11 protein-coding genes and 2 pseudogenes (2 of these 13 only partly in view) are annotated in these 57671 nt (G+C 73.1%); all 13 read right to left on the reverse strand.

The genetic code is table 11. From position 1 onward, the window contains the following. On the reverse strand, positions 1 to 1906 hold the start of the coding sequence (locus tag C1701_RS26100) for a type I polyketide synthase (RefSeq protein ID WP_103056843.1). Its footprint begins 8693 nt before the window's first position; only the first 1906 of its 10599 coding nucleotides appear in the window; the start codon lies at positions 1904 to 1906; the stop codon falls past the left edge of the window. A gap of 28 nt (positions 1907 to 1934) precedes the next feature. Continuing rightward, on the reverse strand, positions 1935 to 18722 hold the full coding sequence (locus tag C1701_RS26105; protein ID WP_103057196.1) for a type I polyketide synthase: 16788 nt from the start codon (positions 18720 to 18722) through the stop codon (positions 1935 to 1937). A gap of 57 nt (positions 18723 to 18779) precedes the next feature. After that, complete coding sequence (locus C1701_RS26110; RefSeq protein WP_443098137.1) at positions 18780 to 32174, reverse strand: SDR family NAD(P)-dependent oxidoreductase; 13395 nt, start codon at positions 32172 to 32174, stop codon at positions 18780 to 18782. After that, the gene (locus tag C1701_RS26115) at positions 32158 to 35346 is read right to left on the reverse strand and encodes a type I polyketide synthase (RefSeq protein WP_103056845.1); all 3189 of its coding nucleotides are present in this window, start codon (positions 35344 to 35346) and stop codon (positions 32158 to 32160) included. Before C1701_RS26115 ends, C1701_RS26110 begins: the two co-directional genes overlap by 17 nt. Before the next feature lie 335 nt (positions 35347 to 35681). Then, positions 35682 to 36065: pseudogene (locus C1701_RS28280) on the reverse strand (ketoacyl-synthetase C-terminal extension domain-containing protein); the annotation flags it as partial. Positions 36066 to 36084: 19 nt separating this feature from the next. Continuing rightward, positions 36085 to 38742 (reverse strand): annotated as a pseudogene (locus tag C1701_RS26125) (beta-ketoacyl synthase N-terminal-like domain-containing protein); the annotation flags it as partial. Further along, positions 38718 to 39767: a polyketide synthase dehydratase domain-containing protein gene (locus C1701_RS26130; protein WP_103056847.1), complete on the reverse strand. Its 1050-nt coding sequence runs from the start codon at positions 39765 to 39767 to the stop codon at positions 38718 to 38720. The pseudogene C1701_RS26125 and the gene C1701_RS26130, both read right to left, overlap by 25 nt. Then, positions 39767 to 40444, reverse strand: a complete 678-nt coding sequence (locus C1701_RS26135) for a polyketide synthase dehydratase domain-containing protein (RefSeq protein ID WP_337661996.1) — start codon at positions 40442 to 40444, stop codon at positions 39767 to 39769. Before C1701_RS26135 ends, C1701_RS26130 begins: the two co-directional genes overlap by 1 nt. 402 nt (positions 40445 to 40846) lie before the next feature. Next, the gene (locus tag C1701_RS26140; protein WP_081715479.1) at positions 40847 to 41479 is read right to left on the reverse strand and encodes a DUF3558 domain-containing protein; all 633 of its coding nucleotides are present in this window, start codon (positions 41477 to 41479) and stop codon (positions 40847 to 40849) included. A gap of 19 nt (positions 41480 to 41498) precedes the next feature. Next, positions 41499 to 41915, reverse strand: coding sequence for a hypothetical protein (locus tag C1701_RS26145; protein WP_026419118.1), 417 nt, complete (start codon positions 41913 to 41915; stop codon positions 41499 to 41501). A 498-nt stretch (positions 41916 to 42413) separates the two neighbouring features. After that, a complete protein-coding gene (locus C1701_RS26150; RefSeq protein ID WP_103056849.1) occupies positions 42414 to 45842 on the reverse strand; it encodes an SDR family NAD(P)-dependent oxidoreductase in 3429 nt (1142 codons plus the stop codon). Beyond that, positions 45800 to 54295 (reverse strand): type I polyketide synthase, encoded by an 8496-nt coding sequence (locus C1701_RS26155; RefSeq protein WP_103056850.1) that lies wholly within the window; start codon positions 54293 to 54295, stop codon positions 45800 to 45802. The genes C1701_RS26150 and C1701_RS26155 overlap by 43 nt, the downstream gene beginning before the upstream one ends. Before the next feature lie 6 nt (positions 54296 to 54301). After that, positions 54302 to 57671 carry the final stretch of a type I polyketide synthase gene (locus tag C1701_RS26160; protein ID WP_443098176.1) on the reverse strand. The gene runs 6542 nt beyond the window's last position, so 3370 of the gene's 9912 nt are visible here — the last part of the coding sequence; its start codon lies off the right edge, out of view; its stop codon occupies positions 54302 to 54304.

Raw genomic sequence — 57671 nt, forward strand, 5'->3', positions numbered from 1 at the left:
GCACCCCCCAGGACTGGAACAGCCGGAACAACGCCACCTCGACGGCGAAGAGGCCGGGCTGGGTGAACCCGGTCCGGTCGAGCGCGGCGGGATCACCGAACACGACGTCGCGGAGCGGCCGGTCGAGGTGCTGGTCCAGTTCCGCGCACGCGGCGTCGAAGGCGGACGCGTAGCTCGGGAACGCCTCGTACAGGCCACGCCCCATCCCGACGCGTTGGGAGCCCTGCCCGGAGAACAACACCGCGAGCAGGCCGGAGGAGGCTGTCGCCCGCACCACGTTCGGCGACGCCGTGCCGGTGGCGAGGTCCTCGAGTCCGCGCAGCAACTCCGCGTGGTCCCGGCCGAGCACGACGGCCCGGTGTTCGAGCGCGGCTCGTCCCGTGGCGAGGGAGAAGGCGACGTCGACGGGGTCGGCCTGGTCGACGTGTGCTCGCAGCCGCCGGGCCTGGGTGCCCAGGGCGCTGTCCGAGGCGGCGGACACCAGCCACGGCAGGACCGGGGGGACGGTGTCGCGTCGCCGCTCCGGTCGGGTTGCGGCGGGTGCCTGCTCGACGATCACGTGCGCGTTGGTGCCGCTGAGCCCGAACGCGGAGACACCTGCCCGACGTGGATCGTCCCCGGAGGGCCACGGCGTCGCCTCGGTCACGAGCGTGACGCCGCCGGACCAGTCGACGTGCGGGGTGGGCTCGTCGACGTGCAGGGTCGCCGGCAGGACACCGTGGCGGATGGCCTGCACCACCTTGATCACCCCGGCGACGCCGGCGGCGGCCTGCGCGTGGCCGATGTTGGACTTCATGGATCCGAGCAGGAGCGGACGCCCGTCCCGCCTGGCCGCGCCGTAGGTGTCGAGCAGCGCCTGCGCCTCGACGGGGTCGCCGAGCACGGTTCCGGTGCCGTGGCCCTCGACCGCGTCCACCTGGTCCGCTGTCAGGCCCGCGTTCGCCAGCGCCTGGGCGATCACGCGTTGCTGGGCCGGGCCGTTGGGCGCGGTGAGCCCGTTCGACGCGCCGTCCTGGTTGACCGCTGATCCTCGGAGGACGGCGAGCACGGTGTGCCCGTCCCGCACGGCGTCGGACAGCCGTGCCAGTACGAGCACGCCGACGCCCTCAGCCCATCCGGTTCCGTTCGCCGAGGCGGCGAAGGACCGGCATCGACCGTCCTCGGCGAGCCCGCCCTGGCGGCTGAACTCGGCGAACGCGGTCGGATCCGTCAACACGGCGACGCCACCGGCCAACGCGAGGGAGCACTCGCCGTTGCGCAGGGCCTGCGCCGCCAGGTGCAGGGAGACCAGGGACGAGGAGCACGCGGTGTCCACGGTGACGGCGGGACCCTGAAGGCCCAGGGTGTAGGCGACGCGTCCGGAGACGACGCTGTTCGCGGTACCGGTCAGGTAGTAGCCGGCCAACTCGTCGGTGGCGGCGCGCAGCGCGGCCTCGTAGCCGGAAGGGGAGACACCGGCGAACATCCCGGTCGGGGTTCCGCGCAACGACACCGGGTCGATGCCCGCGTGCTCCACCGCCTGCCACGCGACTTCCAGCAACAGTCGCTGCTGCGGGTCCATGGACATCGCCTCGCGCGGGGAGATGCCGAAGAACCCGGCGTCGAAGCACGGCGCGTCCTGGATGAACCCGCCCTCGTAGGTGCGGGATCCGCCGGCCTGGTAGAGCGCGTCGACGTCCCAGCCCCGGTCGGTGGGGAAGCCACCGACGGCGTCCCGCCCGGAGGCCACGAGTTCCCACAGCGAGTCGGGGTCGGTGACGCCGCCCGGGTAGCGGCAGCCCATGCCGATGATCGCGATGGGCTCCCTGGCGGCTGAGGCGAGCTTGGTGTTCTCCCGCCGCAGCCGGTCGACCTCCTTCAGCGACGCCCGCAGCGCTTCCAGCGTCCTGTCCGCAGAGCCCGCCATCACTTCCCCCATGCCTTGTCGGTGGTCATCAGCCGTTCTCTCCCAGCGCAAGGTGGATGAGGCTTTCGGCGTCCATGTCGTCGATCGTGTTCTCGTCGTCCCGCCCGGCGGGTTCCGTCGGTGGCGCGCTGGTGGTGATCTCCAACAGCGCCTCCAGCACACCCGCCGCGCGGAGCCGGTCCAGCGGGACGGTCGCGAGCGTGGCCCGCAGGGCCGCCTCGTCGGCCGGGCTGACGGGCGGCAGCAGGCGGTCCCGCAGGTGCGTGGCCAGCTCCGCCGGAGTCGGGTGGTCGAACACCAGGGCCGCGGGTAGCCGTAGCCCGGTCGCGGTGGTGACGCGGTCCCGCAGTTCGACCGCGGTCAGGGAGTCGAATCCCAGGTCCCGGAACGCGCGGTCTGGTCGTACGGAGGAGAGGTCGTCGAGGCCGAGCACGAGTGCGGCCCGTTCGCGGACCAGGTCGAGCAGCAGTTGGTCCCGTTCGAGGCCGGAGAGCTCGGCGAGCCGCGTTCGGAGCGTCCGCGACTCCTCCTCGGATCGAGGGGAGTCGGTGGCGTCGGCGGCGGGGGCCTCGGTGAGGTCGGCGAGCAGGGGACTCGGCCGGAACGTGGTGAACGCGGGGACGAACCGCCGCCAGTCCACGTCGACGACCACCAGCTCGTCCTCGTCGTGGTCGAGTGCCCCGCCCAGGGCCGCCAGGGCGTCCCCGGGGGGCATCGGGGTGAGTCCGAGGCTGGTCAGTTGGTCCCCGCCTCCCGAGGCCATGTTCTCGCCCGCCCACCACCCCCAGGCGATGGCGGTGGCGCGGCGGCCGAGGGCCCGCCGGCGCCGGGCGAGCGCGTCGAGCGCGGCGTTCGCGGCGGCGTAGGCGCCTTGGCGGGCGCTTCCCCAGATCCCGGCGATCGAGGAGAACAGGACGAACGCGTCCAGGTCGTCGTCGAGGAGCTCGTCGAGGTGGAGCGCACCGGCCACCTTGCCGGACAGTGCCCGATCCAGCGCCGTTCGGTCGAGGTCGGTGATCGCCCCGGCGAGGTTGACGCCGGCCGCGTGCACGACCGCGCGCACCGGGTCGCCCTGGGCGCGCAGTCCGGCGACCACCTCGGCCACCTGGTCGCGGTCGCCGAGGTCGCAGGCGAGGATGTCGACGCGGGCACCGGACGCGGTCAGTTCGGCCCGCAGGTCCGAGGCTCCCGGTGCCCGCGGTCCGCTCCTGCTGGTGAGCACGAGGTGTTCGGCGCCGCGGTCCACGAGCCACCGTGCGACGTGCGCGCCCAGTGCCCCCGTGCCCCCGGTGATCAGCACCGTGCCCCTGGGTGTCCAGGGTGCGGCCGTGGTGCCGGTCTGGGGCGCGCGGGTGAGCCGCCTACCGTGTGCTCCGTCGCGCCGGACCGCGATCTGGTCCTCGCCGCCCGGCGCGGCGAGCAGCCCGCACAGCAGTTCGGTGACGGGTTCCGCGAGGTCCTCCCCGGGCGGCACGTCGACCAACCCGCCCCAGGTGCGGGGGAGTTCGAGCGCGACCACGCGCCCGAGGCCCCAGGCCTGCGCCTGGGCCGGGTCGGGTGGCCCGTCGTCGGGTCCGACCCGCACCGCCCCCCGGGTGACGCACCAGAGGGGGGCGCGGAGCCCGAGTTCGTCGACCGCTCGTGCGAGCGCCACGATCCCGGCGGCCACGGCGGGGTCGTTGGCGTCGGCGGGGCTCGAGGGCATGGTGAGCACGCCGGCCGGTTCGGCGCCGTCGAGCGCGGACCGCAGGTCCTCGGCCGACACCTCCCCGTCGGGCAGCACGCGCACGTCGGCACCTCGGCGGGCGAGCGCGTCGAGCAGCGTCGCCGGCGGGTCGGTGGCCACGACGAGCCACGTCCCGGTCAGCACCGGTTGGGGCGGGGGCGCCAGTGGCCGCCACTCGACCCGGTATCGCCAGGAGCCCGGTGAGGACGCTCGCGCGGGGGCGGCGGCCTCGGGCCAGAAGCGCTGGTGTTGGAACGCGTAGGTGGGCAGGTCCACCCGGCTGGGCCGGGCCGGTGCGAGGACCCCGTCCCAGTCGAGCGCCGCCCCCCGGGTGTGCAGGCGCGCCACCGCGTTGGCGACGCACCCGACCTCGTCGGTCGCGCGGTCCCCGCGAAGCAGCGGGACGAACGTGATCGAGCCCGGGGCCCCCGGAACGTTGTCCCGGCCGGCGGCGCTCAACACCCCGTCCGGACCCAACTCCAGGAAGGTGGTGACGCCGTGCTCGGCCAGGACCCGGATGCCGTCGGCGAACCGGACGGTCTCCCGGACCTGCCGCACCCAGTAGCCGGGGTCGGCCCACTCGTCCCCGACAGTCGCGCCGGTCACCGACGAGACCGAGGAGATGCTTGGCGCGGTGTAGGTGAGCCGCTCCGCGACGGCGCGGAACTCGTCGAGGACCGGGTCCATCCGCGCGGAGTGGAAGGCGTGGCTCACCCGCAGGCGCCGGGACTTCCGATCAGGCAACCGGTCCACGAGGGCGGCGACGGCGTCCTCGTCGCCGGAGAGCACCACCGACTCCGGGCCGTTCACGGCGGCCACCGACACCCCCTCGGCCAGGAGTGGGAGCACCTCGGCCTCGGTGGCCCGCACGGACACCATCGACCCGCCGGGCGGCAACGCCCCCATCAACCGGCCACGTGCCGCCACCAGGGCGCTCGCGTCGGCGAGGGACAGCACACCGGCCACGTGGGCGGCGGCCAGTTCGCCGACGGAGTGGCCGAGGACGAAGTCCGGTCGGAGCCCCCACGACTCGAGCAACCGGAACAGCGCGACCTCGATGGCGAACAGCCCGGCCTGCGCGTACTCGGTCCGGTGCACCGCCTCCGCGTCGGCGAACACGACCTCCGCGACCGGGCGGTCGAGGTGCCCGTCCAGTTCGGCGCAGACCGCGTCGAAGGCCTCGGCGAACACCGGGTGCGCCTCGTGCAGCGCGCGTCCCATGCCGACCCGTTGGGAACCCTGCCCGGAGAACAGGTACCCGGTCGCCCCGGCGGAGACGACGTCCCGCACCAGGTGCGGTGACTCGGCGCCGTCCCGGAGCGCCACCAGGCCCCGGCGGAGTTCCTCCGGACCGGTGCCGAGCACCACGGCCCGGTGGTCGAGCGCCGCTCGTGTGGTGGCCAGGGACCAGCCGACGTCGACGGGGTCGGCTGGTCCGTCCACCAGGTCGAGCAGCCGGCCCGCCTGGGCGGTGAGAGCGGCCGGGGAGCGGCCGGACACGGGCCAGTGGAGCACGGGGGGCGTCGACGTCGGTGGACGCGGCCCGGTCCCGGGGGCCTCGTCCTCCTCGCGGGGCCGTTCCACCAGCACGTGCGCGTTGGTGCCGCTGATCCCGAAGGAGGACACCGCGGCCCGTCTCGGCCCGGTCCCGGGGGGCCATTCCGCCGCGTCGGTCAACAGCGACACGGAACCCTCGGACCAGTCCACGTGGGTCGAGGGTTCGTCGACGTGCAAGGTGCGCGGGAGGACGCCGTACCGCATGGCCTGCACCATCTTGATCACGCCCGCGACCCCGGCGGCGGACTGGGTGTGGCCGATGTTCGACTTCACCGAACCGAGCAGCAGTGGGCGGTCACGCTCCTGGCCGTAGGTGGCGAGCACGGCCTGCGCCTCGATCGGATCGCCGAGGGTCGTGCCGGTGCCGTGCGCCTCCACGACGTCCACCTCGGACGTCGTGAGCCGGGCGTTGGCCAGTGCCTGCCTGATCACGCGTTGCTGGGACGGGCCGTTGGGCGCCGTCAACCCGTTCGACGCGCCGTCCTGGTTGATCGCGGAACCCCGCACCACGGCGAGGACGGGATGCCCGTGCCGGCGGGCGTCCGACAGGCGTTCCACCAGGAGCACTCCGACGCCTTCCGCCATGCCGAAGCCGTCGGCGGTGTCGGCGAAGGCCTTGCACCTGCCGTCGGCCGCCAGCCCGCGTTGGCGGCTGAACTCCACGAACGGCCCCGGGGTGGCCATCACGGTCACGCCCCCGGCCAGGGCCATGTCGCACTCCCCCAACCGCAGCCCCTGGACGGCGAGGTGCAGCGCGACCAGGGAGGACGAGCAGGCCGTGTCGACCGTGACGGCTGGCCCCTCCAGCCCGAAGGTGTAGGCGACCCGACCGGAGACGACGCTGCCGGCGGTGCCCGTCACGAGGTGGCCCTCGGCCTCGTCGCCCATGCCCTCGAGGAGGGCCGCGTAGCCCGAGGCCGCCGCTCCGGCGTAGACACCGGTCCGGCTGCCCCGCATCGACAGCGGGTCGATCCCAGCCCGTTCGAACACCTCCCACGACGTCTCCAACAACAGCCGCTGCTGCGGGTCCATCGCCAGCGCCTCCCGGGGGGAGATCCCGAACAGCTCCGGGTCGAACGCGGCCACGTCGTCGAGGAAGCCGCCGGCGGCCACGTAGGAGGTGCCGTGGTGGTCGGGGTCGGGGTCGTGCAGCGCGGCCACGTCCCAGCCGCGGTCTCCCGGCAACCCCGAGATGGCGTCGCGCCCGTCCAACAACAACCGCCACAGCTGGTCCGGATCGCTGACGCCGCCGGGGAACCGGCAGCTCATGGCGACGATCGCGATGGGTTCGTCGCCGGCGGCGGAGGCGCGCACCGGAGCGTCGTCGGCGATCTGGCCCAGTGCCTGAGCACGCAGCCAGGCGGCCAGTGCCGCCGGGCTCGGATGGTCGAAGACGAGCGTGGCGGGCAACGGCAGGCCGGTGGCCGTGGCCAGCCGGTTGCGCAGTTCGACCGCCGTCAGGGAGTCGAAGCCCAGTTCGCGGAAGGCCCTCGAGTCGGTCACGGCGCTCGAGGTGGCGTGGCCGAGGACGGCGGCGGCGTGAGCGCGGACGAGATCGAGCACGAACCGCTCGGCGTCGGCCACGGGCAGCCCCCGCAGCTGGTGGGCGAGACCGATGTCCGACGGTGCCGAGGTCGAGGCGACGGGTCGCGGAGGTGGCAGCACCAGTCCGCGCAGGAGCGGGGGCACCCGGGTCCCGGTGCTGTCCCGCCCGAAGTCGAGGCGCGCGGCCAGCAGGAAGGGATCGGCCGAACCGGTGGCGGCGTCGAGCAACGCGAGACCGTCCTCGGTGGGCAGCGGGGACATGCCGGACCGGGACATGCGGGTCAGCTCGCCGTCACCGAGCGCGGCGGTCAGCCCGCTGCGGTGCTCCCACAACCCCCAGCCGATTGACTGCCCGACGAGACCCTCGGTGCGCCGGTGGTGCGCGAGCGCGTCGAGGTAGGCGTTGGCCGCCGCGTAGTTGGCCTGCCCCGGACCACCGAAGGTGGCCGCGGCGGAGGAGAACAGGACGAAGGCCGCCAGGTCGTCCCCGGCGGTGAGGTCGTGCAGGTGCCGCGCCGAGGTCATCTTGGGACGCAGCACCCCGGCCAGCCGTTGGGGGGTGAGTTCCGTGAGGACACCGTCGTCCAACGCGCCCGCCGCGTGCACGACGGCGGTGAGCGGGTGTTCCGCTGGCACGGCCGCGAGCACGGCCGCGAGGGCGTCGCGGTCGGCGACGTCACACGCGGCGAACACCGCCTCCGCGCCCAGCTCCGCGAGGTCATCGGCCAGGGCGCCCGCGGAGGGCGCGGTGGCGCCACCGCGGCTGACCAGCAGGAACCGTCGGATCCCGTGCTGGTTCGCCAGGTGACGGGCCACCAGGCCGCCCAGCACGCCGGTGGCGCCCGTGATCAGCGCGGTGCCCGCCGGGTCGAGCGGCGCGGGCACCGTCAGGATGACCTTCCCGGTGTGGCGGGCCTGGCTGAGGAACCGGAACGCCTCGGGTGCCCGCCGGACGTCCCAGGCCGTCACCGGCAGGGGGTGGACCACGCCCTGGTCGGCGAGGGTGAGGATGTCGGTGAGCATCCGCTGGATCCGGTCGTCCCCGGCGGACATCAGTTCGAACGCCTGGTAGCGCACGCCGTCGTGCGCTTCGGCGACCGCCTCGGCGTCCCGCACGTCGGTCTTGCCCATTTCGACGAAGCGCCCACCGGGGCCGAGCAGCCGCAGCGAGGCGTCGACGTACTCGCCGGCCAGCGAGTTCAGCACGACGTCGACGCCGCCACCGAAACGCCGCTCGAACTCGAGGGTGCGGGAGGAGGCACGGTGGTCGTCGGGGAGGCCCATCGCCCGCAGGGTGCCCTGTTTGGCCTCGCTGGCGGTGCCGTACACGTCCGCGCCGAGGTGCCTGGCGAGCTGGACGGCGGCCATCCCGACACCGCCGGTGGCCGCGTGGACGAGCACGGACTCGCCGGCGCGCAGCCCCGCCAGGTCGACCAGGCCGTGGTAGGCGGTCAGGAACGCCACCGGAACGGAGGCGGCCTCCCCGAAGGACCACCCGGCGGGCATCGGGGCGAGCAGTGGGCGGCGGGTCACCGCCACCGGCCCGAACGACCCGGCGAAGATGCCGAGCACCCGGTCACCCGGTGCCAGTCCTGCCACGCCGGTTCCGACCTCGGTCACGACGCCGGCGCCCTCGAAACCGAGGGGCCCCGGTTCACCCGGGTACATCCCGAGCGCGGTCAACGCGTCGCGGAAGTTGAGGCCCGCCGCGCGCACCGCGACCCGCACGTCGTCCGGGCCGAGCGGTGCCAGTGCCTCCGGGCACGGGACGAGGGCGAGGTTCTCCAGCGTGCCGGGCCCCGTGGTCGCCAGCCGCCACGCCGGCTCGCCCACCGGTGGTGTCAACGCGGGTGTCGTGCCTCGGGCCAGCCGGGGAACGAGCACGGTGCCGGCCCGCACCGCGAACTGCGGCTCGTCGAGGCCGAGGGCCGAGGCCAGGAGCCCGTCGGGCATCCCGAGGTCGTCGATGTCCACCAGGGTGAAGCGACCGGGGTGCTCCGACTGGGCGGACCGCAGCATCCCCCACACCGGGGCCTGGTCCAGGTCCACCCGGTCCGCCGGGGTCACCGCCACGGCCAGGCGGGTCACCACCACGAGCCGGGCCGTGGGATGCCGGTCCTGGACCAGCCAGTCCCGCAGGGTCCGGAGCAGCGCGGTGAGCGGCTCGGCCCCCTCACCCGGGGGGCAGGCGACGGCGACGAGGTCGGGGGACTCGTCCGCCCGGACCGTCCTGACGCCGGCCTCGGCCAGCCACGCGGCGAGTGCGCCGTCGTCCGGTTCGGCGACGGCGACGGTCGGCCCCTCGGCGGGGGTCAGCGCCGGCACCGTCCAGTCGAGCCGGAACAGGTCGTCGTGCCGGGCCGCGGCCGGGGCCTCCAGGGCGTCGGGCGCGGGTCGCGCCACCATCGCCTCCACGGTGGCGACGGGCGCGCCGGCCGGGTCGGCGAGGTCGATCCGGACCGCGTCCTCCCCGGCCGGGGAGAGCCGGACCCGCACCTCGGACGCACCGGAGGCGTGCAGGCGGACGCCCCGCCACACGAACGGCAACCTGGGCCGGTCGTCGTCGGGGAAGAACGCGCCGAGCCCGCTCGCCTGCACCGCGGCGTCGAGCAGCGCCGGGTGCAGGCCGTACGCGGTGGCCTCGCCGGCCAGCTCCGGGGGCAGGGTCACCTCGGCGACGACCTCGTCCCCCGTTCTCCAGGCGGCACGCAGCCCCTGGAAGGCCGGGCCGTAGTCGTAGCCGCGGTCGGCGAGGCGCTGGTAGGTCCCGGTGAGGTCGACGGGCGTGCCCTCCGACCAGCCGCCGACGTCCGGTTGGGCACCGTCCCGGGTGAGGGATCCGGTGGCGTGCCGCGTCCAGGGCGCGTCCTCCCCGGCACCGTCGGGTCGGCAGTGCACCGCGAGGGACCGGGTGCCGGTCGCGTCCGGTGCCCCGACCACCAGCTGGACGGCGACCCCGCCGTGGGCCGGGAGGACCAGCGGCTGTTCGAGAACCAGCTCGGCGAGGCGGTCGCAGCCGGTGGCGTCCCCCGCGCGGAGCGCGAGTTCCACGAACGCGGTGCCCGGCAGCAGGACGGTGCCCAGGACGCGGTGGTCGGTCAGCCAGGACGTCGACGTCCGGGACAGCCTGGACGTGAACAGGTACCCGTCCCCCTCCGCGAGGGGGAGCGCGGCGCCGAGCAGCGGGTGCGCGGGTTCGTCGAGGCCGGCGGCGGTGACGTCACCGGAGGTCCTCGCCCCGTCGGGCCAGTAGCGTTCGCGTTGGAACGGGTAGGTCGGCAGCTCCACCCGGCTTCCGCCGCGCACGACCTCCCGCCACGCCACGGGAACGCCGAGGACGTGCAGCGCGGCGGCCGAGCGCAGGAACGCGGTGGTGCCGTCCTCGTCGCGACGGAGGGTTCCGGTGACGATGGCGCCGGTGACGCCGGCGTCCTCCGTGGTCTCCTGGACTGCCATCGCCAGCACCGGGTGGGGGCTGACCTCGACGAACACCGTGTAGCCCTGCTCTGCCAGCCGCCGGGTCGCGTGTTCGAACCGCACCGTGTGGCGCAGGTTGCGGTACCAGTACTCGCCGTCGAGGGAGTCCGGGTCGGCCCAGTCGACCTCGACCGTGGAGAAGAACGGGACCGTGCCGGTGACCGGTGTGATCCCCGCGAGTTCGTCGCGCAGCCGGTCCCGGATCAGTTCCACCTGCGGGGAGTGCGAGGCGTAGTCCACGGCTACTCGTCTGGCGCGGACCCCGTCGGCCCGCAGCCGTTCCACGAGCTCGTCGAGCGCGGCGGGCGGGCCGGAGACGACCACCGAGGACGGGCCGTTCACGGCGGCCACCGCCGTTCCCCCGCCCGCGCCGAGCAGTGGCCGGACCCGCTCGACCGGAGCGGAGACCGCGACCATGCCCCCGAGGCCCGCGAGCTCGGCGAGCGCGCGGCTGCGGAGCGCGACGACCCTCGCGGCGTCGTCGAGCGGGAGTGCTCCGGCCACGCAGGCGGCGGCGATCTCCCCCTGGGAGTGGCCGAGGACGGCGGCGGGTTCGACACCGGCGGAGCGCCACAGGGCGGCGAGCGACACCATCACGGCGAACAGCACGGGCTGGACCACGTCGACCCGGTCCAGGGACGGCGCGCCGGGTACGCCCCGGAGCACGTCGACGGGTGACCAGTCCACCACGGCCGTCAACGCGTCCGCGCACTCACCGAACCGCCGCGCGAACACGGGCGAGTTGTCGAGCAGGTCCAGCGCCATCCCAGTCCACTGCGAACCCTGTCCGGGGAACACGAACACGGTCCGCCCCGGTACCTCGGCGATCCCCGTGACCACGTCCGGCGACGGGGCGCCGGACGCCAGCGCGGTCAGGCCGGTCACCAGGCTGGGCAGGTCGGCGCCGGTCAGGACCGCGCGGTGGCTGAAGGTGGCGCGGCCGTCGGCGAGCGAGCGGGCGAGGTCGACCGGCCGCGTCCCCGGGTGGCGGGACAGGTGGTCGCGCAGGCGGTCGGCCTGCGCGAGCAGCGCGGGTCCGGTGCGGCCGGACAGGACCAGCGGCACCGCCCCGCGCGGTCCCTCGTCCCGTTCCTGGGCGGCGGGCGGCGCCCCTTCGAGGATGGCGTGCGCGTTGGTGCCGCTGATCCCGAAGGACGACACCCCCGCCAGCCGCGACCCCCCGTCGTCCCGCCACGGGCGGGGTTCGGTCAGCAGGGCCAGCGCGCCGCTGCTCCAGTCGACGTGCGGGGACGGTTGGGTGACGTGCAGGGTGCGCGGCAGCTGCTCGCGTCGCAACGCCTGCACCATCTTGATCACCCCGGCGACGCCGGCGGCGGCCTGGGTGTGGCCGATGTTCGACTTGACCGATCCCAGCCACAGCGGTCGTTCCGGCGACCGGTCGGCGCCGTAGGTGGCGAGCAGCGCCTGCGCCTCGATCGGGTCACCGAGGACCGTGCCCGTGCCGTGCGCCTCGACGGCGTCCACCTGGTCGGCCGTCACGCCGGCGTCGCGCAGCGCCTGCCGGATGACGTCCTGCTGGGCGGGGCCGTTCGGCGCGGTCAGGCCGTTGGAGGCGCCGTCGGAGTTGACCGCCGTGCCGCGTACCAGCGCGAGCACCGGGTGGTTGTTGCGGCGGGCGTCGGACAGCCGTTCCAGCAGCAGGACACCCGCCCCCTCCGACCAGCCGGTGCCCTCGGCGTCAGCGGCGAAGGACCGGCAGCGGCCGTCGGTGGCGAGGCCGCCCTGCCTGCTGAACTCGCTGAAGATGCCGGACTCCGCCATGACGGTCACCCCACCGGCGAGTGCCATCACGCAGTCGCCGGCGCGCAACGCGCGCACCGCGAGGTGCAGGGCCACCAACGACGAGGAGCACGCCGTGTCCACCGAGACCGCCGGCCCCTCCAGGCCGAAGGTGTAGGCGACGCGGCCGGAGGCGACGCTGGCCGCCGTGCCGGTGAGGACATGTCCGGCTGGTGCGTCCGGCAGCCCCCGGAGGGCTGAGGCGTACCCGGACGACGAGGTTCCGGTGAAGACGCCGATCCGTTCGCCCCGGACCAGCGCCGGGTCGATGCCGGCTCGTTCGAACGTCTCCCAGGACGTCTCCAGGAGCAGCCGCTGCTGCGGGTCCATCGCCAACGCCTCGCGGGGCGAGATGTTGAAGAACTCGGCGTCGAAGTCGGGGACGTCGTACAGGAATCCGCCCTGTGCGGTCACCGACTCGTTCTCGTGCCAGCCCCGGTCGGTGGGGAATCCGGCGATGCCGTCCCCGCCGGCGGCCACGAGGTCCCACAGCCCGTCGGGGTCGGTGACGCCTCCCGGGTAGCGGCAGCTCATCGCCACGATCGCGACCGGCTCGGCCGAGGGGGTCACCGCCGGGGCGGGACCGGTGCGCTCGCGGAGCCCGGTGAGTTCGGTGTCGAGCCGTTCGGCGAGCGCGGTCGGGGTGGGGTGGTCGAAGACCAGCGATGCGGGCAACCGCGAACCGGTGGCCGCGGCGATGCGGTTGCGCAGTTCCACTGAGGTCAGGGAGTCGAAACCGAGGTCGGAGAACGCCCGGTCCGGTCGGATCGCGGTGGTGTCGGCGTGTCCGAGGACCGCGGCCACGGTGACCCGCACCAGTTCGAGCAGCGCGTGCGCCCGTTCGGTGTCGGGCAGTGCGGCGAGACCGGCGCCGGTCGGGCGGTCCGGGGTGGACGGGACGGCAGGACGGCGGCGGGAGGCCCGCACGAGGCCGCGCAGCGGATCCGGCACCGGTTGCCCGGCCGCCGGGTCGAGGTGCAACCGCACTGGCGCGACGACGGGGTCGTCGCGCCGCACCGCGGCGTCGAACAACGCGAGTCCCGTCTCCTCGGAGAGGGGACGCAGCCCGGTACCGGCCAGCCGCGCCGGGTCCGTGGCCATGCCGGTGGTGGGCTCCCACGGCCCCCAGGCGAGGGACACCGCCGGCAGCCCCCGGGCACGCCGCAGTTCGGCCAGTCGGTCGAGGAACGCGTTGGCGGCGGCGTAGTTGCCCTGGCCTGGGGCGCCGAGCAGTCCGGCGGTCGACGAGTACAGCACGAAGGCGGACAGGTCGAGGTGTTCCGTTGCCTGGTGCAGGTGCCAGGCGCCCGCGACCTTGGGGCGCAGCACCCGGTCGAGCGCGTCGTCGTCGAGTGTGGCGACGACGGCGTCGTCGAGGACCCCGGCCGCGTGCACGACGACGGTCAGCGGGTGTTCCGGGGGGATGTCCGCGACGAGGCGTGCGACGTCGTCGGGGTCGGCCACGTCGCAGGCCACCGAGGTGACGGTCGCGCCGAGATCGGTGAGCGGGACCACGACCCCGTCGGTGTCGGCGCGGCCGCCCCGGCTGGCCAGGACCACGTGCCGGACCTGGTGCGCGGCGACCAGGTGCCGGGCCAACGCGGTGCCGAGGGCGCCGGTGCCGCCCGTGACGAGCGCGGTGCCGTCGGGGTGCGGGGCGGGTGGCACGGTGAGCACCACCTTGCCGACGTGCCGTGCCTGGCTGAGGTGGCGGAAGGCCTCCGGTGCCCGGCGCACGTCCCAGGTGGTGACGGGCAGCGGGGTCAGCTTCCCCTGGTCGAAGAGCGCGAGGAGTTCGGACAGCATGGCCGCGATGCGGTCCGGCCCGGCGTCGATCACGTCGAACGCCTGGTACCGCACGCCGTCGTACGCCTCGGCCACGGCGAGGGGGTCGCGGACGTCGGTCTTGCCCATCTCCACGAACCGCCCGCCGGGGGCCAGCAGGCGCAGGGAGGCGTCGACGAACGGGCCGGCGAGCGCGTCGAGCACGACGTCCACGCCGCGTCCGCCGGTGGTCGCGCGGAAGCGCTCCTCGAACCCGAGGGTGCGTGACGAGGCGAGGTGGTCCTCCGCGAACCCCAGGTCGCGCAGCGTCCCCCGCTTGCCGTCGCTGGCGGTGCCGAACACCTCCGCTCCCAGGTGACGCGCCACCTGGGTCGCGGCCATCCCCACGCCGCCGGCGGCGGCGTGCACGAGGACGGCCTCCCCTTGCCGCAGCTCGGCGAGGTCCACCAGCGCGTGGTAGGCGGTGAGGAACACGATCGGCACCGATGCGGCCCGCTCGTACGACCAGCCGTCCGGGATCGGTGCCACCAACCGGTGATCGGTGACGGCGAACGGGCCGAACCCGCCGGTCAGCAGGCCCAACACACGGTCGCCCTCGGCGAGGCCCGGCACGTCCGGACCGACCTCGGTGACCACGCCGGCGCCCTCGATGCCCATGGTGGCCTGGCCGGGGTACAGGTCGAGCGCGATCAGGACGTCGCGGAAGTTCAGCCCGGCGGCCCGGACGGCGACCCGGACCTCGCCTGGGCGCAGCGCCCGGTTGGCGTCGGGCACGGGGAGGAGCCGCAGACCGTCGAGGGTGCCGCCGCCCTCGGTGTCCAGCCGCCAGGCCCGCCGCGCGGGTGGGGTGAGGACGACGTCGTCCGCCTCGGCGAGGCGCGGCACGTAGGTGGTCCCCGCGCGCGCGGCGACCTGCTGGGCCTCGCCCCGCAGGGCGGCGGCCACGCTGGCCGTGTCGGTGTCGTCGGTGTCCAGCAGGACGAACCGGCCGGGGTGCTCCGACTGGGCCGAGCGGACCAGCCCCCACACCGCGGCCGCGGCGGGGTCCGGTTCGTCGTCGGTCCCGCAGCTCACGGCCCGTCGTGTCACGATCGCGAGCCTGGAGTCGGAGAACCGGTCGTCGGCCAGCCAGTCCTGGACGAGTCGGAGTGCCCGGCGCACCGCCTCCCGGGCCGCGGCCGCCAGGTCGGGGTCGTCCTCGGGCACGAGCCGCGCGATGACCAGCTCCGGGGTGGTGGTCAGCGCGGTGAGGTCGCCGTCGGGGTCCAGCACCGCGTACCGGGGAGCTTCCTCGGTCGACGCGGGCTGAGCCCGCCACCCGGCGCGGAGCAGGACGCCGGGGTGCCGGGGTGCGGTCGCCGCGCCGGGGCGGAGGACGAGCGAGTCGACGGCCGCGACGGAACGCCCCTCGGTGTCGGTGAGCAGGAGCGCGACGGCGTCCCGTCCGACCACGGTGATCCGTGCTCGGACCGTGGTGGCGCCGGTGGTGCGCAACCTGGCCCCGCCCCACGAGAACGGCAGCCGACCGCGGTCGTCCTCGGCGTCGCCGGTCAGCAGTCCGCTCACGCCGAGCACGTGGAGGCCGGCGTCGAGCAGCGCCGGGTGCAGCCCGAACCCGGCGGTGCCGGTGGGGGGCAGTGCCAGCTCGGCGAACACCTCGTCGCCGCGTCGCCAGGCCGCGCGCGCGCCGCGGAACACCGGGCCGTAGTGGAACCCCCGGGTCGCCAGCTGGTCGTAGAGGTCGTCGAGGTCGAGGGGGGTGGCGCCGGGCGGGGGCCAGCTCTCCTGGCCGGCCGGCGGCTCGGTCACGTCGGGTGCCAGGGCACCGGTCGCGTGCTCGGTCCACGGTTCACCGGGTTCGCCCGAGGGGCGGGAGTGCATCGTGATGGGCCGGCGGCCGTCGTCGTCGGCCGCTCCCACGAGCAGTTGCAGCGTGACTCGGCCGTGTTCGGGCAGGGCCAGGGGGGCGCGCAGGGTCAGTTCCTCGACCGCCTCGCACCCGGCGACCTCACCGGCGTGCAGGGCGAGGTCGAGGAACGCGGTGCCCGGCAGGAGCACGGTGCCTCGGACGACGTGGTCGGCGAGCCACGGGTGCGTCGCGGTGGACAGGGTGCCGGTGAAGGCGAACTCGTCGCTGCCCGCGAGCCCGACGGTCGCGGCGAGCAGCGGGTGCCCGCCCGGGGAAAGACCCAGCCGTCCGAGGTCGCCGCTGGGCAGGGTGGCGTCGTCCGGCCAGAACCGGGTGCGTTGGAAGGGGTAGGTGGGCAGGTCGACGCGGCGGGTGCCCGTTCCGGTGTGGAAGGCCCGCCAGTCGACGGGAACACCGAGGGTGTGCAGCGCTCCGAGCGCGGTCACCAGGGTGGACGGTTCGTCCCGGTCGACCCGGGTGGTCGGGACGAACAGCGCGTCGGCCTCGCCCGCGCATTCCTGGCCCATCCCGGTCAGCACCCCGTCCGGGCCCACCTCGAGGAACGCGACGACGTCGTGGTCGAGCAGCCACCGGACGCCGTCGGCGAACCGGACTGCCTCGCGGACGTGCCGAACCCAGTAGTCGGGGTCGGCCATCTCGGCGGACACCGCGGTGCCCGTCAGGTTGGACACGATCGGGATTCCGGGCTCCTCGTAGCGCAGTCCCCGCACGACCCGGCGGAACTCGTCGAGCATCCCTTCCATCCGCCCGGAGTGGAAGGCGTGGCTCACCCGGAGCCGCTTCGTCCGGCTGCCCCGTTCCCGGAGCCGGTCGGCGACCGCGAGGACCGCGTCCTCGTCACCGGAGAGCACCACGGACCGCGGGCCGTTGACCGCGGCGACCGACACCCCGGGGGCCAACAGCTCCCGGACCTCCGCCTCGGTCGCCCGGACGGACACCATGGCCCCGCCCGGCGGCAGGGCCTGCATCAACCGGCCGCGCGCGGCGACCAGGGCGCACGCGTCGTCGAGCGCGAGGACCCCCGCGACGTGCGCCGCCGCCACCTCACCGATCGAATGACCGAGCAGGAAGTGCGGGCGTACCCCCCACGAGGTCAGCAGCCGGTGCAGCGCGACCTCGAACGCGAAGATCCCCGCCTGCGCGTGGATGGTCTGGTCGAGCACGTCGCCGTCGACCAGTACCTCGGCCACCGGGCGGTCGAGGTGCTGGTCGAGTTCCGCGCACACCGCGTCGAACGCCTCCGCGAACACCGGGTACGCGGCGGCCAGTTCCCGTCCCATCCCGGGGCGCTGGGAGCCCTGACCGGTGAACAGGAACGCCAGCGGCGCGTCCTCGCGGGCGGTTCCGACGACGGCGGTGGCCGAGGGGGTCCGCTCGGCCACGGCGGTCAGCCCGCGCAGCAACGCCACGTCGTCCCGGCCGACGACGACGGCCCGGTGCTCCAGGTGGGAGCGGGTGGTCGCCAGGGAGAACCCGACGTCGCCGGGGGCATGGTCGTCGACGTGGGCGGCCAGCAGCTCGGCCCGCTCGGCCAGTGCGGCCTCGGACCGGGCGGAGAGCACCCACGCGTGCACCGGCAGCGGCCGGGCCGTCGCGTCGGCGGTCGTGGTCGTGGCCGGCGGTTCCTCCAGCACGACGTGCGCGTTGGTGCCGCTCATCCCGAAGGACGACACGGCCGCCCGTCGCGGTCGGTCCGACTCGGGCCAGGGGACGCTCTCGGTCAGCAGCGACACCGCGCCCGCCGACCAGTCGACCCGGGTGTTGGCCACCTCGGCGTGCAGGGTGCGGGGCAGCACACCGTGCCGCATCGCCTGGACCACCTTGATCACGCCGGCGACCCCGGCCGCGGCCGCGGTGTGGCCGATGTTGGACTTCAGCGAGCCGAGCCACAGGGGGCGGTCCTCGGGGCGGTCCTGACCGTAGGTCGCCAGCAGCGCCTGCGCCTCGATCGGATCGCCCAGGGCCGTGCCCGTGCCGTGCGCCTCCACCATGTCGACGTCGGAGGCCGACAGGCCCGAGTTCGCGAGCGCCTGCCGGATCACCCGCTGCTGTGACGGACCGTTCGGCACGGTCAGTCCGCTGCTCGCCCCGTCGGAGTTCATGGCGCTGCCCCGCACGACCGCCAGTACCCGGTCGCCGTCGCGGAGCGCGTCGGAGAGCGTGCGCAGGACGAGCATCCCCACGCCCTCGCCCCAGCCCGTGCCGTCGGCACCGTCGGCGAACGCCTTGCACCGGCCGTCCACGGCCAGCCCCCGCTGCCTGCTGAACTCCAGGAACGCCGCGGGGGTGCACATGACGGCGACGCCACCGGCCAACGCCGTCGTGCACTCGCCCCTGCGCAGTGCCTCGCAGGCCCAGTGCAGCGCCACCAGCGAGGACGAGCAGGCGGTGTCCACGGTGGCCACCGGGCCCTCGAAGCCGAAGGTGTAGGCGATCCGACCGGACATCACGCTCGCGGCACTGCCGGTGGCGAGGTGGCCGCCGAGCTCGTCGGCCACCGACGTGAGCAGCGCGCTGTAGTCCTGGGCGTTCGAACCGACGAAGACCCCCGTCCTGCTGCCCCGGAGCCGGTCCGGGTCGATGCCGGCGTCCTCGAGGGCGGTCCACGACGTCTCCAGCAGCAGCCGCTGCTGCGGGTCCATCGCCAGGGCCTCGCGGGGTGAGATGCCGAAGAAGTCCGCGTCGAACTCACCGACCCGGTCGAGGAACCCGCCCTGGTCGGTGTAGGAGGTGCCGGGACGGTCCGGGTCCGGGTCGTGCAGGCCGTCGAGGTCCCAGCCCCGGTCGGTGGGGAAACCCCGGACGGCGTCGACACCGTCGGCGACGAGCCGCCACAGCTCCGCCGGCGAGTCGGCGCCCGGGTAGCGGCAGCTCATCCCGACGATCGCCACTGGCTCGTGCTCGGCGGCCTCCACCTCGTGCAGGCGTTGCCGGGTCTGCCGGAGCTCGGTGGTCATCCACTTCAGGTGGTCGAGCAGCTCCTGCTCAGTCGACATGGCCACCGCACCCCTCGTCGTTGGGGACCGTCGTCCTCGGGTGTTCGCGCGTGTGTGTCATGGGGACTTCCCGAACTCGCGCTGGATGATCTCGAACATGTCCTCTGGTGATGCGTCCTGGAACTCGCCGGCCACCGGCTGGGTGGCCGGCGGGGCGACCCAGCGGTCCACCAGCGCGCGCAGGCGCCTGCCGAGATCCTCGGCGAGCTGGCCGGGTTCGTGGGCGGCCAGCGCCCGTTCCAGCCTGTCGACCTCGGCGGCGACATCACCGGAGGGAGCGGGGGCCAGGTCCGTGCGCAGTCGCGCGGCGAGCGCGGCGGCGTTGGGGTGGTCGAAGACGAGCGTCGCGGGCAGCCGCAGACCGGTCGACGCGGTGATCCGGTCGCGCAGCTCGACGGCGGTCAGCGAGTCGAATCCGAGCTCGACGAAGCCGGTGCGGGCCCGCACGGCGTCCTGGCTCCGGTGCCCGAGCGCGGCGGCGGCCTCGGCTCGGACCAGGTCGAGCAGGATGCGGTCCTGGTCGGCGGGGGTGGCGGCGGTGAGCGCCGCGCGCAGCGCGCCGACGCGGTCGGACACCGCCGGCTCGGCGGTCTCCCGCTCTCGCGCTTCGGGTACCTCGTCGAACAACCTGCTGGGCCGCAGCGCCGTGTAGGCGGGCACGAACCGCGCCCAGTCGAGGTCGGCGACGACGATCGCCGTCTCGTCGTCGGCGAGCACCTCCTCCAACGCGAGCAGCGCGCGGTGCGGAGCCATCAGGGGCAGGCCTCGCCGCCCGAGGTGCTCCTCGGCGTCCGCGCCGCCGGACATACCGCCCTCGGCCCACGGGCCCCAGGCGATCGAGGTCGCGGTGCGGCCCTCGGTCCTGCGCTGTTCGGCGAGCGCGTCGAGCGCGGCGTTCGCCGCCGCGTAGGCGCCCTGGCCTCCGCTGCCCCAGATCCCGGAGATGGAGGAGAACAGCACGAACGCGTCGAGGGTGGTGTCGTCGAACACCGCGTCGAGGTTCTCCGCGCCCAGCACCTTGCCGTCACGCACGTCGGCCAGTTCCGTCGCGCTCATCCTGGTGAGCGGCGTCAGCTGGCCGGTGCCGGCGGCGTGCACGACGACCCGGACGCGGTCGCCGGCGTCCTCGATCTCCCGGCGGAGGTCGGCCAGCCGTGGCCGGTCGGTGACGTCGCAGGCGGCGAAGGTGACGCGGACGCCGGTGTCGGCGAGTTCCGCGCGGATGGTCTCCGCGTCGGGCGTGTCGCCGCCCCGGCGGCTGACCAGCACCACGTGGTCGGCTCCCCGCTCGGCGACCCACCGCGCGACCCGCCTGCCCAGTGCTCCGGTGCCCCCGGAGATCAGGGTGGTGCCGCTGGTCCGCCACCGTCGTCCGTGACCGGCGGCGGCCCTGCCGATCCGCCGGGCGAAGGTGCCCGACTGGCGCACGGCGACCTGGTCCTCACCGCCGTCGGCGAGGACGGACACGACCCGTCCCAGGGCCGCGTCGTCCAGGGCGGCGGGCAGATCGACCAGGCCGCCCCACTGGCCGGGGCAGTCGAGTGCGGCGACCCTGCCCAGGCCCCAGGCCTGCGCCTGGTCGGGGGCCGAGGGCGCGTCGTCCGCCGTGACCGAGACAGCGCCCCTGGTGAGGCACCACAGCGGAGCGGTGATCCCGGAACCGTCGAGGGCCCGGACCAGGCTGAGTACGGTCGTCGCGGCGTCCCCACCGTGGTCGAGCAGCGCCACCACTCCCGCGATGTCGGCGTGTCCGGTGCCGGCGACGGGATCAGCGACCTCCACCACGTGGGCGCCGCCCGCGCGGAGACCGCCAGCGAGCACCGACGCGTCGGCGACGCCCCGGGACACCACGAGCCAGGTGCCGTGGAGACGGGCGGTGGGGTGGTCGGGGAGCGCGTGCCACCCGACCCGGTACCGCCACGAGTCGATCGCGGACAGGCTGGTGCTCCGTTCGTGCCATGCCATCAGCGCGGGCAGGGCCTCGCCGAGGGGCTGGTCGGCGGTGAGGCCGCCCAGGGCGGCCAGGTCGCGCCGGCGCACGGCGGACCAGAACCGGGCGTCGGTGCCCCCCTCGCGGGTGGCGGCCAACCAGAACCGTTCGCGTTGGAAGGGGTAGGTGGGCAGGTCGGCGCGACGCGGCGAGCCGGAGAAGAAGCCGCGCCAGTCGACCGGCGTGCCCCGCACGTGCGCCCTGGCGACGGCGGCGGCGAGCGCGGAGGGATCGGCGGTGTCCGGGCCGAGTTCGACGAAGCTCCGGACACCGCGCTCGTCGAGCCAGGCCATGCCGTCGGCGAAACGGACGGTGTCGCGCAGCTGCCGAACCCAGTACGAGGGGTCGGTGAGCTCGTCGTCGACCAACCGCCCGGTCAGGGTGGACACGACGGGAATGCTGGGTCGCGCGTAGGTCAGGCGTCGCGCGACGGCCCGGAGGTCGTCGAGCACGGGCTCCATCCGCGCGGAGTGGAAGGCGTGGCTGACCCGCAGGCGACGGGTCTTCCGGTCCCCGAGGCGGGCGACCGCTTCGATGACCTCGGCCTCGCTGCCGGAGAGCACCACCGACTCCGGACCGTTCACGGCGGCGAGTGAGACCCCCTCCCCCAGCAGCGGCGCGACCTCGGCCTCGGTGGCCCGAACCGACACCATCGCTCCGCCAGCGGGAAGGGCTCCCATCAGCCGCGCGCGAGCCGTCACCAGGGTCAGCGCGTCCTCCAGCGACAGCACGCCGGCGACGTGCGCGGCCGCCAGCTCGCCCACCGAGTGCCCCATCACGTAGTCGGGTCGGACGCCCCACGACTCCAGGAGCCGGAACAGCGCGACCTCGATCCCGAAGAGGGCGAGCTGCGTGTACTCGGTGCGGTCCAGCAGGTCACCGCCGTCGAACACCACGTCCCGGACCGGGCAGGCCGCGTCGAAGGCCGCCGCGAACACGGGGTACGCCTCGTGGAGGGCGCGTCCCATGCCCGCCCGCTGGGAGCCCTGCCCGGAGAAGAGGAACGCGGTCGGTCCGGTTTCCGCGGTGCCGGTCGTCAGGCCCGGTGCCTCGGTGCCCTCCGACAGGGCGCGCAACGCGGCGAGGACGTCACCCGGCTCGCGGGTGTCGACCGCGGCGCGGCACGGGAACCGGGTGCGCCCGGTCGCGAGGGTGTGCGCCACCTCCTGGACGGGAGTACCGGGCTTCTCGTCCCAGTAGGCGAGCAGGCGGGAGGCCTGTGCCCGCAGGGCGCCCTCCGAGCGAGCGGACAGCAGCAGCGGCGCGGCAGGCACCGCGACGGCCGGGGTCTCCTCCCGGGCGGGCGGGGACTCGATGATCGTGTGCGCGTTGGTTCCGCTGATGCCGAAGGCCGACACGGCCGCCCGGCGGGGGCGCCCGTCGGCGGGCCACGGACGGGGCTCGGTGAGCAGTGACACCGCCCCCGTCCCCCAGTCCACGGCCGGCGTTGGCTCGGTGACGTGCAGGGTGCGCGGGAGGGTGCCGTGGCGCATGGCGGTGATCATCTTGATGACACCAGCGACGCCGGCGGCGGCCTGGGTGTGGCCGATGTTGGACTTCAGCGAGCCGAGCCACAGGGGGCGGCCCTCGGGGCGGTCCTGACCGTAGGTCGCCAGCAGCGCCTGCGCCTCGATCGGATCGCCCAGGGCCGTGCCCGTGCCGTGCGCCTCCACCACGTCCACGTCGGCCGGTGACAGGCGGGCGTTGGCCAGGGCCTGCCGGATCACCCGCTGCTGAGAGGGGCCGTTCGGCGCGGTCAACCCGTTGGACGCCCCGTCGGAGTTCACCGCGGAACCCCGCACCACGGCGAGCACCTCGTGCCCGTCGCGGATCGCGTCGGACAGCCGCTGCACGAGCAGGACGGCGACGCCCTCGGCCCACCCGGTGCCGTCGGCGGACGCGGCGAAGGACTTGCAGCGACCGTCGGCGGCCAGGCCGCCCTGCCGGCCGAACTCGGCGAAGGTGTCCGGGGTGGCCATCACGGCGACGCCACCGGCGAGCGCCATCGTGCATTCGCCGCCGCGCAGCGCCCGCACCGCGAGGTGCAGGGCCACCAACGACGACGAGCACGCCGTGTCGAGTGTGACGGCCGGTCCCTCGAAGCCGAAGGTGTAGGCGATCCGACCGGACAGCACGCTGGTGGCGTTGCCGGTCAACAGGTGGCCGGCCACGTCGTCGGCGGCACCGTCCGTTCCCGAGGCGTAGCCGAGCGCGGCCGCGCCGGCGAACACGCCGGTGCGGCTGCCGCGCAGTGTCCCGGGGTCGATGCCGGCTCGCTCGATGGCCTCCCAGGAGGATTCCAGGAACAGCCGCTGCTGCGGGTCCATGGCCAGGGCCTCGCGCGGGCTGATCCCGAAGAACTCCGCGTCGAACTCGCCGGCTTCGTGGAGGAACCCGCCGGCCGGGGTGTACCCGTGGTCGGAGCCGAGATCCCAGCCCCGGTCGGTGGGGAACGCGGACACCGCGTCGGTCCCGGTGTCGAGGAGCCGCCACAGCGCGGCTGGGGAGTCGACTCCTCCGGGCAGCCGGCAGCTCATGCCGATGACGGCGACGGCGTCCTCACCGACCGGGGTCTCGGCGGCAGGGGTGACCGCCTCGGGGGTGCTGCCGGTCAACGCCCGCTGGAGGTGCTCGGCGAGCAGCGCGGGAGCCGGGTGGTCGAAGACGAGGGAGGCGGGGAGCCGGATCCCGGTCTCGGCCGCCAGCCGGTCCCGTAGTTCGACGGCGGTCAACGAGTCGAACCCGAGCTCGTGGAACGCGGTGTCGGCGTGGATGGCGGCGGTGTCGCGGTGTCCGAGCACGGAGGCGGCCTCGGCGCGGACCAGTTCCAGGGTGGTCGCCGCCCGTTCCGCCGGGGTCAGCCCGTCGAACCGGGTGGTGCCCGCCGGCTGGGGTGGGCCGGCGGGTGCCGCGTCGACCAGCTCCTCGAAGAGCCGGCTGGGGCGTGCCGCCGTGTAGGTGGGTACGAACCGGTGCCAGTCCACGTCGGCGACGGTGACCGTCGTGTCGTCCTCGGCGAGCGCCCGCCGCAGTGCGGCGAGCGCGTCCTCGGTGGCGAGGACGCGGACTCCCCTGCGCCGCAGGCGCTCCTCGACGTCGGCGTCGGTCATGCCGCTGTCCCAGGGTCCCCAGGAGATGGACGTGGCGACCAGTCCCCGGGCGCGCCGGTCGGCGGCGAGGGCGTCGAGGTAGGCGTTCGCGGCGGCGTAGGCCGCCTGCCCGCCGCTGCCCCAGACGCCGGAGATCGAGGAGAACAGGACGAACGCGTCGAGTGGGGTCTCGGCGAACGCGGCGTCCAGGGCGGCGGCACCGGCGACCTTCCCGGCGCACACGGCGTCCACCTCGGCTGGGGTCACGTCGAGCAGCGGAGTCAGGTGCGCGACGCCGGCGGCGTGCACGACCGCCCGCACGTCGTCGAGGGACGACACGAGCTCGGCCAGCGCGGCGTGGTCGGTGACGTCGCAGGCGGCGATGGTCACTCGGGCGCCCAGGTCGGTCAGGTCCGCTCGGAGTTCCTCCGCACCGGGAGCCTCGGGGCCCCGTCGGCTCACCAGGACCAGGTGCGCCGCGCCGTGGCGTGCCGCCCAGCGGGCGACGTGCCCTCCGAGCGCGCCGGTCCCCCCGGTGATCAGGACGGTGCCCCGCGGCGACCACGACTCCCCGGGGTCTCCCGTCCCGTCCCGGGTGAGGCGCCTGGCGAGCACACCGCCGGCTCGGATGGCGAGCTGGTCCTCGCCGCCGTCCGCCAGTACCGCGCAGAGCCGTTCCAGCGCGTCCTCGGTGAGTGGCGATGGCAGGTCCACCAGCCCGCCCCAGCCCCGCGGCGCCTCGAGTCCGACGACCCGGCCGAGGCCCCAGACCTGCGCCTGGTGGGGGTGGCGCACCGGGTCGTCGACGCTGGTCGACACCGCGCCCGAGGTGAGGCACCACAGCGGGGTCGGCACGTCGGCGAGTGAGCGCACGAGGTCCAGGGTCTCGGCGACGTCCGGTTCGTTCTCGGTGCCGAGCAGGGAGAGGACTCCGCCGGGTGTCGGGTGCTCGGCGAGCGCGGCCGCGAGTCCCCGCGTCCCGCGCACCGCGACGGGCTCGGCGCCGCGAGCCGCGAGCCCGTCGACCACGGGGTGGCCGGTGCTGTCCGGTGGTAGCACCACCAGCCACGTACCGGTGAGGTGGTGTGCCGGTCTCGGGTGGACCGGTCGCCAGGTGATCTGGTAGCGCCACCGGTCGACGGTGGGGGTGGGGGTCGGGGCCGCTCGTGGCCAGAACCGCTCGTGCTGGAACGCGTAGGTCGGGAGCGCGACCCGCCGCGCCCCCGCCCCGGAGAAGAACGCCGCCCAGTCGGGAGCCGCGCCTCGGGCGTGCAGCCGCGTCAGTGCCTCGATCGTGGTCCTGGCTTCGGCGCGCTCGCCGCGCAGCGCCGGGACGAAGTCCACCCCGGCGGTGTCCTCGGGTGCCAGGCAGTCCCGGCCCATCGCGCTGAGCACCCCGGTGGGCCCGAGCTCGACGAAGGTGCGCACGTCGAGTGCGCGGAGGCATCGGATGCCCTGGTGGAACCGGACGGCCTCGCGCACGTGTCGGACCCAGTAGGCCGGGTCGGTCACCTCGCTCGTCACGAGTTGACCGGTCAGGTTCGACACGATCGGGAGGGACGGGTCGTGGTAGGTGAGCCCTTCCGCGACGGCGCGGAAGTCGTCGAGCACCGCGTCCATCCTCGACGAGTGGAACGCGTGACTCACCCGGAGCCGCCTCGAGGTGGCGAAGTGGCCGGCGACGGCGAGCACCGCGTCCTCGTCACCGGAGAGCACGACCGAGTCGGGGCCGTTCACGGCGGCCAGCGACACCGCCTCGGTCAGCAGGGGCAGCACCTCGGTTTCGGTGGCACGAACCGAGACCATCGCGCCGCCGGGCGGGAGCGCCGCCATCAACCGGCCGCGGGCGGCGACGAGCGTGACGGCGTCGGCGAGCGAGAGGACCCCGGCGACGTGCGCGGCGGTGACCTCGCCGATCGAGTGGCCGAGGAGGAAGTCCGGGACCAGTCCCCACGATTCGACGAGCCGATACAGGGCGACCTCGACGGCGAACAGGCCGGCCTGGGTGTACTCGGTGTCGTCGAGCGGGGTGCCCTGGCCGAAGACGACGTCGCGCAGCGGCTCCGCCAGGTGCGGCCCGAACAGGGCGCACACCTCGTCGAACGCCTGCGCGAACCGAGGGTACGCCTGGTGGAGGCCCCTTCCCATCCCGTGCCGCTGCGATCCCTGCCCGGGGAACAGCACGGCGAACCGGGCGGTTCCCGAGGTGGCGGCGATCGACCTGGTGCCGCCCTCGACCAGGGCGACGAGCCCGGCCCGCAGTTCGTCCCGGGAGGTGCCGACCACCGCCGCGCGGTGGTCGAGGGAGGCCCGGGTGGTGGCCAGCGACCACGCGACGTCCACGGGGTCGAGGTCGGGTCGGGTGTCCACGTGGTCCAGCAGGGCGGCGGCCTGCGCGTCGAGCGCGGGAGCCGACTTCGCGGAGATCACCCAGGGGAGGACGGCGGGTGGGGTGGTGTCCTCACGCTCGGGTTCCCGGTCCTCCTCGACGTGTTCCAGGACGAGGTGCGCGTTGGTGCCGCTGATCCCGAACGAGGAGATGCCCGCCCGGCGCGGCCGGTCGACCGCCGGCCAGGGGACGTTCTCGGTCGCCACGGAAACGCCGGTCCAGTCGACGTGCGATGAGGGTTCCTCGACGTGCAGGGTCCTCGGTACGAGGCCGCGGTGGAGGGCCAGGACCATCTTGATGACACCGGCGGCCCCGGAGGCGGCCTGGGTGTGCCCGATGTTGGACTTGACGGAGCCGATCAGCAGCGGCCGGTCCTCGTCGCGGTCACGACCGTAGGTCGAGACGAGCGCCCCCGCCTCGATCGGGTCGCCCAGTGTGGTGCCGGTGCCGTGGGCCTCGACGACGTCGACGTCGGAGGTGGACAGCCCGGCGTTGGCCAGGGCCTGCCGGATCACGCGGTGCTGCGACGGGCCGTTCGGCGCGGTCAACCCGTTGGAGGCGCCGTCGGAGTTCACGGCGGAGCCGCGCACGACGGCCAGGACCGGGTGACCGTTGCGGCGGGCGTCGGACAGCCGTTCCAGGACCAGGACCCCGACGCCCTCTCCCCAGCCGGTGCCGTCGGCCCCGTCGGCGAAGGCCTTGCACCGGCCGTCCGGCGACAGTCCACGCTGGCGGCTGAACTCGATGAAGACGCCCGGGGTCGCGGTGACGGTGACACCGCCGGCGAGGGCGAGCGAGCACTCCCCCGTCCGCAGGGCCTGGGCCGCGAGGTGCATCGAGACCAACGAGGAGGAACAGGCCGTGTCGACGGTCATCGCCGGCCCTTCGAAACCGAAGGTGTAGGCGACCCGTCCGGACAGCACGCTGGCCGAGCTGCCGGTGGCGATGTAGCCGGCGACCGAGTCACCGGCGTCGACCAACAGCTGGCCGTAGTCCTGGCCGTTGGTGCCGGCGAAGACTCCCGTGCGGCTGCCGCGCAGCGAGTCGGGCGCGATCCCCGCTCGTTCGAGGGCCTCCCAGGAGGCCTCCAGCAGCAGTCGTTGCTGGGGGTCCATGGCCAGGGCCTCACGCGGCGAGATCCCGAAGGGGAGCGGATCGAACTCGGCGGCGTCGTGCAGGAAACCACCCCTGTCCACGTAGGAGGTCCCGGGGTGCCCTGGGTCGGGGTGGTAGAGCTCGTCCAGGTCCCAGCCCCGGTCGGTGGGGAACCCGGTGACGGCGTCGGTGCCCTCGACGACCAGCCGCCACAGGTCGTCCGGGCTGGTGACGCCGCCCGGGAACCGGCAGCTCATCCCCACGATGACGACCGGGTCGTCGCTGGCACCCGGGGTCTGGCGCGAGGCGTCCGCGGAATCCGCTGCCGGGGCGCCGCCGACCAGCTCGGCGAGCAGGTGATCGGCGAGCTCCCCGGTCGTCGGGTGGTCGAACACCAGCGTCGCGGGGAGGGCGAGCCCGGTCGCCTCGGCCAGCCGGTTGCGGAGTTCGAGCGAGGTCAGGGACGTGAACCCCAGGTCCTGGAACGACCTGGTCATCGGCACGTCCTCGGCCGAGTCGTGCCCGAGCAGCACCGCGGCCTCGGCGCGGACCGCGTCGAGCACCACCCGCCGTCGGTCGGCACCGGTGGCCGCGCGGACGCGGGCCGCCACGACCGGCTCCGCCCGCGACGCCGCGCCCGCGAACTCCGGCAGCTCGCGCACGAGGGGGCTGGGCGCGGTGTTCGCGCTGGTGAGCCTGTCCCACTGCCAGTCGGCCACCACCAGTGAGGTCTCGTCGTGCTCCAGCGCCTGTCGCAGTGCGATGACGGTCAACGCCGGGTCCATCGCTCGGAGCCCGATCCGGGCGAAACCCTCCTCGACGGAACCCGCTCCGATACCGCCCCCGGCCCAGTGGCCCCACGCGACGGACGTGGCCGGCAACCCGAGCGCCCTGCGGTGCCGCGCGAACGCGTCGAGGAACGCGTTGCCGGGGGCGTAGCCGCCCTGGCCTGGCACGCCGAACACGCCACCGATGGAGGAGAACAGGACGAAGGCGGACAGGTCGAGGTCGCGGGTGAGCTCGTGCAGGTTGAGCGCCGACACGACCTTGGCGCGCAGCACTCGCTCCAGCTGGTCGACGGAGAGCGAGTCCACGAGGCCGTCGTCGAGCAGGGCGGCGGTGTGCATCACCGCGCTGAGCGGGAACTCGTCGGGAACATCCGCGAGAACCCGGGCGAGCGCGGCCTGGTCGCTCGCGTCGCAGGCGACCAGGGTGACCCGGCTGCCGAGGTCAACCAATTCCGCGACGAGGTCGGCGGCACCAGGTGCCTCCGGGCCCCGGCGGCTCACGAGCAGCAGGTGCTCGGCACCGGAACGGGCGAGCCACCGAGCCACGTGCGAACCGAGCGCACCCGTTCCGCCGGTGATCAGGATGGTGCCGTGCGGCGTCCAGGTCCGCTGAGGAGGGGCGTCCCCGAGCGGGGCCCGCACCAACCGCCTGGCGTGGAGGCCGGCCGGGCGGACGGCCAGCTGGTTCTCGGTGTGGGTACCGGTCAGCACCCCGCGCAGCCGCCGCCCGGAGTGCTCGTCGAGCCGGTCGGGCAGGTCGACGAGGCCGCCCCACCGCTCCGGGTGTTCGGCGCCGAGCACACCCCCGAAGCCCCACAGCAGCGCGTGCTCCGGGTGTGGGACCGGGTCGGCCGGGCCGGTGGAGACGGCACCGCTGGTCGCGATCCACAGCGGCGCGTCCAGACCGGCGTCGGCGAGGGCCTGCGAGAGCAGGAGGGTGTCCGCCAGCCCGCGAGGAACGGACTCGTGCTCGGCACGGGTTCCCCCGGCGAGCGCCACCAAGGAGAGCACGGCCGCGACGTCAGCGTCAGCGACGGCCTCGCGCAGGGCGCCGCTGATCGCCGGGCGGTCGGCGTCGATTCCGATCCTGAGCACCCGCGAATCGGAGGTGCCCAGCGCGGTCAGGCAGTCCTCCACGAGATCCGGTGCGTCGTCCGTGGCCGGGACGACCACCAGCCACGTCCGTTCCGTCCCCTCCCGAGGTTCGGGTTCGGCGGTCCTCGGCCAGGTGTCGCGGTACCGCCAGGAGTCGAGCACCGAGGCGCGGCCGGCGCCGGCGCCGGCGCCCGGGTGGCCCGTGGTGGAGGCCAGCCAGTACGTGCGGTGTTGGAACGCGTAGGTGGGCAGGTCGGTCCGGCGCGCGCCGGTGGGGCCGAAGACAGTGGACCAGTCGATCGCGACGCCGTTGGCGTGCGCCTCGGCGAGCGACAGCACCATCCGCCGCGTGTCGTCCTCGTCGCGCCGGAGGGTTCCGAGCGCCACCGCGCCGAGATCGCCGAACATCTCCTGCAGGCTCAGGCCCAGCACGGGGTGCGGGCTGATCTCCAGGAAGACCCGGTGGCCGTCGGCGAGCAGCGCCATGGCCGCCGACTCGAAGTCCACCGTGTGGCGCAGGTTCCGGTACCAGTAGTCGCCGTCGAGCCGGGCGGCGTCGAGGTGGCCGCCGGTGAGGGTGGAGCAGAAGGGCACGGTGGACGGGCGGGGGGTCACCCCGTCCAGCAGGTCGGACAGTTCCTCCGCGAGTGACTCGATCTGCCGGGAATGCGCGGCGAAGTCGGCGCCGGGCACCACCCAGCGCATCACCCGCGCCCTGGACAGCAGGACCTGGAGCTCGTCGAGCGCGTCGCGGTCGCCGGAGACGACGACCGAGCTCGGACCGTTGACGGCCGCGATCGACAGCCGTCCGCCGAAGGGTTCGAGCCGTTCCTCGACCCAGTCAGCGGACTGGACGACCGCGAGCATGCCGCCGTGCCCGGACAGCGGCACGAGTGCCCGGCTGCGCAGCGCGACGACCCTGGCCCCGTCGGAGAGGCTGAGCGCGCCGGCGACGCAGGCCGCGGCGATCTCGCCCTGCGAGTGCCCGACCACGGCCGCCGGGTGGACGCCGTGGGACCGCCATACGGCGGCGAGGGACACCATGACGGCCCACAGCACGGGTTGCACGACGTCGACGCGGTCGAGCCCGGGCGCGCCGGGGGCCTGGCGGAGCACGTCCTCGGGGGCCCAGTCCACGTGGGGGGCGAGCGCCGCGGCGCACTCGGCGAACCGGGCGGAGAAGGTCGGCGAGGAGTCCAGCAGTCCGGCCGCCATCCCGACCCAGTGCGTGCCCTGCCCGGGGAAGACGAAGACGACGCTGGGTCGGGCCGACGCGGTGCCCCGCACGACGGTCCGAGCTGGGTCCCCCTCGGCCACGGCAGCGAGTCCGGCGCGGAAGCCCCTGTCGTCCTCGGCCACGACGACGGCCCGGTGTTCGAGCGCGGCGCGGGTGGTCGCGAGCGAGTAGCCGATGTCGACAGCCGACGCCGGGCGCTCGTCCAGGTGGGACAGCAGGCGAGCGGCCTGGGCGCGCACCGCGTCAGGCGAGGTGCCGGACAGCACCCACGGCACCGAGGGCAGGTGGTGCCGGGAGTCCGCTGGGCTCACCGCGTCCTCGGCGGTACCCCCGGCCTCCTCCAGCACGACGTGCGCGTTCGTCCCGCTCATGCCGAACGACGAGACGCCGGCCCGCCTGGCTTCGCCGGTCTCCGGCCAGGGCCGCCGTTCGGTGAGCAGGGCGACCTGGCCGGAGTCCCACGCGATCCTCGGGGAGGGCGCGTCGACGTGCAGCGAACTCGGCAGGATCCCGTGTCGGATGGCCTGCACCATCTTGATCACTCCGGCGACGCCTGACGCTGCCTGGGCGTGCCCGAGGTTGGACTTCACCGAGCCCAGCCACAGGGGGCGGTCGGCCCGCCGGCCCTGGCCGTAGGTGGCGAGCAGCGCCTCGGCCTCGATCGGGTCGCCCAGCACGGTCCCGGTCCCGTGCGCCTCCACCGCGTCCACTTGTGACGGCGCCAGGCCGGCCGCGTCGAGCGCCGCCCGGATGACCCGTTGCTGCGACGGCCCGTTCGGCGCGGTCAGCCCGTTGGAGGCCCCGTCGGAGTTCACCGAGGAACCCCGCACCACGGCGAGCACCTCGTGCCCGTTGCGGACCGCGTCGCCGAGTCGTTCGAGCAGTAGTACGCCAACGCCCTCGGACCAGCCCATCCCGTCGGCGGCGGCGGCGAAGGGCTTGCAGCGCCCGTCGGCGGCGAGGGCGCCCTGGTTGCTGTACTCGACGAAGGCACCGGGTGTCGGCATCACGGTGACGCCACCGGCGAGAGCCATCGTGCACTCCCCCGCGCGCAGCGCCTGGGTGGCGAGGTGCAGGGCCACCAGGGAGGAGGAACACGCGGTGTCGATGGTGACGGACGGTCCCTCGATACCGAAGACGTAGGACACCCGCCCGGACAGGACGCTGCTGGCCGACCCGGTGCCCAGGTGGGCCGCGACCCCTTCGGGAACCTCACCGAGGGTGGCGGCGTGGTTGTGGTACATCACGCCGGTGAACACGGCGACCGGTTCCCCCCGAACGGAGAGCGGGTCGATGCCGGCGCGTTCGAAGGCCTCCCAGGACGTCTCCAACAGCAGCCGCTGCTGGGGGTCCATGGCCAGTGCCTCGCTGGGCGAGATGCGGAACAGTTCGGGGTCGAAGTCGCCCGCGCCCGTGAGGAAGCCACCCTCCGTGGTGTGGGAGGCACCGGACCGGGTCCCGGTCGGGTCCAGTACCTCCTCCAGGGGCCACCCCCGGTCGGTGGGGAACCCGGAGATGGCATCCCGTCCTTCGACGACGAGGTCCCACAGGTCGTCCGGGGAGTGGACGCCGCCCGGGTAGCGGCAGCTCATCGCGACGATGGCGATCGGCTCGTTGTCGCGTTCCTCGCGTTCCCGCAGGCGTTCGCTGGTCTCGTGGAGGTCGACCGTGACGCGCCTGAGGTACTCGCGCAGCTTCTCCTCGTTCGCCATCAGGCGTGCCCCCTCCGCTGCGCCCGTGGGATCAGTGCCGTCATCGCCGCTGCCCACCCAGCTTGTTGTCGATGAATTCGAAGAGTTCGTCGTCGCTGGCCTCGCCGATCCGGTCACCGAGGTCCTCGCTGACCGGCATGCCGGTCGTCCCCGGCGCACCGGACACCCGGGCCGCCAGTGCCGTGAGCCGTCGTGCGAGGGAGGTTCGTTCGTCGTCGGCCGGCGTGAGCGTCGTGAACAGTTCCTCCAGCCGGTCGAGCCCGGCGAACGCGGACCTGACGGCGGCGGTGCCCGGGTCCAGCTCGGTGAGCAGTCGCGTGGCGAGCGCCTCGGGACTGGGGTGGTCGAACACCATGCCGGTCGCGAGCCGGAGCCCGGTGGCGGCGTCGAGCCGGTTTCGCAGCTCGACGGCGGTCAGCGAGTCGAACCCCAGTTCGCTGAACGGGCGGTTCGGCGGCACGTCCTCCAGCGAGGGGTGTCCGAGGACGGCGGCGGTCTCGGTGCGCACCAGGTTCAACAGCACACGTTCCCGCTCGGCCTCGCCGAGTCCGGTGAGCCGGTCGGTGAGGGCACGCCCGGTGTCCCTGGACGCCACCGCCCGGCGCTTCCGGTCCGGGACGAGACCGGCGAACAGTGGGGGGAGGTCGCCCTGCGCCGCCCGCTCACGCAGTGCGGGCAGGTCCAACCGCACCGGCACCGGAACCACGTCGTCGGCGCGCAGCGCGGCGTCGAACAGCGCCAACCCCTGCTCGTCGGTCATCGGCGGGGTTCCGGCCCTGGCGAGCCTGGCGACTTCGGCATCGGTCAACCGGCCGGCCATACCGCTACCGGCCCACGGGCCCCACGCCAGCGCCGAACCGACGAGCCCGGAGGCCCGCCGCTTCCTGGCGAGCGCGTCGAGGAACGCGTTCGCCGAAGCGTAGTTGCCCTGTCCCGGTGAACCGAGGGTCCCGGCGGCCGAGGAGAACAGCACGAACATCGACAGGTCGAGGTGCTCGGTCAGTTCGTGCAGGTGCCACGCGGCGTCGACCTTGGGGCGGAACACCGTGGCCAGGCGTTCGGGTGTCAGTGCGGAGATGACCCCGTCGTCGAGGGCGCCGGCGGCGTGCACGACTCCGGTCAGTGGGGCGTGATCGGGTATGTCGGCCAGCACGGCGGCGAGCTGCTCCCGTCGCGCCACATCGCAGGCGACGAACCGTGCTCGGGCACCGAGCGCGCGGAGCTCGGTGACGAGATCGGCGGCTCCCGGGGTGTCCGCCCCGCGACGACCGGCGAGGAGGAGCTGCCGCACCCCGTGGTGGGTGACGAGGTGCCGGGCGACGGTGGCGCCGAGCGCGCCGCCGGCGCCGGTGACGAGCACGGTGCCCGCGGGATCAGGCCCCGAGGGGGGAGCACCGACCACGGCACGGGCGAGCACGGGCACGACGACCCGGCCCGTCCGGACCGCGACCTGGGGACCGGCCGTGGCCAGGGCGGCGGGGACGGTGTCCGAGGACTCCTCGGTCGCGTCGAGGTCGAGGAGGGTGAACCGACCTGGGTGTTCGAGCTGGGCCGACCGGACGAGACCCCAGACGGCGGCATGCGCGAGGTCGTGGCCCTCGGTCGCGCCCCGCGTCACCAGCACGAGGCGCGTGGCGGCCAGGCGCTCGTCGGCCAGCCACGCCCGCAGCAGCGAGAGCACCTCCCCGGTCCGGTCGTACACCTCGGCCACGGGGGATCCCGGGTCGGAACCGGAGGCGACGCAGGTGAGCACCACGTCGCCCGCGTGCGCGTCCTCGGCGAGCGGACCAACGGAGTCGTACTCCCCGAACCCCAGGCCGGCGGCGGCGAGGGCGGCGGTCAGCCCGAGGTGGTCCGCACCGAGGAGGGCGACCCTCCCTGGTTGGTCGCCGGGGTGGGGCGCGTCCACCCAGTCCACGGAGTACGGCGAGGGGACGCCGGCGCCGAGTCGCTCCGGGGACGCCGGGCGCAGGGTCAGCGACGACACCACCGCCACCGTGGCGCCCGTGTCGTCGGCGAGCAGCAGGGTGGTGTCCGACTCCTGCCGGGAGATCCGCACCCGGAGGGCGGTGGCTCCCTCGGCGAGCAGCGAGACCCCGGACCAGGAGAAGGGGAGCGCCGCCTCCCCGGTGCTGTCGAGTGCCATGCCGTGCAGAGCCGCGTCGAGGAGAACCGGGTGGAGCCCGAAGCCGGTGACGTCGAGATCGCTGGGGAGTTGGACCTCGGCGTAGACGGTGCCACCGTCGCGCCAGGCGGCCCGGAGTCCCTGGAAGGAGGGCCCGTAGGAGAGGCCGAGGGCGTCCAGGTCCTCGTAGAGGACGTCGACGTCCACGGGGTTCGCGTCGGGCGGCCAGGCGCCGAGGGTGTCCGACGGTTCGACCGCCGCGACCAGTGTGCCGCTCGCGTGCCGGACCCAGTCGTCGCTGGGCCCCGACCGGGAGTACATCCGCACGCTCCGGCGCCCGCCGTCGTCGACCTCGCCTACCACGACCTGGAGTCGTGCCTCCGCGTCGGCGGACACCACGAGAGGGGCCTCGAGCGTGAGCTCCTCGACTCGCGGGTGATTGGTGTGGTGTCCGACGTGCAGTGCGAGGTCGACGAAGACCGATCCGGGAACCAGGGGCGTGCCGTGCACGCTGTGGTCGGTGAGCCAGGGGAGATCCGTCGTGGAGAGGCTGCCGGTGAAGAGCCATTCGTCGTTGTCCGCGCTGTGGATCCGAGCCGCGAGGAGGGGGTGCTCGCCGGCGTCGAGGCCGAGCCGCCGGGGATCGCCGGCGGGCTCACCGGACCGGAGCCAGTAGCGCTTCCGTTGGAAGGCGTAGGTGGGCAGCGGAACCCGACGTGCCCCACACCCCCCGTAATAGCCGGCCCAGTCGACCTCGGTCCCGTGGACGAACACCCGCGCCAACGCCCCCACCACCGTCTCCGGCTCGGGGCGGTCCCGGCGCAACACCGGAACGAACACACCCTCGGGGGCGCAGTCCTGCCCCATCGCCGAGAGCACCCCGTCCGGACCCAACTCCAGGAACCGGGACACCCCCAACTCCCGAGTCCGCTCCACGGCGGCACCGAACCGGACGGTCTCCCGGACCTGCCGTACCCAGTACTCCGGGTCACACCACCCAGTCCCGGCCAGTGCACCGGTCACCGTGGACACCACCGGCACCACCGGCTCCCGGAACACCACCGAGGAGAGCACCGCCCGGTACTCCGCCAGCATCGGGTCCATCAACCGGCCGCCGGGGCCTGCGACCCCTCGTCGACGGGCCTCGGCTGACGGCCCCGCACCGGGGACCGCGCCCCACCGGCTGCCCCTCCCGGCATGGGAGGGCGAGACGGCCCGTCCGTCCCCCCGCACGACCACCACGGCCCACCCGCACCGCTCGCCACGCCCGAACGGGGGCGCCCATGGCGCGGCGGACGACCGGTTCGCCCAGTCCCGGCGGGAGCGGGACGGCACGGCGGACCCGACCGACAGACCAGGTCGGTCACCGGCCCGGCGGCCGGGACCTCGTCGGTGGTCCCGCCGGGCGCCGCCGGGCGGGACACGTTCCCACCGCCGGACGATGCCGGAGCAACCTCAGGGAGAGGTGAGACCGGGGCCTGTTCCAGGATGGTGTGCACGTTCGTGCCACTCATCCCGAACGACGACACGGCCGCGCGGCGGGGAGCGCCCTCCGACTCCCACTGCCTCGACTCGGTCAGCAGTGACACGTCGCCGCTCTCCCAGGCGACGTGCGGCGAGGGCTCCTCGGCGTGCAGGGTCCGGGGCAACAGGCCCTGGCGCATCGCCATCACGGCCTTGATCACGCCGGCGATACCGGCGGCGGCCTGGGTGTGGCCGATGTTGGACTTGATCGAGCCGAGCCACAGCGGCCGCTCGACCGGACGGTCCTGACCGTAGGTCGCCAGCAACGCCTGCGCCTCGATCGGGTCACCCAGGGTGGTGCGGTCGGTCGAGGTGCCGGTCGAGTTCGGCGCACACCGCGTCGAAGGCCTCGGCGAACACCGGGAACGCCTCGGCCAGTTCCCGGCCCATTCCGGGGCGTTGCGAGCCCTGACCGGTGAACAACACCGCCAACCGACCCGGGGCGGCACTGCCCTGGACGACCTCGTCACCGACCAGAACCGCCCGGTGTTCGAACACCGACCTCCTGGTCAGCGAGTAGCCCACATCCACCGGATCCGGACCGGTGGTCTCCACGTGGGTACGGATCCTGTCGACCTGCGCGGTCAGGGCCTGCTCGGACTTGGCCGAGACCACCCACGGGGTCACCGGTAGGGACCTCGTCGACAGGTCGGTGAGGGTGAGGACGTCCACCTGACCGGGAAGGCACGCCCGCGCCATCCCCGTCAGGACATCGCCCGGCCCCACCTCGACGAGCTTCGTCGCGCCCGTCGCCAGGACCGCGTCCCGGAAACGGACGGTCTCCCGAGCGTTGCGCACCCAGTAGTCGGGGTCGCGCATCTCGTCCGTCACCAGGGACCCGGTGACCGACGAGGCGATCGGGATGCTCGGCGTCCTCGCCGTGACGCTCGCGACGACAGCGTGGAACTCGTCGAGCATGCCGTCCACCAGCGCGGAGTGGAAAGCGTGGCTGACCCGCAGACGGGTTGACTTCCTCCCGTCGAACCGCGCGACCACCGAGACGACGGCGTTCTCCTCCCCGGACAGGACGACCGAGTTCGGTCCGTTGACCGCCGCGAGGGACACACCTTCACCCAACAGTGGGGTGACCTCGTCCTCAGTGGCCCGCAGGGCGATCATCGCGCCGCCCTCAGGAAGCGCCTGCATCAGACGCCCCCTGGCCGCGACGACGCGGGCTGCGTCGGCCAGGTCCCACACCCCCGCGACGTGCGCCGCGGCCAGTTCGCCGATCGAGTGGCCGAGGAGGACGTCGGGCGCGAGATCGCGGTGGGCCAGCAGGCGGAACAGGGCGACTTCCAGCGCGAACAACCCCGCCTGCGTGTACACGGTCCGGTCGAGCGCCTCGGCATCGCCGAACACCACCTCGCGCAGCGGCCGGTCGAGGTGCCGGTCGAGTTCGGCGCACACCTCGTCGAAGGCCTCGGCGAACACCGGCTCCGCCTCGTACAGCTCCCGGCCCATGCCCGCCCGCTGCGAGCCCTGCCCGGAGAAGAGGAACACGGTCGTTCCGCTGGTGGGAGCCTGTTCGAGGATCACGTGGGCGTTGGTGCCGCTGATTCCGAAGGACGACACCCCCGCACGGCGCGGCCGGTTCTCCTCCGGCCACCGCACCTGGTCGGTGAGCAGCCGCACGGCCCCCGTCGACCAGTCGACCTGGGGTGTCGGCTCGTCGACGTGCAGGGTCCTGGGCAGCATGCCGTGCCGCATGGCCTGCACCATCTTGATGACACCGGCCACGCCGGCGGCGGCCTGGGTGTGGCCGATGTTCGACTTGATCGACCCCAGCCACAACGGCCGGTCCGCCGGCCGGTCCTGCCCGTAGGTCGCCAACAACGCCTGCGCCTCGATCGGGTCACCCAACGTGGTGCCCGTCCCGTGCGCCTCCACCACGTCCACCTCGGACGCCGACAACCGCGCGTTCGCCAACGCCTGCCGGATCACCCGCTGCTGCGACGGACCGTTCGGCGCCGTCAACCCGTTGGACGCACCATCGGAGTTCACAGCCGAACCGCGCAGGACGGCGAGAACCGGATGACCGTTGCGCCGCGCGTCGGACAGCCTTTCCACGAGGAGCATGCCGACGCCCTCACCCCAGCTCGTGCCGTCCGCACCCGCCGCGAAGGACTTGCAGCGGCCGTCGGGAGCCAGGCCACGCTGCCTGCTGAACTCGACGAAACTGCCCGGGGTCGACAGCACGGTCGCCCCACCGGCGAGAGCCATCGTGCACTCCCCCAGTCGCAGTGACTGGGCGGCGAGGTGCAACGCGACCAGGGACGACGAGCACGCCGTGTCGACGGTGACGGTCGGCCCCTCCAGGCCGAAGGTGTAGGCGACGCGCCCGGAGACGACGCTGCCGGCCGTTCCGGTGGCCAGGTACCCCTCGACGTGTTCCGCCGACAGCGCGAGCTGCGAGGCGTAGTCGTGGTACATGACGCCGGCGAAGACCCCCGTCTGGCTGCCCCGCAACGACGTGGGGTCGATCCCCGCCGACTCGACGGCCTGCCAGGACGCCTCCAGCAGCAGCCGCTGCTGCGGGTCCATGGCCATCGCCTCCCGAGGCCCGATCTCGAAGAAGCCCGGGTCGAACTCGGCGGCGTCGTGCAGGAACCCACCCTCGGTGGTGTAACTGGTACCCGGATTGTCCGGGTCCGGGTCGAACAACCGGTCCAGATCCCAGCCGCGGTCGCCGGGGAGCGGGGTGATCCCGTCGCCGCCATCGCGGAGGAGATCCCACAGCTCGTCCGGGGTACCGACTCCACCCGGGTACCGGCAGGACATGCCCACGATCGCGATGAGGTCGTCGTCGGACTCGCCCGCGGTGATCGCCGGGGGAGCCGGGAGCACGGCGGCGGCGTCCCCAGCGATCTCGGCCCGGATGTGCTCGGCGAGGACGGTAGCCGTCGGGTAGTCGAACACCAGGGTCGCCGGCAACCGCAACCCCGTCACCGCGTTCAACCGGTTCCGCAGCTCCACCGCGGCAGGGCGACCTCGGCGAACACCTCGTCCTCACCAAGACGCCAGGCCCGACGCAGCCCCTGGAACACCGGACCGTAGGACAGGCCCGCCTCATCCAACCGGTCGTACAGATCCGTGACGTCGACCCGGGTCGCTCCCGTGGGCGGCCACTCGGACAACGACTCGGTCACCACCGGTGTGCTCGCCGCGAGCACACCGGTGGCGTGCCGCACCCAGTCATCATCCCCGGTCCTGGAGTGGATCGTGAGAGGTCGGCTGCCGCGTTCATCCTGGTCACCGACCACGAGTTGGAGCTGGACGGCGCCATGTCCGGGCAGGACGAGGCCGGCCTCGAGGGTCAGCTCCTCCACACCGGCACAGCCGACCTGGTCGGCGATATGGGTGGCCAGGTCGGCGAAGACCGCGCCGGGCACAAGAGTGGTTCCGAGCACCGTGTGCTCAGCCAGCCAGGGATGCGTGTCGAGGGAGAGCCTCCCCCCGTACACCTCGGCGTTCGAGTCAGCCAACGACGCCGTGGCGCCGAGCATCGGGTGTTCGGCTCTCCGCAGTCCGAATCCGGCGCCGTCGACGCCGTCGGTGACGGAGTTCAGCCAGAAATGCTCACGTTGGAAGGCGTAGGTGGGCAGCGGAACCCGACGTGCCCCGCACCCCGCGTAATAGCCGGCCCAGTCGACCTCGGTCCCGTGGACGAACACCCGCGCCAACGCCCCCACCACCGTCTCCGGTTCGGGGCGGTCCCGGCGCAACACCGGAACGAACACACCCTCGGGGGCGCAGTCCTGCCCCATCGCCGAGAGCACCCCGTCCGGACCCAACTCCAGGAACCGGGACACCCCCAACTCCCGAGTCCGCTCCACGGCGGCACCGAACCGGACGGTCTCCCGGACCTGCCGTACCCAGTACTCCGGGTCACACCACCCAGTCCCGGCCAGTGCACCGGTCACCGTGGACACCACCGGCAGCACCGGCTCCCGGAACACCACCGAGGAGAGCACCGCCCGGTACTCCGCCAGCATCGGGTCCATCAACTCGGAGTGGAAGGCGTGGACAACGACTCGGTCACCACCGGTGTGCTCGCCGCGAGCACACCGGTGGCGTGCCGCACCCAGTCATCATCCCCGGTGCGGCGTGAGTGGATGTTGATCGTGCTGCGGCCGCTGTCCTCGCCAGCCTCGACCACGATCTGGACCGTGGGCTTCTCGTTCTCCCGGAGCACCAGCGGTGCTTCCAGGGTCAGTTCCTCCAGTACCGGGCAACCCGACTGCTGCCCCGCGTACAACGCGAGATCCGCGAGCGCGGCTCCGGGAACCAGCACCGATCCGAGTACCTGGTGGTCGGCCAGCCACGGCCAGGAGTCGAGGGACACCCTGCCTGTCAGCGCGAGATCACCACTACCCGCGAGGCCGAGGACCGCGCCGAGCAAGGGGTGTTCGCTCGCTTCGAGCCCCAGCCGCCCGGGGTTACCGGAGAGGCCGGTGGGCTGGAGCCAGTAGCGTTCGTGTTGGAAGGCGTAGGTGGGCAGCGGAACCCGACGTGCCCCACACCCCCCGTAATAACCGGCCCAGTCGACCTCGGTCCCGTGGACGAACACCCGCGCCAACGCCCCCACCACCGTCTCCGGCTCGGGGCGGTCCCGGCGCAACACCGGAACGAACACACCCTCGGGGGCGCAGTCCTGCCCCATCGCCGAGAGCACCCCCACCGTGCCCGGTCCAGCTGGAGGGGAGGATGACCTCGAACCCCTCCTTCTTGGGCTCATCCTGTCCCTCGGGGATGTTCAGGACGGCGGAGGTGCGGTGCGTTCCCTGCGTGGAGATGCCCTGGCCGATCGCGCGTGCCTGGTCCTTCGCCTGCTCCGTGTAGGTGACCAGCGGCAGGGTCGCGGCACGAGAGTTCTCCGCAGCTTCGCCCTGGTGAGCGTCGGCCGCGCGGGTCATCGAACCCTTGATGTACTCCGCGAGGTCCCCGAAGGTCGTGCCGATGTTCTGCCAGGAGATGGAAGCTTCCGACTGGTCGCCGCCGTGGCCTTCACCGTTGATCTCGGTATGCAGCTGCTTCGCGGTCTTCCCGCCGAAATACTCACATGTGGTCTCGAGGTGCATGCCTACTGCTCCTGTGCTGCGGGAGGAAGCTCGTTCATAATTGCCTGGGCAACCTCGGTTGCGATCTGACATGCGTCGTCAGTCGGACCGGTCAGTGCATCGACCAGAAGCACCTGGTCATCGGCGATGCCCACGAAGAGTGGACACCGCGCCGAATCTTCGACGTCGTTAGTGTGTACTGCTGGGTATTCGCCGACCGTCCGAGGCTCGAACACGACGTAGTTTGAGTAGTTCGCGTACACAGTTGATAGGCCCTCGGGGACCGAGGACGCATTCAGGGTGACGGAGCCGACGTCGTTGCTAAGCCATCGGCACATGTCGAGGGGTGCCTCGTCAAGCGAGTGGTTCGGACGTAGTTCTTTGGAGTCGGGGTCGTAACCAGCGCTGGTTGCGGCACCGTCGGACATTAGCTCACATGGTTCGAGTCCGGCGGCGTCAACGGGTGCCGAGACCGGCGGCGCAAGCTGACTTTGATTTTCGTCCGACCCTGCCGTTTCTCCCGGGGTGCTACTTACAACCGAAGTCTCCTCAGCGCTGCTCGTACTGTCCTCAGTGCTAACGTCCGCACATGCTGTGAGGAGCAGAGCGAGAGGAGCCATAAGCCCAAGTACGATCTTTAGGTGACGGGACGTCATGATGCGCTTGGCTCCTTGCTCAGATCGGGATGTAGCCACCCGCTGCTGCGCGGGCCCGATTGGCTGCAGCAGCAATCTCCTGGTAGGTGGGGGAGTTCTTGAACGACGTGATATCGCCCTCGTATTGGGGCAATGTAGCGGTGTCTTCGAGATTGAGGTACTCGGCCAACATCGATTCGAAGTGATGGATCGTCTGCATGAGCTCGTCCCGCAGCTGCATTGCGGTGCGGCCGAGGGAGCCGGATTGAGGCGAAGCTGCGAGTTCCCTGAACTGGTCCCCTGCGTTCAAGCTGACCGCGTCGTCCCCCCGCGAGGGCTTGTCCATGCCCATCCGAGTAGCGACCGTCTGCAGGTCCAGCACGCAATCCAGAGCTTCCTTGAGTTCCGCGATGGCCCGAGGCAGGGCCTCGGGGTCCACTTCGTAGCTGCCGCTCACGGCGGTTCCTCCCCAGGAGATCTTCAACCAACAGCACACTGTGCGGGCGCCCGAGGCTGCTCGGGCCTCGCTGGCCCGCACGCCCCCTCGCGTCAGACCCTCGGCGACACCGCCGGGTCAAACAGCACCGTAGCAGCGTCACCGGTCCCGACAGGGGGAAACCGACCAAGCTGCCGCAGTCCTGCGGGAGGACCCGGGCGGAGCCTCCGCAGGATGTATGACGCGAGTGGAGGTCCCTAGGTTCCCGTGTGCGAAGGACACGATCAGGTAACGAGCCTTCGGGGTGGAGCGGGGTCTGTTAGCGCGGTTGGGGCCACGCCGACAGGCGCCGGACCCAGGTGCGCCGGTGGCGGTGTCCACATCCTGCCGGCTCTCGCATCAGGTGGTGATGAGGTGGAGGCTCGAGTCACGAATGGACCGTCGGAGTGGCGTCGAGGCCCGGGAAGCCAGTCGCGGGCACTGGCACCCCGGAGCCACTGACGGGGACGGGCGGTCGGATCACACGATCCGACCGCACGTGTAAGCGACCCGACCGGACAGCACACTGCCGGCGTTCCCCATGCCGAGGAAGGCCTCAACGCCATCGGGGACCTCGGCGACCTTGGCCGAGTAGTCGTTGTACATGACGCCGGCGAACACGCCGGTCCTGCTGCCCCGCAGCGACCCCGGATCGATACCAGCGTTCTCGAAGGCCTCCCACGAGGCCTCCAGCAACAGCCGCTGCTGCGGGTCCATCGCCAGGGCCTCACGCGGCGAGATCCCGAAGAACCCCGGATCGAACCACGGGGCGTCATGGAGGAAGCCACCCTCGAGGACCGTTGACCTGTCCTCGCCTTCCCCTCCGTACACCGTGTCGAGGTGCCAGCCCCGGTCCGCCGGGAACGGGGTGATCCCGTCGCCGCCGTTCCGCACGAAGTCCCACAGCTCGTCCGGGTTCGACACGCCCCCCGGGTAGCGGCAGGCCATGCCCACGATCGCGATCGGCTCGTCAAGTCCGGACACCACCGCGGGCGTGACCTCGGGCGCATCCACTCGCAGGTCGAGCACCTCCGCGAGGACGAAATCGGTGAGCACGTCAGGGGACGGGTAGTCGAAGATCAGGGTCGCCGGGAGCCGCAGACCGGTGGCCGTGTTCAGACGGTTCCGCAGTTCCACGGCGGTCAGGGAATCGAAGCCGATGTCGCTGAAGGCGTGGTGCGGCACGACGTCGTCACCGGACTGGTGACCCAGCACGGCCGCGACCTGTGCTCGCACGAGCGTCAGCACGGCCGCGCGCCTGTCCTCGTCCGGCAGGCCGCTGAGTCGCACCGCCAAGTCACCGCGCTCGTCACCGCGACTGGCGACCTGTCGACGCGCGGTGCGGACCAGCCGCCGGAGCAGCGGCGGCACCCCGTCCGTCGCGGCTCGTTCCCGCCACACGGGCAGGTCCAGTCGGACGGGTGCGAGCGCCGCGTGGTCCAGCCCCAGCGCGGTGTCGAAGAGGGCGAGGCCTTCGTCGCCGTCCAGCGCCGGGATGCCGGTGCGGGCCATCCTGCGCAGGTCAGCGTCGCTGAGCGTGCCGAGCATGCCGCCTTCGGCCCACGGTCCCCACGCCAACGACTGACCAGGCAGACCGAGGTCCCGCCGATGCTGGGCGAGGGCGTCCAGGAACGCGTTCGCCGCCGCGTAGTTGCCCTGCCCGGGGGAACCGAGCACCCCGGCGACCGAGGAGAACACCACGAACAGCGAGAGGTCCAGTTCCCTCGTCAGCTCGTGCAGGTGCCACGCGCCGTCCACCTTGGGGCTCAGCACGGTGTCGACCCGTGCGGGGGTGAGGGACGTGATGACCCCGTCGTCCAGCACACCTGCCGCGTGCACGACACCGACGAGCGGGTGCTCCGGAGGAACATCGGTGAGCACGCGGGCGAGCGCGTCGCGGTCGGTGACATCGCACGCCGCGGTGCGCACGTCGGCGTCCAGGTCGGACAACTCCGTCGGGACGCCGCCGCCACGGCTGACCAGGAGCAGGTGCCGAACGCCGTGCTCGGCGACCAGGTGACGTGCCACCCGCGCTCCCAGCGCGCCACTGGCGCCGGTGACGAGCACGGTGCCTGCGGGGTCGATGGTGGTCTCCGCCGGGGTGGCGGAGACCCGTACCAGGCGAGGCACCCTCAGTTCGCCGGAACGGACCGCGACCTGCGGCTCCCCGGTGGCGACGGCTTCTTCGAGGTGGGCGCGGTTGGGCGTGTCCTCGTCGGCATCGACGAGGACGAGGCGGCCCGGGTACTCGGACTGCGCGGACCTGACCAGTCCCCAGACTGCGGCCGAGGTGGGACTGCCGCCGTCAGTCGCTCCTCGCGTCACGACGACGAGGCGGGCGTCGGCGTACCGCTCGTCCGAAACCCACTGCCGCACGATTTCCAGTACCTCGTGCACGGCGGTGTGCGTGTTCGCGACGACGTCGCGTCCCGTGTCCTGGACGACGAGCGTCACGATGTCGGGCGCTTCCTCGGCGTGTTCGCCCCAGGCGCCCCACCGGAGGGTGGGGTCGACCTCGGCCCGGCTGGTCGCCTCCCAGTCGACGGCGAACATCGCGTTGCCGGCGTTGGCGCTGGGGACCTCCCCGGTCACGGGTCGTACGGCGAGGGAACCGACCTCGGCGACCGGCTGACCGGTCTCGTCGGCCAGGGTCAACGAGGTGCCACGGGTGGACGGGGTGATGCGAACGCGGAGCGCGCTGGCGCCGACCGCCGACAGGGACACATCGGACCACGAGAAAGGCAAGGCGACCGTGTCGTTGCCCCCGGTGAGGGCCATGCCGTGCAGGGCGGCGTCCCACAGGGCGGGGTGAAGTCCGAACCCGTCAACGCTGACGCCCTCGGGCAGCCGGACGTCGGCGTAGACCTCGTCGCCCTGGCTCCAGGCGGCGGCCAGCCCTCGGAAGGTGGGCCCGTAGGACAGTCCCCACTCCGCGAGTCGATCGTAGAGATCCTCGACGGTGATCGGCTCCGCGTCCGTCGGCGGCCAGGTCACGAGTGCCTGGCCGGAAACGGCGGTGCCTGGCCGCAGGGTGCCGGTGGCGTGGTGGGACCACTCGTCGTCCCCGGTCCTCGAGTAGACGTCCACCGCGCGCCGACCGTCGGAGTTCGCGGCCGCCGCGGCGAGCTGAACGGTGACGGTGCCGCGCACCGGGAGGACGAGGGGCGCGTGCAGGGTCAGCTCTTCGAGGATCGGGCAGTCGAGTCGTTGCCCGGCGTGGAGGGCGAGTTCGACGAACGCGGTGCCGGGTAGCAGCGCGGTGCCGAGTACCTCGTGTTCGGTCAGCCAAGGGTGCGTCTCGCGGGAGAAGCTCCCGGTGAACAGGAACTCGTCAGTCCGGGCCGAGCCGACGAGGGCTCCGAGCAGCGGGTGCGCGCCGGCGTCGAGTCCCAGGGACGAGGGATCGCTGGCTGCTCGGCCGGTGGACCGAAGCCAGTAGCGTTCGTGTTGGAAGGCGTAGGTGGGCAGCGGAACCCGACGTGCCCCACACCCCCCGTAATAGCCGGCCCAGTCGACCTCGGTCCCGTGGACGAACACCCGCGCCAACGCCCCCACCACCGTCTCCGGCTCGGGGCGGTCCCGGCGCAACACCGGAACGAACACACCCTCGGGGGCGCAGTCCTGCCCCATCGCCGAGAGCACCCCGTCCGGACCCAACTCCAGGAACCGGGACACCCCCACCCCGCCCAGCGCGGCCATGCCCTCGGCGAACCGGACCGTCTCCCGGACCTGCCGCACCCAGTACTCCGGGTCACACCACCCAGTCCCGGCCAGTGCACCGGTCACCGTGGACACCACCGGCACCACCGGCTCCCGGAACACCACCGAGGAGAGCACCGCCCGGTACTCCGCCAGCATCGGGTCCATCAACCCGGAGTGGAAGGCGTGGCTGACCCGCAACCACCGCACCCGTCCCGCACCTCACCACCCGGCGGCAACGACACGACCTGGTGGTCACCGGTCAGGGCCTCACCCGACACCGGGACCCAGTCCACGCCGAACAGCGCGTTCCGATGCGGTGACGTAGTGGACCGGTCCACCGACGGGGCACGCAGGGAGAGAGCACCGATCGACGCCACCGGCTGGCCGGCGCCGTCGGCCAGCAGCAACGAGAACCCGGAACCGGCGCGGCAGATCCGCACCCGCAGCGATGAGGCTCCCACTGCCGAGATCGACACCTCGGACCACGCGAACGGCAACGCACCTTCGCCTCCGAGCAGGCCGATACCGTGCAGGGCCGCGTCCAACAGGGCCGGGTGCACCCCGAACCCGTCGACCGCGACATCCACCGGCAGGGCGACCTCGGCGAACACCTCGTCCTCACCAAGACGCCAGGCCCGACGCAGCCCCTGGAACACCGGACCGTAGGACAGGCCCGCCTCATCCAACCGGTCGTACAGATCCGTGACGTCGACCTCGGTGGCCCGTTCCGGGGGCCACACCGTGAGTACCTGACCTGGGGTGGGCGAACCGGTGGACAACACCCCGGTCGCGTGCCGCGCCCATTCGCCGTTCTCGTCCGCTCGCGAGTGCACGGTGACCGTGCGGCGCCCCTCGTCGTCGGGTCCACTCACGAACACCTGGACGGTCACCGCGCCATGCTCGGGCAGCAGCAACGGAACCTGGAGGGTGAGTTCGTCCAGCAGGTCGCACCCGACCCGCTCACCAGCGAAGAGGACCGCCTCGACGAGCGCCGCTCCCGGCACCATGACGGAGCCGAGCACCACATGCTCCGACAACCACGGCAGGTCGGCCGCCGAGAGCACGCCGGACAGCATGACGCCCTCGTCGCCCGCGAGAACCACTCCGGTACCGAGCATTGAGTGCCCGAGGGAGCCGAAACCAGTACCAAGACCTGCTCGTGGCCAGTAGCGTTCGTGTTGGAAGGCGTAGGTGGGCAGCGGAACCCGACGTGCCCCACACCCCCCGTAATAGCCGGCCCAGTCGACCTCGGTCCCGTGGACGAACACCCGCGCCAACGCCCCCACCACCGTCTCCGGTTCGGGGCGGTCCCGGCGCAACACCGGAACGAACACACCCTCGGGGGCGCAGTCCTGCCCCATCGCCGAGAGCACCCCGTCCGGACCCAACTCCAGGAACCGGGACACCCCCACCCCGCCCAACGCGGCCATGCCCTCGGCGAACCGGACCGTCTCCCGGACCTGCCGCACCCAGTACTCCGGGTCACACCACCCAGTCCCGGCCAGTGCACCGGTCACCGTGGACACCACCGGCACCACCGGCTCCCGGAACACCACCGAGGAGAGCACCGCCCGGTACTCCGCCATCATCGGGTCCATCAACCCGGAGTGGAAGGCGTGACTGACCCGCAACCACCGCACCCGACGGTCACCCAACCGGTCCACCACCCCGGCCACCGCCGAGCGCTCACCGGAGAGCACCACCGCCGTCGGGCCGTTCACCGCCGCCAGCGACACCCCCGCCCTCACCAACGGGATGACCTCGTCCTCGGTGGCCTCCACCGCGACCATCGCCCCACCCTCGGGCAGGGCCTGCATCAACCGGCCCCGTGCCGCCACCACCCGAGCGGCATCGGGCAGGTCCCACACCCCGGCCACGTGCGCCGCGGCCAGCTCCCCGATGGAATGACCCAGCAGGGAGTCCGGGACCACCCCCCAGGACTCGATCAACCGGAACAGGGCCACCTGCAGGGCGAACAACCCCGCCTGGGCGTACACCGTCCGATCCAGAACCCCAGCACCATCATCGTCGTGGAAGACGACGTTACGGATCGGGCGGTCGAGGTGCCGGTCGAGTTCGGCGCACGCCGCGTCGAAGGCCTCGGCGAACACCGGGAACGCCTCGGCCAGCTCCCGGCCCATACCGGGGCGTTGCGAGCCCTGACCGGTGAACAACACCGCCAACCGACCCGGGGCGGCACTGCCCTGGACGACCTCCTCGCCGACCAGAACCGCCCGGTGTTCGAACACGGCTCGGCCGGTGGCCAGCGAGTAGCCCACGTCCACCGGATCCGCACCAGTGGTCTCCACGTGGGCACGGATCCTGTCGACCTGCGCGGTCAGGGCCTGCTCGGACTTGGCCGAGACCACCCACGGGGTCACCGGTAGGGCCTGCGCCGGAGCCGGCTCGTCCCCGAGTTCGACTCCTTCGAGGATCACATGCGCGTTGGTGCCACTGATCCCGAACGAGGACACCCCCGCCCGCCGGGCACGACCGGTCTCCGGCCAGGACACCGGCTCCCGCACCAGATCCACCGCACCCGATTCCCAATCCACCTCACGACTGGGCTCATCCACGTGCAACGTCGCCGGCACCACCCCATGCCGCATCGCCTGCACCATCTTGATCACACCCGCCACCCCCGCGGCGGCCTGCGTGTGACCCAGGTTCGACTTCACCGAACCCAACAACAACGCCCGATCCCGATCCCGCCCATACGTCGCCAACAACGCCTGCGCCTCGATCGGATCACCCAGCGTCGTCCCGGTACCGTGCGCCTCCACCACGTCAACGTGCTCCGGGGCCACCCGGGCGTTGGCCAGGGCCTGCCGGATCACCCGCTGCTGCGAGGGACCGTTCGGCGCGGTCAACCCGTTGGACGCCCCGTCCTGGTTGACCGCCGTGCCCCGCACCACCGCCAACACCGGATGCCCCAGCCTGCGGGCATCCGAGAGCTTCTCCACCAGCAGGACACCGACACCCTCGGACCACCCGGTCCCGTCCGCGGCCTGCGCGAAGGACTTGCACCGACCGTCGAAGGACAACCCGCCCTGCCGGCTGAACTCCGCGAACGTCGCCGGAGTGGCCATCACGGTCACACCCCCGGCCAGGGCCATCGAGCACTCCCCGGACCGCAGGGCCTGCACGGCCAGGTGCAGGGCCACCAACGACGAGGAACACGCCGTGTCCACCGTCAACGTCGGACCCTCGAACCCGAACGTGTAAGCGACCCGACCGGACAGCACACTGCCGGCGTTCCCCATGCCGAGGAAGGCCTCAACGCCATCGGGGACCGTGCTCGACTCGGACAGGTAGTCGTGGTACATCAGACCGGCGAAGACACCGGTCCTGCTGCCCTTGAGACCGGTGGGATCAATGCCGGCGTGTTCGAAGGCCTCCCACGAGGCCTCCAGCAGCAGCCGCTGCTGCGGGTCCATCGCCAAGGCCTCACGCGGCGAGATCCCGAAGAACCCCGGGTCGAACTCGGCGGCGTCGTGGAGGAAACCTCCCGCGCCCTCCAGTCCCCATCCCCGGTCGGTGGGGAACGCACCGATCGCGTCCCCACCGGCCGCGACCAGGTCCCACAACTCGTCCGGACTGGACACCCCACCCGGGTAACGGCAGGACATCCCCACGATCGCGATCGGCTCGTCGGTCCCGACCACCGTGGGGGCCGGCGCCACAGCCAGCGAGGCTGAACCGTTCAGCTCGTCGAGCACGAACTCGGCCAGGTCGGCCGGGGTCGGGTAGTCGAACACCAGGGTCGCCGGCAACCGCAACCCCGTCACCGCGTTCAACCGGTTCCGCAGCTCCACTGCCGTCAACGAGTCGAAACCCAGATCGGTGAAGGACTGCCGCGGTTGGACGGCATCGCCGGAGGTGTGACCGAGCACCGCCGCCACCTGGCCCCGCACCTGGTCGAGCACCACGCGGACCCGGTCTTCGGCCTTCAGACCACCCAGGTTCCCCACCAGGCCCGCGTCACCACGGGCGATCCGGCGACGCGCCACCCTGACCAGCGAGCGCAGCAGGGGAGGCACTCCCTCGGTCGCGGCACGCGACCGCAGCACCGAGAGATCGAGGTTCACGGGGACGAGGGCGGCACGGTCACTCGTCAGCGCGGCGTCGAACAACGCCAGGCCCTGCTCCACCGTCAACGGCGGATAGCCGGCACGTGCGAGTCGTCGACTGTCAGCGGTCATCCCGCCCTCGGCCCACAACCCCCACGCCAACGACTGACCCGCCAACCCCAGGCCACGCCGGTACTGGGCCAGACCATCCAGGAACGCGTTCGCCGCCGCGTAATTGCCCTGCCCAGGAGAACCCAGCACCCCGGCCACCGACGAGAACACCACGAACATCGCCAGGTCCAGATCCCGGGTCACCTCATGCAGGTTCCACGCGCCCTCCACCTTCGGACGCAACACCGCATCGAACCGCTCCGGGGTCAACGACGACACCATCGCGTCATCGAGCACCCCCGCGGTGTGCACCACACCCACCAACGGATGCTCCGACCCGATCCCGGCCACCACCTCAGCCACCGCGTCCCGATCGGCCACGTCACAGGCCACCGTGCGGACCTCGGCATCGAGCTCACCCACACCACTGTCACCGCCGCTGCGGCTGAGCAGCACCAGGTGCCGCACCCCGTACCGCTCGACCAGGTGCCGGGCCACCAACCCGCCCAGCACACCACTGGCACCGGTGACCAACACCGTGCCCCCCTCGGGGAGCGGTTCCCCCGGTTCCGGGGCCACCCGGGCCAGCCGGGGTGCCAGCAGCCGACCGTCACGGACGGCCAGCTGCGGTTCTCCGGCCACCAACTCCGGAAGCTCCACACCATCGCTGTCGGTGTCGGGGTCGAGGTCGACCAGCACGAACCTGCCCGGGTTCTCCGACTGGGCCGTGCGCACCAGTCCCCACACCGCGGCCTGGGTCAGGTCCCGACCGTCGGTGGCACCCCGGGTCACCACGACCCGCACCCGATCGTCGTCGGTGTCCTGCACCAGGGCCAGCGCCTCGGCCAACCGTTCCCGCACCTCACCACCCGGCGGCAACGACACGACCTGGTGGTCACCGGTCAGGGCCTCACCCGACACCGGGACCCACTCGATCCCGTACAGCGACTCCGCTCCTGACGCCGACACCGGCACCGCCGTGAACGGCCGCAACACCAGGGAATCCACCGCCGCCACCGGCTGGCCGACACCATCGGCCAGCAGCAACGAGAACCCGGAACCAGCACGGGAGATCCGCACCCGGGCCGTGGTCGCACCGACGGCGAACACCGACACACCCGACCACGCGAACGGCAGCCCGCCTTCGCCATCGAACAACGCCACACCGTGCAGGGCCGCGTCCAACAGGGCCGGGTGCACCCCGAACCCGTCGGCGGAGAGACCTTCGGGGAGTACGACCTCGGCGAACACCTCGTCATCCCGCCGCCACAGCGACCGGACACCGCGGAACTCGGGCCCGTACGCGAGCCCGGCCGCCTGGAGCCCGTCGTACAGCTCCTCCACGTCGATGCTGGCCGCGTTCTCGGGCGGCCACACGTCGAGGGCCCGTGCGGGGGGCACGACGGCACCCACGACGCCGGAGGCGTGCCGCACCCACTCCTCGTCGTCCGCACACGAGTGCACTGTGACGGCCCGGTGGCCGTCCTCGTCGGGAGCGGCGACGAAGACCTGGACGGCGACTCCGCCCCGTTCGGGCAGCAGCAGCGGGGTTTCCAGGGTCAGGTCGTCGACCACTCCGCACCCGGCCTGCTCGCCGGCGCGCAGGACCAGTTCGACGAACGCCGTCCCGGGGACGAGAACCGATCCGCCCACCACGTGCCCGGCCAACCACGGTTGTGACTCCAGTGACAACCGTCCGGTGAACAGGAACTCGTCGGTTCGCGCCACCCCGACAGCCGTTCCCAGCAGCGGGTGGTCGGCCGAGCGCAGTCCGACCGCCGACACGTCACCAGACCAGCCGGTGGATGTGTCGGGCCAGTAGTGCTCCTGTTGGAAGGCGTAGGTGGGCAGGTCCACCAGGCGCGCGTTCGTCTCGGCGAGGTAGGCGGCCCAGTCCACGGGCATGCCCGTCACCCACAACGACGCCAACGCCCCCACCACCGTCTCCGGCTCGGGGCGGTCCCGGCGCAACACCGGAACGAACACACCCTCGGGGGCGCAGTCCTGCCCCATCGCCGAGAGCACCCCGTCCGGACCCAACTCCAGGAACCGGGACACCCCCAACTCCCGAGTCCGCTCCACGGCGGCACCGAACCGGACGGTCTCCCGGACCTGCCGCACCCAGTACTCCGGGTCACACCACCCAGTCCCGGCCAGTGCACCGGTCACCGTGGACACCACCGGCACCACCGGCTCCCGGAACACCACCGAGGAGAGCACCGCCCGGTACTCCGCCATCATCGGGTCCATCAACTCGGAATGGAAGGCGTGACTGACCCGCAACCACCGCACCCGGCGGTCACCCAACCGGTCCACCACCCCGGCCACCGCCGAGCGCTCACCGGAGAGCACCACCGCCGTCGGGCCGTTCACCGCCGCCAGCGACACCCCCGCCCCCACCAACAGGGGAATGATCTCGTCCTCGGTGGCCTCCACCGCCACCATCGCCCCGCCCTCGGGTAGGGCCTGCATCAACCGGCCCCGTGCCGCCACCACCCGAGCGGCATCGGGCAGGTCCCACACCCCGGCCACGTGCGCCGCGGCCAGCTCCCCGATGGAATGACCCAGCAGGGAGTCCGGGACCACCCCCCAGGACTCGATCAACCGGAACAGGGCCACCTGCAGGGCGAACAACCCCGCCTGGGCGTACACCGTCTGATCCAGGACCCCAGCACCATCGTCGTCGTGGAAGACGGTGTCGCGGATCGGGCGGTCGAGGTGCCGGTCGAGTTCGGCGCACACCGCGTCGAAGGCCTCGGCGAACACCGGGAACGCCTCGGCCAGTTCCCGGCCCATTCCGGGGCGTTGCGAGCCCTGACCGGTGAACAACACCGCAGTCAACCCGGCGGACGCGCTGCCCCGCACCGCACCCGACCCCAGGCCGGTGAGCTGCTCCCGGTCGAACACCACCGCACGATGCTCGAAGGACGTCCTGGCCGTCGCGAGGGTGTGGGCCACGTCGAGCGGGTCGACGGTGACGTCGTCGAGGTGAGCGGAGAGCCGAACAGCCTGGGCGTCCAGTGCCTCGGAGGACTTCGCCGACAGAACCCACGGCACGACCGAGGGCGCAACCCGCTCCGCCGGTTCGGAGACCGGTGGCGCCTGTTCGATGATCACGTGGGCGTTGGTGCCACTGATCCCGAACGAGGACACGGCGGCCCGCCGGGGACGGTCCGCCTCCGGCCACGGAACCGCTTCGGTCAACAGCGAGACCGCTCCCGCCGACCAGTCCACCTCGGGGGTCGGCTCGTCGACGTGCAGGGTCCTCGGCAACACGCCGTGGCGCATCGCCATCACCATCTTGATGACCCCGGCCGCTCCGGCCGCGGCCTGGGTGTGGCCGATGTTCGACTTGACCGACCCCAACCACAACGGGCGTTCCTCCGCCCGGTCCTGGCCGTAGGTCGCCAGCAGGGCCTGCGCCTCGATCGGATCGCCCAAGGTGGTCCCGGTGCCGTGCGCCTCCACGACGTCGACGTGCTCCGGGGCGACCCGGGCGTTGGCCAGGGCCTGCCGGATCACCCGCTGTTGCGACCGGCCGTTGGGGGCGGTCAGCCCGCTGCTGGCCCCGTCCGAGTTGACCGCGGAGCCCCGCACCACCGCGAGGACGCGGTGTCCCCGCTCCAGCGCGTCCGACAGGCGCATGACCAGCAGGACACCCACGCCCTCCGACCACCCGGTTCCGTCGGCGGACGCGGCGAACGACTTGCACCGGCCGTCGAAGGCGAGACCCCGCTGGCGGCTGAAGTCGATGAACGTGCCGGGGGTCGCCATGACGGTGACGCCACCGGCGAGCGCCATCGAGCACTCGCCCCTGCGGAGCGCCTGTGCGGCGAGGTGCAGTGCGACCAGGGAGGACGAGCACGCCGTGTCGACGGTGACCGCCGGGCCCTCCAGGCCGAAGTAGTACGCGACGCGGCCGGAGAGGACGCTCCCGGAGTTCCCGGTGCCGAGGTAACCCTCGACGCCGTCAGGTACGGACTGGATCAGCGGCAGGTAGTCGTGGTACATGAGGCCGGCGAACACACCGGTCCTGCTGCCCCGGACCGACGCGGGGGTGATGCCCGCACGTTCGAACACCTCCCAGGACGCCTCCAACAGCACTCGCTGCTGCGGGTCCATCGCCAACGCCTCACGCGGGGAGATGCCGAAGAAGCTCGAGTCGAACCGGGTGGCGCCGTCGAGGAAACCTCCCCCGCGCACGTAGGAGGCGCCGGCCTCGTCGGGATCCGCCTCGAAGAAGCGGTCGATGTCCCAGTTCCGGTCGGTGGGGAAGTCCCCGATGCCGTCGCCGTCGTTGGCGACGAGGCGCCACAGGTCCTCGGGACTGGTGATCCCGCCGGGGTATCGGCAGCTCATGCCGATGATGGCGATGGGTTCGGCGTCCCGGTCCTCGACCTCCCTCAACCTCCTGCGGGTCTCCCGCAGGTCAGCGGTGGCGCGCTTGAGGTAGTCGAGGAACTTCTCCTCGTTCGCCATGGGGCGTCACTCCTTGGAGGTGGTCGGTGGGCCAGGGCGCGGCCCGGCGACGCCGAGCTCCTCGTCGAGCAGGTCGAAGATCTGGTCCGCCGTGGCGTCCGCGAGTCCACTGGGGTCCTCGGCGGCGGGTCCCTGCTCGGTCCAGCTGGACAGCAGTCCCCGGAGCCGCTCGGTGACCCTGGCGCGGTCGTCGTCGCCCTCCGGCACCGCGGCGAAGGCCGTCGCCAGCCTGTCCAGTTCCCCGACCAGCCAGAGCGCCGACACGGAGGTGTTCTCGACGAGTTCGTCCCGCACGTGCTCGGCGAGGTCCTCCGGGGTCGGGTGGTCGAAGACCAGCGTCGCGGGTAGACGCAGACCCGTGACCGCGTTGAGCCGGTTGCGCAGCTCCACGGCGGTGAGTGAGTCGAAGCCGATGTCGAGGAAACCCCGCCCTCGCTCGATCGCCTCCGGTGAGGAGTGACCGAGCACCGCCGCGGCGGCCTCGACGACCACGGAGTAGGTGATGCGGTCGCGGTCCTCCTCGGAGGCCGAGGACAACCGCAGCCGCAGTTCCGACGCCGTGGTCGCCGGGACCTCGGTGCGGGGCCGCGCGGACACCGGGAGCAGGGGGCGCAGCAGCGGGGGAACCAGGTCGATGCTGACCTGTGCCCCGCTGGTCGCGGGACGGGCCACCAGCACGGCTGGCCCGTCCGCCTGGTCGACGGCGTCGAACAGGGCGGCGCCCTGCTCGGTGGACAGCGGGACGAGACCGGATCGGGCGAAACGGGCGATACCACCGGCATCGAGGTTGCCGAGCATGCCGCTCTCCGCCCACGGTCCCCAGCCGAGGGACAGCGCGGGCAGCCCGGCGGCGGCACGGTGGTGCGCGAGGGCGTCGAGGAACGCGTTCGCGGCGGCGTAGTTGGCCTGACCGGGGCTGCCGAAGGTGGCGGCCGTCGAGGAGAAGAGGACGAACGCGGACAGGTCCAGGGACCGGGTGAGTTCGTGGAGGTGCCAGGCGGCGTCCGCCTTGGGTGCCAGCACCGTGCCGATCCGCCCCGGTGTCAACGAGGACAGGACACCGTCGTCGAGGACACCGGCCGTGTGCACCACGACCCGCAGGGGGTGCTCGTCACGGATACCGGCGAGGAGGCTGGCGACCTCGTTCCGGTCGCTGACGTCGCACGCGACGAACCGGGTCTCGGCCCCGAGGTCGGCCAGTTCGGCGGCCAGGTCCTCGGCACCGGGAGCGGCGGGCCCCTGGCGGCTGGCCAGCACCAGGTGCCGGGCGCCGCGCGCGACCATGCGCCGTGCCACGAGCTGGGCGAGTACTCCGCTGCCCCCGGTCACGAGCACGGTTCCCCTCGGGTCGACCGGTGCTGGTTCGGCTCCCGAGCCGCGCTTCCGGTTCAGCGCGGGTGCCCGGAGTTGGCCGCCGCGCAGCACCAGTTGTGGGTTCTCGCTGGCCACGGCGTGCGGGAGCGCCGCCACCGATTCCGGGGTGTCGTCGATGTCGATGATGGTGAGCCGGCCGGGGTGCTCCAGTTGGGCGGACCGCAGGAGCCCCCACAACGCGGCCTGCGCGAGGTCGGTGACCGTCTCGTCCGGACCGGAGGCGACACCGCCCCGTGTCAGCACGACCAGCGGGGTGCGGTCGAAGCCGTCATCGGCGAACCAGGCGAGCAGGAAGTCGAGGGCCGCGCTGGTGACGGCGTGGGTGGCGGTGAGGACGTCGCCGTCGGAGGCGAACTGGGTCACGACGGCGAAGTTGCCCGCGTCGCTGGCCACGTCGGCGAGTTCGGCGCACCTCGGCAGGTCGGCGTCGGGCAGGGTGGACCCGAGCAGGGTGACGGCGTTGGCCTCGGCTGGCGCGTCGACCGCGGTCCAGTCCAGCACGAACAGCGAATCCTGCCGGGACCGGCTGGCGTCGCCGAGCTGTGCGCCCGTCACCGGGCGCAGCACCAACGACTCGATCTCGGCGACCGGGCCGCCCGCCGTGTCGGCGAGGGTGAGTGCGACGGCGTCGCCAACCGCCCGGCTGATCCGCACCCGGAGCGCGCTGGCGCCGGGTGCGTGCAGGGTGACACCGTTCCAGGCGAAGGGGAGGCGGCTGGAGGTGGACTCGTCGGGGTCGGCGAGGCCGATGCCGTGCAGCGCCGAGTCGAGCAGCGCCGGGTGCAGCCCGAAACCGCCGCCGTCCTCGGTCGGGAGGGTCACGTCGGCGTAGACGTCGCCGCCGTGGGTCCAGGCCGAGGTGAGTCCCTGGAACACCGGCCCGTAGCCGTAGCCGAGCTCGACGAGCGCGTCGTAGAAGCCGTCGACGGGGACCGGTGTCGCCCCGGTGGGTGGCCACTCCGCGAGGGCACGTCCCCGTTGCGGGCTGGCGGGGGCGAGCGTGCCGGCGGCGTGCCGCGTCCAGGGCTGGTCGTCGTCCTCCCGGCCGTGGATGGTGACGGGCCGTGCTCCCGTCTCGTCGGGAGGGCCAGCCCGCACCTGGAGCCGCACCGTTCCCTCGGCGGGGAGCACGAGTGGGGCCTCGATGGTCAGCTCGTCCAGTCGTGGGCAGCGGGCCTGGGCTCCGGCCTGGAGCGCCAGTTCGACGAAACCCGCGCCGGGGAAGACGACGGTCCCCAGGACGGCGTGGTCGGCGAGCCACGGGTGGGTGGCCAGGGAGAGGGAGCCGGTGCACAGCACGGCGTCCGCGTGCGCCTCGTCGACGACGCCGGTGAGCAGCGGGTGCCCGATGGTCCCGAGCCCGGGTGGGCCGGCCGGGCCGGCCTGGCTCCGCAGCCAGAACCGTTCGGGTTCGAAGGCGTAGGTGGGCAGGGGGACGTGGGTCGCTCCGGACCTCGCGTAGTACGCGGCCCAGTCCACCGTTCCACCGGCGGCGTGGATGTTGGCGAGGGCGGTGACCACGGTACGGGGCTCGGCACGTTCCGGGCGGAGCGTGGGCACGAGGGTCAGGTCCTCGGTGTCCGGCAGGCAGTGGGAGGCGAGTCCGGTGAGGGTGCCGTCCGGGCCGAGTTCGACGAGGATGGTGACCCCGCGCTCGCGCGTGGCCAGTACGGCGTCGAGGAAGCGGACCGGGTCGGAGACCTGACGCGCCCAGTAGTCGGGATCGACCAGTTCCCGAGTGGTGACCGGTGCTCCGGTGACCGTGGAGATGATCGGGATGGTCGGGGCCGCGAAGGGGAGACCAGCGGCGAACGCGCGGTACTCGTCCAGCATCGGCCGCATCCTCGGCGAGTGGAACGCGTGGCTGACGGGCAGCCGCCTCGTCCTGCGGCCCTGGGTGGCGAAGTGGTCGGCGACGGCGGCGACGGCCTCCTCGTCCCCGGACACCACCACGGTGGTGGGACCGTTGACGGCGGCGAGCGACACGTGCTCGGACAGCAGG

The sequence above is a fragment of the Actinoalloteichus sp. AHMU CJ021 genome (genome assembly GCF_002895405.1).
Lineage (GTDB): Bacteria > Actinomycetota > Actinomycetes > Mycobacteriales > Pseudonocardiaceae > Actinoalloteichus_B > Actinoalloteichus_B caeruleus.

Coding starts and splice junctions, on each gene's coding strand:
- C1701_RS26105 (WP_103057196.1), bottom strand. CDS start 18,722: ATGTCGACTGAGCAGGAGCTGCTCGACCACCTGAAGTGGATGACCACC.
- C1701_RS26115 (WP_103056845.1), bottom strand. CDS start 35,346: ATGGACCCGATGCTGGCGGAGTACCGGGCGGTGCTCTCCTCGGTGGTG.
- C1701_RS26130 (WP_103056847.1), bottom strand. CDS start 39,767: ATGGACCCGATGCTGGCGGAGTACCGGGCGGTGCTCTCCTCGGTGGTG.
- C1701_RS26140 (WP_081715479.1), bottom strand. CDS start 41,479: ATGACGTCCCGTCACCTAAAGATCGTACTTGGGCTTATGGCTCCTCTC.
- C1701_RS26155 (WP_103056850.1), bottom strand. CDS start 54,295: ATGGCGAACGAGGAGAAGTTCCTCGACTACCTCAAGCGCGCCACCGCT.